The 49,681-nt window shown below is 71.7% G+C and carries 81 protein-coding genes; 7 read left to right on the top strand and 74 right to left on the bottom strand.

The window, feature by feature from the left end:
• Positions 1 to 546 precede the first annotated feature (546 nt).
• The gene (locus tag ACFC02_RS21810; protein ID WP_376359674.1) at positions 547 to 720 is read right to left on the bottom strand and encodes a hypothetical protein; all 174 of its coding nucleotides are present in this window, start codon (positions 718 to 720) and stop codon (positions 547 to 549) included.
• A gap of 148 nt (positions 721 to 868) precedes the next feature.
• Here ACFC02_RS21810 and ACFC02_RS21805 point away from each other — a divergent pair, with 148 nt between their 5' ends.
• A complete protein-coding gene (locus ACFC02_RS21805) occupies positions 869 to 1,852 on the top strand; it encodes a LuxR C-terminal-related transcriptional regulator (RefSeq protein ID WP_376359671.1) in 984 nt (327 codons plus the stop codon).
• Positions 1,853 to 1,980: 128 nt separating this feature from the next.
• Positions 1,981 to 2,202 (top strand): helix-turn-helix domain-containing protein, encoded by a 222-nt coding sequence (locus ACFC02_RS21800; protein WP_376359668.1) that lies wholly within the window; start codon positions 1,981 to 1,983, stop codon positions 2,200 to 2,202.
• 52 nt (positions 2,203 to 2,254) lie between these two features.
• Here the strand turns inward: ACFC02_RS21800 and ACFC02_RS21795 are convergent, their stop codons facing one another.
• The 3 genes from ACFC02_RS21795 to ACFC02_RS21785 form a co-directional block, all read right to left on the bottom strand.
• Positions 2,255 to 2,386 (bottom strand): hypothetical protein, encoded by a 132-nt coding sequence (locus tag ACFC02_RS21795; protein ID WP_376359665.1) that lies wholly within the window; start codon positions 2,384 to 2,386, stop codon positions 2,255 to 2,257.
• Between the two features lie 22 nt (positions 2,387 to 2,408).
• Positions 2,409 to 2,561 (bottom strand): hypothetical protein, encoded by a 153-nt coding sequence (locus tag ACFC02_RS21790; RefSeq protein WP_376359662.1) that lies wholly within the window; start codon positions 2,559 to 2,561, stop codon positions 2,409 to 2,411.
• Positions 2,562 to 2,636: 75 nt separating this feature from the next.
• Positions 2,637 to 3,041 (bottom strand): hypothetical protein, encoded by a 405-nt coding sequence (locus tag ACFC02_RS21785; RefSeq protein WP_376359659.1) that lies wholly within the window; start codon positions 3,039 to 3,041, stop codon positions 2,637 to 2,639.
• Between the two features lie 162 nt (positions 3,042 to 3,203).
• Between ACFC02_RS21785 and ACFC02_RS21780 the strand changes: the two genes are divergently transcribed.
• On the top strand, positions 3,204 to 3,608 hold the full coding sequence (locus ACFC02_RS21780; RefSeq protein WP_376359656.1) for a hypothetical protein: 405 nt from the start codon (positions 3,204 to 3,206) through the stop codon (positions 3,606 to 3,608).
• Here ACFC02_RS21780 and ACFC02_RS21775 read toward each other — a convergent pair.
• The 47 genes from ACFC02_RS21775 to ACFC02_RS21545 form a co-directional block, all read right to left on the bottom strand.
• On the bottom strand, positions 3,605 to 4,189 hold the full coding sequence (locus tag ACFC02_RS21775; RefSeq protein WP_376359653.1) for a hypothetical protein: 585 nt from the start codon (positions 4,187 to 4,189) through the stop codon (positions 3,605 to 3,607). The genes ACFC02_RS21780 and ACFC02_RS21775 overlap by 4 nt on opposite strands.
• Before the next feature lie 90 nt (positions 4,190 to 4,279).
• The gene (locus ACFC02_RS21770; protein WP_376359650.1) at positions 4,280 to 4,915 is read right to left on the bottom strand and encodes a hypothetical protein; all 636 of its coding nucleotides are present in this window, start codon (positions 4,913 to 4,915) and stop codon (positions 4,280 to 4,282) included.
• A 76-nt stretch (positions 4,916 to 4,991) separates the two neighbouring features.
• Complete coding sequence (locus tag ACFC02_RS21765) at positions 4,992 to 5,351, bottom strand: DUF6415 family natural product biosynthesis protein (RefSeq protein ID WP_376359647.1); 360 nt, start codon at positions 5,349 to 5,351, stop codon at positions 4,992 to 4,994.
• Between the two features lie 47 nt (positions 5,352 to 5,398).
• Positions 5,399 to 5,917 carry an ATP-binding protein gene (locus ACFC02_RS21760; protein WP_376359644.1) on the bottom strand — a complete coding sequence of 173 codons (519 nt, stop codon included), beginning with the start codon at positions 5,915 to 5,917 and terminating at the stop codon, positions 5,399 to 5,401.
• A gap of 103 nt (positions 5,918 to 6,020) precedes the next feature.
• A complete protein-coding gene (locus ACFC02_RS21755) occupies positions 6,021 to 7,211 on the bottom strand; it encodes a helix-turn-helix domain-containing protein (RefSeq protein WP_376359641.1) in 1,191 nt (396 codons plus the stop codon).
• A gap of 203 nt (positions 7,212 to 7,414) precedes the next feature.
• Positions 7,415 to 7,681 carry a hypothetical protein gene (locus ACFC02_RS21750; RefSeq protein WP_376359638.1) on the bottom strand — a complete coding sequence of 89 codons (267 nt, stop codon included), beginning with the start codon at positions 7,679 to 7,681 and terminating at the stop codon, positions 7,415 to 7,417.
• Positions 7,682 to 7,684: 3 nt separating this feature from the next.
• A complete protein-coding gene (locus ACFC02_RS21745) occupies positions 7,685 to 7,885 on the bottom strand; it encodes a hypothetical protein (protein ID WP_376359635.1) in 201 nt (66 codons plus the stop codon).
• 22 nt (positions 7,886 to 7,907) lie between these two features.
• The gene (locus tag ACFC02_RS21740) at positions 7,908 to 9,005 is read right to left on the bottom strand and encodes a peptidoglycan-binding protein (RefSeq protein ID WP_376359632.1); all 1,098 of its coding nucleotides are present in this window, start codon (positions 9,003 to 9,005) and stop codon (positions 7,908 to 7,910) included.
• A 65-nt stretch (positions 9,006 to 9,070) separates the two neighbouring features.
• Positions 9,071 to 9,865 (bottom strand): hypothetical protein, encoded by a 795-nt coding sequence (locus ACFC02_RS21735; protein WP_376359630.1) that lies wholly within the window; start codon positions 9,863 to 9,865, stop codon positions 9,071 to 9,073.
• Between the two features lie 13 nt (positions 9,866 to 9,878).
• Positions 9,879 to 11,393, bottom strand: a complete 1,515-nt coding sequence (locus ACFC02_RS21730; RefSeq protein WP_376359627.1) for a glycosyl hydrolase family 28-related protein — start codon at positions 11,391 to 11,393, stop codon at positions 9,879 to 9,881.
• The gene (locus ACFC02_RS21725) at positions 11,393 to 12,298 is read right to left on the bottom strand and encodes a hypothetical protein (RefSeq protein WP_376359624.1); all 906 of its coding nucleotides are present in this window, start codon (positions 12,296 to 12,298) and stop codon (positions 11,393 to 11,395) included. The genes ACFC02_RS21730 and ACFC02_RS21725 overlap by 1 nt, the downstream gene beginning before the upstream one ends.
• 50 nt (positions 12,299 to 12,348) lie before the next feature.
• The gene (locus ACFC02_RS21720; protein WP_376359621.1) at positions 12,349 to 13,524 is read right to left on the bottom strand and encodes a siphovirus ReqiPepy6 Gp37-like family protein; all 1,176 of its coding nucleotides are present in this window, start codon (positions 13,522 to 13,524) and stop codon (positions 12,349 to 12,351) included.
• Positions 13,521 to 14,501 (bottom strand): phage tail protein, encoded by a 981-nt coding sequence (locus tag ACFC02_RS21715; RefSeq protein ID WP_376359618.1) that lies wholly within the window; start codon positions 14,499 to 14,501, stop codon positions 13,521 to 13,523. The genes ACFC02_RS21720 and ACFC02_RS21715 overlap by 4 nt, the downstream gene beginning before the upstream one ends.
• Entirely contained in the window at positions 14,502 to 18,425 is a 3,924-nt protein-coding gene (locus ACFC02_RS21710; protein ID WP_376359615.1) for a hypothetical protein, read from the bottom strand.
• A 133-nt stretch (positions 18,426 to 18,558) separates the two neighbouring features.
• Positions 18,559 to 19,005: a hypothetical protein gene (locus tag ACFC02_RS21705; protein WP_376359612.1), complete on the bottom strand. Its 447-nt coding sequence runs from the start codon at positions 19,003 to 19,005 to the stop codon at positions 18,559 to 18,561.
• A 12-nt stretch (positions 19,006 to 19,017) separates the two neighbouring features.
• The gene (locus ACFC02_RS21700) at positions 19,018 to 19,524 is read right to left on the bottom strand and encodes a hypothetical protein (RefSeq protein WP_376359609.1); all 507 of its coding nucleotides are present in this window, start codon (positions 19,522 to 19,524) and stop codon (positions 19,018 to 19,020) included.
• 3 nt (positions 19,525 to 19,527) lie between these two features.
• Positions 19,528 to 20,022 (bottom strand): hypothetical protein, encoded by a 495-nt coding sequence (locus tag ACFC02_RS21695; RefSeq protein WP_376359606.1) that lies wholly within the window; start codon positions 20,020 to 20,022, stop codon positions 19,528 to 19,530.
• Entirely contained in the window at positions 20,022 to 20,198 is a 177-nt protein-coding gene (locus ACFC02_RS21690; protein ID WP_376359603.1) for a hypothetical protein, read from the bottom strand. Before ACFC02_RS21690 ends, ACFC02_RS21695 begins: the two co-directional genes overlap by 1 nt.
• 12 nt (positions 20,199 to 20,210) lie before the next feature.
• Positions 20,211 to 20,663, bottom strand: a complete 453-nt coding sequence (locus ACFC02_RS21685) for a hypothetical protein (RefSeq protein ID WP_376359600.1) — start codon at positions 20,661 to 20,663, stop codon at positions 20,211 to 20,213.
• Entirely contained in the window at positions 20,663 to 21,484 is an 822-nt protein-coding gene (locus ACFC02_RS21680) for a hypothetical protein (protein ID WP_376359597.1), read from the bottom strand. The genes ACFC02_RS21685 and ACFC02_RS21680 overlap by 1 nt, the downstream gene beginning before the upstream one ends.
• 10 nt (positions 21,485 to 21,494) lie before the next feature.
• A complete protein-coding gene (locus tag ACFC02_RS21675) occupies positions 21,495 to 21,764 on the bottom strand; it encodes a hypothetical protein (protein ID WP_376359594.1) in 270 nt (89 codons plus the stop codon).
• Between the two features lie 74 nt (positions 21,765 to 21,838).
• On the bottom strand, positions 21,839 to 23,326 hold the full coding sequence (locus tag ACFC02_RS21670; protein ID WP_376359591.1) for a phage major capsid protein: 1,488 nt from the start codon (positions 23,324 to 23,326) through the stop codon (positions 21,839 to 21,841).
• A 1-nt stretch (position 23,327) separates the two neighbouring features.
• Positions 23,328 to 24,284: an HK97 family phage prohead protease gene (locus ACFC02_RS21665; RefSeq protein WP_376359588.1), complete on the bottom strand. Its 957-nt coding sequence runs from the start codon at positions 24,282 to 24,284 to the stop codon at positions 23,328 to 23,330.
• Positions 24,284 to 25,633 (bottom strand): phage portal protein, encoded by a 1,350-nt coding sequence (locus tag ACFC02_RS21660; RefSeq protein WP_376359585.1) that lies wholly within the window; start codon positions 25,631 to 25,633, stop codon positions 24,284 to 24,286. The genes ACFC02_RS21665 and ACFC02_RS21660 overlap by 1 nt, the downstream gene beginning before the upstream one ends.
• Positions 25,630 to 25,803, bottom strand: a complete 174-nt coding sequence (locus ACFC02_RS21655) for a hypothetical protein (protein ID WP_376359582.1) — start codon at positions 25,801 to 25,803, stop codon at positions 25,630 to 25,632. The genes ACFC02_RS21660 and ACFC02_RS21655 overlap by 4 nt, the downstream gene beginning before the upstream one ends.
• A complete protein-coding gene (locus ACFC02_RS21650; RefSeq protein WP_376359579.1) occupies positions 25,800 to 27,332 on the bottom strand; it encodes a terminase in 1,533 nt (510 codons plus the stop codon). The genes ACFC02_RS21655 and ACFC02_RS21650 overlap by 4 nt, the downstream gene beginning before the upstream one ends.
• Entirely contained in the window at positions 27,325 to 27,579 is a 255-nt protein-coding gene (locus ACFC02_RS21645) for a hypothetical protein (RefSeq protein ID WP_376359577.1), read from the bottom strand. The genes ACFC02_RS21650 and ACFC02_RS21645 overlap by 8 nt, the downstream gene beginning before the upstream one ends.
• A gap of 236 nt (positions 27,580 to 27,815) precedes the next feature.
• Complete coding sequence (locus ACFC02_RS21640; RefSeq protein WP_376359574.1) at positions 27,816 to 28,259, bottom strand: AAA family ATPase; 444 nt, start codon at positions 28,257 to 28,259, stop codon at positions 27,816 to 27,818.
• Positions 28,260 to 28,265: 6 nt separating this feature from the next.
• The gene (locus ACFC02_RS21635) at positions 28,266 to 28,451 is read right to left on the bottom strand and encodes a hypothetical protein (protein WP_376359571.1); all 186 of its coding nucleotides are present in this window, start codon (positions 28,449 to 28,451) and stop codon (positions 28,266 to 28,268) included.
• A gap of 3 nt (positions 28,452 to 28,454) precedes the next feature.
• Complete coding sequence (locus ACFC02_RS21630) at positions 28,455 to 28,730, bottom strand: HNH endonuclease (protein WP_376359568.1); 276 nt, start codon at positions 28,728 to 28,730, stop codon at positions 28,455 to 28,457.
• Positions 28,731 to 28,747: 17 nt separating this feature from the next.
• Positions 28,748 to 28,909, bottom strand: coding sequence for a hypothetical protein (locus ACFC02_RS21625; RefSeq protein WP_376359565.1), 162 nt, complete (start codon positions 28,907 to 28,909; stop codon positions 28,748 to 28,750).
• Between the two features lie 25 nt (positions 28,910 to 28,934).
• Positions 28,935 to 29,186, bottom strand: coding sequence for a MerR family transcriptional regulator (locus ACFC02_RS21620; RefSeq protein ID WP_376359563.1), 252 nt, complete (start codon positions 29,184 to 29,186; stop codon positions 28,935 to 28,937).
• 150 nt (positions 29,187 to 29,336) lie between these two features.
• Complete coding sequence (locus tag ACFC02_RS21615; RefSeq protein WP_376359560.1) at positions 29,337 to 29,603, bottom strand: hypothetical protein; 267 nt, start codon at positions 29,601 to 29,603, stop codon at positions 29,337 to 29,339.
• Positions 29,604 to 29,726: 123 nt separating this feature from the next.
• Complete coding sequence (locus ACFC02_RS21610; RefSeq protein WP_376359557.1) at positions 29,727 to 30,131, bottom strand: hypothetical protein; 405 nt, start codon at positions 30,129 to 30,131, stop codon at positions 29,727 to 29,729.
• Positions 30,132 to 30,295: 164 nt separating this feature from the next.
• The gene (locus ACFC02_RS21605) at positions 30,296 to 30,694 is read right to left on the bottom strand and encodes a hypothetical protein (protein ID WP_376359554.1); all 399 of its coding nucleotides are present in this window, start codon (positions 30,692 to 30,694) and stop codon (positions 30,296 to 30,298) included.
• A gap of 157 nt (positions 30,695 to 30,851) precedes the next feature.
• Positions 30,852 to 31,226: a hypothetical protein gene (locus ACFC02_RS21600; RefSeq protein WP_376359551.1), complete on the bottom strand. Its 375-nt coding sequence runs from the start codon at positions 31,224 to 31,226 to the stop codon at positions 30,852 to 30,854.
• Positions 31,227 to 31,380: 154 nt separating this feature from the next.
• Complete coding sequence (locus ACFC02_RS21595) at positions 31,381 to 31,590, bottom strand: hypothetical protein (protein ID WP_376359548.1); 210 nt, start codon at positions 31,588 to 31,590, stop codon at positions 31,381 to 31,383.
• Positions 31,587 to 31,856: a hypothetical protein gene (locus tag ACFC02_RS21590; RefSeq protein ID WP_376359545.1), complete on the bottom strand. Its 270-nt coding sequence runs from the start codon at positions 31,854 to 31,856 to the stop codon at positions 31,587 to 31,589. The genes ACFC02_RS21595 and ACFC02_RS21590 overlap by 4 nt, the downstream gene beginning before the upstream one ends.
• A gap of 26 nt (positions 31,857 to 31,882) precedes the next feature.
• Positions 31,883 to 32,071 (bottom strand): hypothetical protein, encoded by a 189-nt coding sequence (locus ACFC02_RS21585; protein WP_376359542.1) that lies wholly within the window; start codon positions 32,069 to 32,071, stop codon positions 31,883 to 31,885.
• 36 nt (positions 32,072 to 32,107) lie between these two features.
• Positions 32,108 to 32,266: a hypothetical protein gene (locus ACFC02_RS21580; RefSeq protein ID WP_376359539.1), complete on the bottom strand. Its 159-nt coding sequence runs from the start codon at positions 32,264 to 32,266 to the stop codon at positions 32,108 to 32,110.
• 99 nt (positions 32,267 to 32,365) lie between these two features.
• Complete coding sequence (locus ACFC02_RS21575; RefSeq protein ID WP_376359536.1) at positions 32,366 to 32,968, bottom strand: hypothetical protein; 603 nt, start codon at positions 32,966 to 32,968, stop codon at positions 32,366 to 32,368.
• Complete coding sequence (locus ACFC02_RS21570; RefSeq protein WP_376359533.1) at positions 32,965 to 33,477, bottom strand: hypothetical protein; 513 nt, start codon at positions 33,475 to 33,477, stop codon at positions 32,965 to 32,967. The genes ACFC02_RS21575 and ACFC02_RS21570 overlap by 4 nt, the downstream gene beginning before the upstream one ends.
• Complete coding sequence (locus ACFC02_RS21565) at positions 33,474 to 34,145, bottom strand: hypothetical protein (protein WP_376359530.1); 672 nt, start codon at positions 34,143 to 34,145, stop codon at positions 33,474 to 33,476. The genes ACFC02_RS21570 and ACFC02_RS21565 overlap by 4 nt, the downstream gene beginning before the upstream one ends.
• Positions 34,142 to 35,095, bottom strand: a complete 954-nt coding sequence (locus ACFC02_RS21560; protein WP_376359527.1) for a DUF2637 domain-containing protein — start codon at positions 35,093 to 35,095, stop codon at positions 34,142 to 34,144. Before ACFC02_RS21560 ends, ACFC02_RS21565 begins: the two co-directional genes overlap by 4 nt.
• Positions 35,096 to 35,254: 159 nt before the next feature.
• Complete coding sequence (locus tag ACFC02_RS21555) at positions 35,255 to 35,467, bottom strand: hypothetical protein (protein WP_376359524.1); 213 nt, start codon at positions 35,465 to 35,467, stop codon at positions 35,255 to 35,257.
• A 1-nt stretch (position 35,468) separates the two neighbouring features.
• Positions 35,469 to 35,624 (bottom strand): hypothetical protein, encoded by a 156-nt coding sequence (locus ACFC02_RS21550; RefSeq protein ID WP_376359521.1) that lies wholly within the window; start codon positions 35,622 to 35,624, stop codon positions 35,469 to 35,471.
• Positions 35,621 to 35,917: a hypothetical protein gene (locus tag ACFC02_RS21545; protein ID WP_376359518.1), complete on the bottom strand. Its 297-nt coding sequence runs from the start codon at positions 35,915 to 35,917 to the stop codon at positions 35,621 to 35,623. Before ACFC02_RS21545 ends, ACFC02_RS21550 begins: the two co-directional genes overlap by 4 nt.
• Before the next feature lie 150 nt (positions 35,918 to 36,067).
• On the opposite strand from ACFC02_RS21545, the gene ACFC02_RS21540 reads away from it, so the two are divergent.
• Together ACFC02_RS21540 and ACFC02_RS21535 are read left to right on the top strand one after the other, a co-directional pair.
• The gene (locus tag ACFC02_RS21540) at positions 36,068 to 36,328 is read left to right on the top strand and encodes a hypothetical protein (protein WP_376359516.1); all 261 of its coding nucleotides are present in this window, start codon (positions 36,068 to 36,070) and stop codon (positions 36,326 to 36,328) included.
• Positions 36,329 to 36,369: 41 nt separating this feature from the next.
• Positions 36,370 to 36,582, top strand: coding sequence for a hypothetical protein (locus ACFC02_RS21535; protein ID WP_376359513.1), 213 nt, complete (start codon positions 36,370 to 36,372; stop codon positions 36,580 to 36,582).
• Between the two features lie 172 nt (positions 36,583 to 36,754).
• Here the strand turns inward: ACFC02_RS21535 and ACFC02_RS21530 are convergent, their stop codons facing one another.
• From ACFC02_RS21530 to ACFC02_RS21420, 23 genes are all read right to left on the bottom strand, one after another.
• Positions 36,755 to 36,931: a hypothetical protein gene (locus ACFC02_RS21530; protein ID WP_376359510.1), complete on the bottom strand. Its 177-nt coding sequence runs from the start codon at positions 36,929 to 36,931 to the stop codon at positions 36,755 to 36,757.
• Positions 36,932 to 36,998: 67 nt separating this feature from the next.
• Positions 36,999 to 37,802 (bottom strand): hypothetical protein, encoded by an 804-nt coding sequence (locus ACFC02_RS21525; protein WP_376359508.1) that lies wholly within the window; start codon positions 37,800 to 37,802, stop codon positions 36,999 to 37,001.
• A 34-nt stretch (positions 37,803 to 37,836) separates the two neighbouring features.
• On the bottom strand, positions 37,837 to 38,559 hold the full coding sequence (locus ACFC02_RS21520; protein ID WP_376359505.1) for a hypothetical protein: 723 nt from the start codon (positions 38,557 to 38,559) through the stop codon (positions 37,837 to 37,839).
• On the bottom strand, positions 38,556 to 38,792 hold the full coding sequence (locus tag ACFC02_RS21515; protein WP_376359502.1) for a hypothetical protein: 237 nt from the start codon (positions 38,790 to 38,792) through the stop codon (positions 38,556 to 38,558). Before ACFC02_RS21515 ends, ACFC02_RS21520 begins: the two co-directional genes overlap by 4 nt.
• Positions 38,789 to 39,040, bottom strand: a complete 252-nt coding sequence (locus ACFC02_RS21510; RefSeq protein WP_376359499.1) for a hypothetical protein — start codon at positions 39,038 to 39,040, stop codon at positions 38,789 to 38,791. The genes ACFC02_RS21515 and ACFC02_RS21510 overlap by 4 nt, the downstream gene beginning before the upstream one ends.
• On the bottom strand, positions 39,037 to 39,171 hold the full coding sequence (locus tag ACFC02_RS21505) for a hypothetical protein (protein ID WP_376359496.1): 135 nt from the start codon (positions 39,169 to 39,171) through the stop codon (positions 39,037 to 39,039). Before ACFC02_RS21505 ends, ACFC02_RS21510 begins: the two co-directional genes overlap by 4 nt.
• Positions 39,171 to 39,413, bottom strand: coding sequence for a hypothetical protein (locus ACFC02_RS21500; RefSeq protein ID WP_376359493.1), 243 nt, complete (start codon positions 39,411 to 39,413; stop codon positions 39,171 to 39,173). The genes ACFC02_RS21505 and ACFC02_RS21500 overlap by 1 nt, the downstream gene beginning before the upstream one ends.
• Positions 39,410 to 39,724 carry a hypothetical protein gene (locus ACFC02_RS21495; RefSeq protein ID WP_376359490.1) on the bottom strand — a complete coding sequence of 105 codons (315 nt, stop codon included), beginning with the start codon at positions 39,722 to 39,724 and terminating at the stop codon, positions 39,410 to 39,412. The genes ACFC02_RS21500 and ACFC02_RS21495 overlap by 4 nt, the downstream gene beginning before the upstream one ends.
• Complete coding sequence (locus ACFC02_RS21490; protein WP_376359487.1) at positions 39,714 to 41,375, bottom strand: hypothetical protein; 1,662 nt, start codon at positions 41,373 to 41,375, stop codon at positions 39,714 to 39,716. The genes ACFC02_RS21495 and ACFC02_RS21490 overlap by 11 nt, the downstream gene beginning before the upstream one ends.
• Before the next feature lie 33 nt (positions 41,376 to 41,408).
• Complete coding sequence (locus ACFC02_RS21485) at positions 41,409 to 41,801, bottom strand: hypothetical protein (protein ID WP_376359484.1); 393 nt, start codon at positions 41,799 to 41,801, stop codon at positions 41,409 to 41,411.
• Between the two features lie 78 nt (positions 41,802 to 41,879).
• Entirely contained in the window at positions 41,880 to 42,419 is a 540-nt protein-coding gene (locus tag ACFC02_RS21480) for a hypothetical protein (RefSeq protein ID WP_376359481.1), read from the bottom strand.
• The gene (locus ACFC02_RS21475; RefSeq protein WP_376359479.1) at positions 42,416 to 42,661 is read right to left on the bottom strand and encodes a hypothetical protein; all 246 of its coding nucleotides are present in this window, start codon (positions 42,659 to 42,661) and stop codon (positions 42,416 to 42,418) included. Before ACFC02_RS21475 ends, ACFC02_RS21480 begins: the two co-directional genes overlap by 4 nt.
• On the bottom strand, positions 42,658 to 43,299 hold the full coding sequence (locus ACFC02_RS21470; RefSeq protein ID WP_376359476.1) for a hypothetical protein: 642 nt from the start codon (positions 43,297 to 43,299) through the stop codon (positions 42,658 to 42,660). The genes ACFC02_RS21475 and ACFC02_RS21470 overlap by 4 nt, the downstream gene beginning before the upstream one ends.
• Positions 43,296 to 43,511: a hypothetical protein gene (locus ACFC02_RS21465; RefSeq protein WP_376359473.1), complete on the bottom strand. Its 216-nt coding sequence runs from the start codon at positions 43,509 to 43,511 to the stop codon at positions 43,296 to 43,298. Before ACFC02_RS21465 ends, ACFC02_RS21470 begins: the two co-directional genes overlap by 4 nt.
• Positions 43,508 to 44,020 (bottom strand): hypothetical protein, encoded by a 513-nt coding sequence (locus ACFC02_RS21460; RefSeq protein WP_376359470.1) that lies wholly within the window; start codon positions 44,018 to 44,020, stop codon positions 43,508 to 43,510. Before ACFC02_RS21460 ends, ACFC02_RS21465 begins: the two co-directional genes overlap by 4 nt.
• Entirely contained in the window at positions 44,017 to 44,331 is a 315-nt protein-coding gene (locus ACFC02_RS21455; protein ID WP_376359467.1) for a hypothetical protein, read from the bottom strand. The genes ACFC02_RS21460 and ACFC02_RS21455 overlap by 4 nt, the downstream gene beginning before the upstream one ends.
• Complete coding sequence (locus ACFC02_RS21450; protein ID WP_376359464.1) at positions 44,331 to 44,726, bottom strand: hypothetical protein; 396 nt, start codon at positions 44,724 to 44,726, stop codon at positions 44,331 to 44,333. Before ACFC02_RS21450 ends, ACFC02_RS21455 begins: the two co-directional genes overlap by 1 nt.
• Positions 44,726 to 45,337, bottom strand: coding sequence for a hypothetical protein (locus tag ACFC02_RS21445; protein WP_376359461.1), 612 nt, complete (start codon positions 45,335 to 45,337; stop codon positions 44,726 to 44,728). Before ACFC02_RS21445 ends, ACFC02_RS21450 begins: the two co-directional genes overlap by 1 nt.
• Positions 45,328 to 45,561 carry a hypothetical protein gene (locus ACFC02_RS21440; protein ID WP_376359458.1) on the bottom strand — a complete coding sequence of 78 codons (234 nt, stop codon included), beginning with the start codon at positions 45,559 to 45,561 and terminating at the stop codon, positions 45,328 to 45,330. The genes ACFC02_RS21445 and ACFC02_RS21440 overlap by 10 nt, the downstream gene beginning before the upstream one ends.
• Positions 45,558 to 46,133 (bottom strand): hypothetical protein, encoded by a 576-nt coding sequence (locus ACFC02_RS21435; protein WP_376359455.1) that lies wholly within the window; start codon positions 46,131 to 46,133, stop codon positions 45,558 to 45,560. Before ACFC02_RS21435 ends, ACFC02_RS21440 begins: the two co-directional genes overlap by 4 nt.
• On the bottom strand, positions 46,130 to 46,597 hold the full coding sequence (locus ACFC02_RS21430) for a hypothetical protein (protein ID WP_376359453.1): 468 nt from the start codon (positions 46,595 to 46,597) through the stop codon (positions 46,130 to 46,132). Before ACFC02_RS21430 ends, ACFC02_RS21435 begins: the two co-directional genes overlap by 4 nt.
• Before the next feature lie 85 nt (positions 46,598 to 46,682).
• Positions 46,683 to 46,982: a DNA-binding protein gene (locus ACFC02_RS21425; protein WP_376359450.1), complete on the bottom strand. Its 300-nt coding sequence runs from the start codon at positions 46,980 to 46,982 to the stop codon at positions 46,683 to 46,685.
• A 1-nt stretch (position 46,983) separates the two neighbouring features.
• Positions 46,984 to 47,238 carry a helix-turn-helix domain-containing protein gene (locus ACFC02_RS21420; protein ID WP_376359447.1) on the bottom strand — a complete coding sequence of 85 codons (255 nt, stop codon included), beginning with the start codon at positions 47,236 to 47,238 and terminating at the stop codon, positions 46,984 to 46,986.
• A gap of 175 nt (positions 47,239 to 47,413) precedes the next feature.
• Here ACFC02_RS21420 and ACFC02_RS21415 point away from each other — a divergent pair, with 175 nt between their 5' ends.
• Together ACFC02_RS21415 and ACFC02_RS21410 are read left to right on the top strand one after the other, a co-directional pair.
• Positions 47,414 to 47,848, top strand: coding sequence for a helix-turn-helix domain-containing protein (locus ACFC02_RS21415; protein WP_376359444.1), 435 nt, complete (start codon positions 47,414 to 47,416; stop codon positions 47,846 to 47,848).
• A gap of 431 nt (positions 47,849 to 48,279) precedes the next feature.
• Complete coding sequence (locus ACFC02_RS21410; RefSeq protein ID WP_376359441.1) at positions 48,280 to 49,542, top strand: integrase; 1,263 nt, start codon at positions 48,280 to 48,282, stop codon at positions 49,540 to 49,542.
• Positions 49,543 to 49,681 lie beyond the last annotated feature (139 nt).

The following is a 49,681-nucleotide window of genomic DNA, read 5'->3' as shown; positions in this document are numbered from 1 at the left end:
GGCGGTATCCACTGCATCACCCAGCAGCAGCCGAAGCGTGCAGGTCAGTGAGCTGACCAGGGAATACGCCGAATGATAGCTAGCTCTAGTTAGCCTTACTTAGCCCTACTCGGCTCCCATGAGCAAGATCATTCTCCCATTCGTCTCCCATGGGAGAAGCGGACAGCCCCCAACGCTGACGTATACGTTGGGGGGCTGCACCATGTGACCAGGGTGGGGCAACCACCCGGGGAGGCGGACACGGCCCCACCCTGGCCGCTCTGTGCAACGCGGAACCGGCGCCAGCGGCACGCCGCGGCACTGCTCGGGAACACGCGTCTGCTCGGCCCTGACCTGCCTGACAAGGTCGGACAGCAGGACGGCCGCCCGCCGACGAGGGGGTACTCACGGCAGGCGGCCGTCCTGCTGTCCGGCGTCGGTGGCCGCGCCGGGCAATGCGGGGCGCTCGAACGCGCCCCTCGCGGGGGACGTACCCGCTGACTCCAGCGCGCGACGCGGAGGCAGGGCCGGTACGTCAGGGGGCCGTCGGCATCGGCCGACGACGGATCATCCCCAGCCGGCGTCCGCAGGAGCGGCGACGATGTTGCCCGGCGGCGGGGTGCCCCAGCCGGCGTCCGCCACCACCGCGGTGACCGGCGATGTCTCGCCCGCACTCGCGATTCCGGCACCGGCCAGGAGAACGCACAGCGCCGCGGTGGCGGCGTACAACAGTCTCTTCAAGAGGGACCTCCGGAAATTCAAACGGTTCCCCGTGTGCTGCGGGGCTCTTAGGCTGACACGAGCTTGGTGCATGATCCAAGCAATCTGAGGTGCGGGAAACTGCACTCTGCTCGGTGCGGATATCCGCACGCCGCTTGAAGGGGGTCCGGTGAAGCACCGCAAAGAGAACAAAGAGAACGACACCGAAGTCATGGGCCTGCCGATCACCGAGGCCGAGGGCCGGACGTACCAAGCCATCGCCGCAGGCGAAAGCGTCCAGAATGGGGAGCACGTAGGACGACTCGTCGCGCTGGGTCTGGTCGAGATCACCAAAGGCGGAGTGGTCGCCCTCGATCCCCGAGTAGCGATGCAGCGGCTGCTCGCCAGCGAGCGTGCTTCCCTGCTCCAAACGATCGAACGCATGAACCGGATCTCTCAGCTGGAAAGTTTGGCCGCGCATTTCGACCCGAATCGAATGTACGGCGGGCCAGCCTCCGAGCTGTTCCCTTCCCGAACGCTCATGAATGTCCGCATCGGGGAAGCGCTGGAGAGCGCGGCGTCTGAGTTCCTCTCCGTCCAGCCCACCCAGCCCCAGCAGCGCGACCCTGTCGTCCACCGCCTGGGCGTGCAGCGCACCAAGGCACTTCTGGACAAGGGCGTCTCCGCACGGTCGCTCTACACGGCGGAGGCTCTGGCGCACGGCCCTACACGGGAGTACGTCGCCGAGCTGCTCGCGGCTGGCGCCGAGGTCCGGGTCGGCACCGTGTTGCCGCCCCGCATGATGGTCGTGGACACCCGGTTTCTGTTTATCGACAACGCTGTCGTGCCAGCCGAACGAGATGCTGGCTGGTGCGTCGTCGACGTCGCCTCCGTCGCTTGGGCACGGCTGGTCTTCGACACCGCGTGGGCCCAGTGCGTTCCCTGGGGGCAGGCGCTGAGTCAGGCACAGAAGGCGGTCACCTCTGACCGGCAGCGAGCCATCCTGCGGGAGATGGAGAAGGGCCTCCTGCAGGCGGCCGTCGCCGTCGCGCTCGACCTCAGTGAACGCACCGTGAACAAGGAACTGGCTTCCTTGCGTGACCACCTGGGCCTGCAGTCCACCTACCAGCTCATCGCCTGGTGGGCGACCAGTGCTGACCGGGGGCTGCCGTAGCCCGAGGATGTGCCGCCACCTTGGGCGGATCGGGGCTGATTGTGCTTACCAAGATCACAAAATTTGCCCGGCTGGGCAAAGACAGCCGAGCATGATCACTAGAGCGTGGTCGAGTGCCACTCGACCCGATGCCCGACTGGGTACTCACTCGCCGCCGGGAGATCGGGGCACGCATCCGCGCCGCACGGCTGGCAGCCAACCTGAGCCAGGTCGGGCTCGGCGAACTCGTCGGCAGGGATCACCGCACCATCCACCGCTGGGAGTACGCGCAGCGCATCCCCGACCTCGAGGATCTGCTGCTGCTCGCCGCGGCGACGGGGGTCAGCGTTGCCGATCTCGTCAGGGATTGAGCGGCCCGCCCCGACGGGGGTGACAGGGGCGGGCCGCGGTCTCACTTGCCGGTCACGGTCGGCGGGGAATCACGAATCCCCGCACCGGCCGCTCTTCCTGCGGGTCACGGGAGTCCGGCTGCTGCGCGCGCTTCCACGCCGCGACCAGGTCCGCGTACCGCGGGTCGATCCACTCGGACGACATGGCCACCTCCTGGGGTGGTGGGTCAGAGGGCGGGCTGGCCGCTGCCGGGGCACGTCTCCGTGCCGCTGCCGCCTCGCTGGTGGATCGTGGTCGGCTCGCCGGTCTGCGAGCCGACGCCGGCGCCGCACACGGGGCACGAGCCCTCAACCTGGCCGGGGTCGAAACGGTGGTCCATCCCTTGCTCCTTCACATCGGTGTGGTGGTGCAGTGGGTGGTGCACTCCCCGTACCGCGGCGCGGCCGGGGAGGTCTCAGATGCGGCGCACGAACGCCTTCGCGCCGTTGTGGAACGCAGCGGTGACGCCGACGTGGTTCGGGTTGTTGCCCTCGCGGGTGGACCAGCGCTCGATGGTGGCGATCAGCGGGGACTCGGCGCGGCCGAGGACGGCGGCCAGCCACTCCTCGCCGCCGTCCTGCACCGTGGTGTCCGTCCAGGCCGCAGGCTGGCCCTGGATGTCAGCGGTGGGGGTGTCGTGCTTCTCGCCGTCAGCGAGCTGGCCGGTGATCTGCCACCGCGTCTCACGGCCCCCCACGGTCACGGCGAACCCGAACGGGTACCGGGACTCGCCGGCCTCCTCGAGGGAGCGCACCTGGCCGACTCCCGCCGTGTTCTTGATGACGTCGATCGCGAAGTCCTGGAATCGGTCGGGACGCATAAGTGGATCTTTTCTCTCGTGGCGGGCGGGGTCGGGACAGTCTAGGAGGACCGCTGAGGCGACATGCCGGTGCGCGGTGGCCGCCCCCGAGCCCCGAGTGCTGCTGCGGCGCCGAGTTCACATCGGCTACCTTGCTGCCCATTACAGCGAGGTGGTGCAGCGATGGCAGGGAGTGAGGCGTTCGCCCGGGACGGGCGGCCAGTGTGCGGCGTGTGCCCGTCCCTGCGGTGCCCGGGCGGGACGTTCGACGTCGTCGACCGCCCCTCCCGTGACTGTCCCTTCGACCCGGAGACCGGCCACCGCTTCACCGCGGCCGGAGTGCCCGTGTGCGTGCACCCCGAGCGCGTCGGGCTGCCCGCCGCTCCGTACGCCACGGAGGGGCTGCTGCTGCCGTGGGAGACCCCGCCGCCCGCCGAGGCCGACGAGGTTCCCACCTGGGTACGCGCCGTGCTCCACGCGGCACCACCGGACGCCTGCGACGAGGTGATCCAGCAGGCGACCTCGATCCTGCTCGCGGCTGACCCCGACACGGACGTCACAGCGGTACTCCGCGCGGCCCTGAGCTAGGCCGCAGCCAGCTCGGCGAAGTCCAGGGCGTGCTCCCGCCCGGACCGACCCATGCCGATGCTCGCGTACAGGCCGGCCAGGACCTCGCGGCGGCGGACGACCTCCTCGTGGTCCAGCCAGTACCGCGGCGGCGGCTCCTCACCCCACGCCAGGCGGTAGCACTCCTCGGTGTACCCACCGGCCCGGTAGTCCGTGTGCTCCTGGTCGGTCTGGTGGATGATGCCGACCCCGCAGGCGTCGGCGATCCGCGTGAGCAGCTGCGCCTGCGCGAGCATGGCGTGCGTCATCTCGTCGACCGGGACGGCGATCGGGATCTCCGCCGCCTGGTCGCTGCCGGTGAGTTCGTACACGGCGGCCTTCAGCGCCAGGGCGCGCAGGCCTTCCTCGAACAGCGGCTCGGCGTCGGCCTCCAGGTTCCACTGGCTCACGACCGGGAAGCCGGTGAAGCACTGCCAGTCGTCGCTGTACTGCAGGCTCGCGGCCTGGAACGCGGGGAACTCGCGGTCGGCCTTGAGGGTCTCCAGCACGGCCTTGGCGACGTCGGCGACGGCGTGCGCCGCGGGCAACTCGACCTGGGACATGGGTGTCCTCTCTGGTTGGGTTGTAACGGATGAGTGGGGCTTGACCGGCGCCCCCGCGGGAACGAGCGCATCCGTGGGGGTGCCGGCGTTTTAGGGGGCGGCCGGAACGGTGTCCTGCTCGGCAGCCAGTTCGGCCAGGTCGACGACTGTGGTGTCCAGCAGGGAGATGGCCAGTTGGCCGCCGAGGACCCACGGCAGGCGCGGGCTGTTCAGATGGAAGACATCGCTTTCCGTCGGGACGACGCCGGTCCGGCCGGGGCGGTACTCCTTCCCGTACACGGCATCGGCGATCGGGCGGCCGACGCGCACCGCGACCACGTTGCTGTACAGGTGGGGGCACAACCGGGCGGCTGCGGTCGCGCACGGTCGGCAGACCGGCGGGTGCGTCGTCATCTGTCCTTCCGGCCAACCCGGCCGTGCCCGGTCGTCCTCCAGGAGCCACAGCCAGCCTCGCTCGTCCCGGTCCGCGGGGCAGCCGCACACCTGGCATAGCAGCCGGCGCATCGCCCGTCGCTGCCGGGGCCCGTGCACCGTCCCGTACTGCGGAACCCCGCCACCGGGGCGCAGCCCAGTCGGGTGCCACAGGACGCCGTCGCTGCCGCGGGCGTGGCCGAGGATGGCGATTCCGCTCGGGGTGGGATACACGCGTGGCAGAGGCACGATCTCACTGCTCCAGGCAGCGATGTAAGGGACGGGGTGACCCTTGTAGGTCAACGGCGTAGACATGGCTCCAGGAGGGTCGAAGGGACGAGGGGAAGCGTCGGCCGTGCGCGACGGGGGTGACACGCACGGCCGACGCGGCCTACGGGGCATCCAGCCGGCCGATCAGCACAAGGTGTTCCATCAGCTCGTTGGTCGCCCACCCCAGCCGCCGGGCGTATCCCAGGACTTCCCGGCGGTCGGTCGGTACGGTCTCCGAGCAGGCGGCGCGAGCGCACGCGAGCAGCCTGTCCGACGCCGCGGCCCCCGGGCGGGGCTCCGCGGCCGTGGCCACGAGTTGCCCGAGCTGGGCGCGGATGCGGCGGAGGGGGCCCTCGAGTTCAGCCACGGGCGGGAGGACATCGTCGAGTACCTCCGCGACGTCATCGAGGAGCGCTTCGACGTCGGCTCCTGTCCACCGAAGGAGCTTCGCGAGGACTAGGGCGAGCCCAGCGGCGTCCATGGGGGGCGTCCACGACGGTGCCAGCGCCGAGGAGACGGCCGGGGCCGTCACCGCGGCCCTCCCGTCGGTACGACGAACCGGCACCAGGTCACGTCTCCGACCGGGCTTTGTCCCCAGGCGCCGCCGTGCTCCCGCATGAGGGCGGCGAGGAGCAGCAGGCCCCGTCCGGACTCCTCGTCATCGGTAGCGGTACGGACTCGGCCCCGGCCTGGCATGCCGTCGGACACGGCGACGTACACGCTGCCGTCGCCCACGGTCATGGTCAGTCCGACGCTGGTGCCGCCGCTGTGAAGGATGGCGTTCGTGACCAGCTCGGAGACGGCGAGTGTCACGTCCCCGATCAGGTCCTCCAGCCCGCAGTAGCGCAGCCGGGCCGCCAGGACACGGCGCATGGCGCCCACCCAGCGGGAGTCTTCGGCACTCGGCGGCATACCAGGGGCGCGCGGGGTGACCGTGAACGCGAGGTTCATCGTGTCGTCGCGGTACCCACGCCGGAGCGGTGCGGAGGAGACGGCATCAAGAGCAGCGTTTCGACAGGCGTGCTCCTGCGCCACGAGCTTCGTCATGGTCGGCTCCATGTCGAGATGGCCAGTGACGACATGGTGGCCCCACAACTAGGCCCCAACTATCCTGACTTCAGGATAGTTGGGGCCATAGTTTGACGCTGTGTCACACGTGCGAGGTCAGCCAGTTCCCGTAGGACAGGAACGTGTCGGGAAGACGTCGGTGAGCCGCCTCCAGACTGGCGTACGTATCCCGCACCATCGGGTGGTACTTCGCCTGCTGCGGCGCCGCCCGCCGGGCCTTCAGGAGGCTCTTAAACGAGGCCTCCAGGCGCCCGGCCCACATCTGGGCTCGTGCCACCTCCGCCCAGTGGTGGCTCTCCCTCGACTTCGGCCAGTCCCGCGGAATGTGCACGCCGTCCGCCGCCTCGATGGCCTTCCCGTACTCGTCCAGCTCAGCGAGGACGGACACCCGGTGCACTTCCACGTTGGTGTCGCCGAACGCCATCCACAGCACCTTCTGCGACTCACCGGTCCGGCCCGCGATCTCCTTCGCTTCGGCCAGGTGCGACATGGCCCGGTCCTCGTCGTGCGCACGGCCGGCCATCACCGCGCCGCCCAGGTGTAGCTGCCCGTTGACGACGTCCCGCTCGCGCGAGGCTTCCGCCTGTTCGATCGTGCGCAGCCCGAGGTCGACGAGGCGCTGCCCGGTGCGCCACTTGCCCTCTCGCAGGTACGTCAGGGCCCGGAAATACTGGTAGGCCCCCCCGAAGACGGCGCTGGAGGCCCGGTTCGCTGCCCAGTCCATCCGGGCGAGGGAGAGCTGCGCGAGGTCGGCGTACCCGAGTTTCGTGGCGACGTCGTACGAGGTGCGGTACAGGGACGAGAGGACGAGCCACCCGCCTGTGCTGCTCTGTTGGTGCGCGGCTGTGGTGGCCTCCTCGATGAGCCCCGCGACCGTGCCGGCCGCCTTCTTGATCTCCCCCGCGCGCACCGCTGCGCACAGCGCCTCCGCGTCGTCCTGGAGAGTTTCCAGGGGCCGCGGAGAGATGTCGGGGTCGGCGCCGAGGTCGTACACGTCCAGCGCTTCCCGGATAGGTGCTATCAAGACGTCCAGCTCGTCCGCGCGCAGCTCGTCCGCGTAGGGCTGCCCGACGACGGTGGAGACCTCTACCCGCATGGCGCGGGCACAGCAGGCGATGAGGTGCGGAGTGGCCGCCAGGTGCCCCTGTTCCACCTTGGTCAGAGTGCTGTACGGGACCCCGGCCAGGTCAGACAGGGCCCGCTGGGTGAGGTGACGTTCGCGGCGCAGGCGGGCGATCCGTACACCGATGTGGTCTTGCGGCAGAGCATGCATACTGTCTCCTGTTCTGCTTCGACACCAGAACCGTACCCGCGGTCGGCTCCGCCGGTACAACCAACAGCCCCACCGTCTCCGGACGGTGGGGCTGAGTTCATCAACCCGCTGGGGTCAGGGCCAGCGACCTGTGTGAAACGCCCGCACACGACGAAAGCGGCCTCGTCCTCCTGGAGGAGGACGAGGCCGCAGTGGCGGGGGGCTCAGTGGCCGAGGGCCTCGTACAGGCCGAGGACCAGGGCGCCGACCGAGGTGACGGCGGCGAGGGACGGCAGGGGCCAGCGGGCCCGCTCCAGGGTGCGGATACGGGTCTCGTGGTCGGCCAGCAGGTGCGAGTGGTCTGCGATCGGCAGCGAGTCCAGCTTGGACGAGACCGACTTGACCTCGTCGTGGGTGGCGCGTACCTCGGCGTACACCTCGGTCGGGGTGATGACCACCGAGCCGTCCGGGATGGGGGCCGAGGGAGTCATGGGTCAGGCTCCCTCGCCCGGGAAACCCTGGCGCGTCGGTCGGTTGGGTACGGCCCACGTCACGCCGTACGAGGCGAGGACGGCGAGCACGATGGTCACGCCCTCTCCGGTGGTCAGGGAGCCGTCCTGCACGGCCGTCGCCGCGGCGGCGGCGCCGGCCGCGAGCCCGCCCACGACGGCCTTCCACATGGCGGAGATCTTCATCTTGTGGTCCTTCCTGCGCCGGTCAGGCGGCGACGGTGAAGTGGTGCTTCTTGCCGAGCTGGGTGAGAGAGACGCGGCCGGGGATGCCGTCGGCGTCCGAGCCGCTGTACCCGAGCGACCGCTGCCACCTCGCGTAGGCGGCGATGGTGGTCGTGCCGTACGAGCCGTCACTGGCGTAGGCAGCGGCCAGCAGCCCCTCGTCCTTCAGCGCGGCCTCGACGATCCGGACGTCTGCTGCGTGGGTCTGGTGCCCTTGAGCGGCGCCCGGGTCCGTGCGCGCGGCGGCCAGCACGTAGGCCAGGGACACCCGCTTTGCCGGAGCGCTCGGCAGTGTCCCGAGCAGGCGCCGCAGAGACGCCTCACCGGGCACGCCGTCCGAGTCCGCCCCGGAGTACCCCAGGCTGCGCTGGTAGTCGGCGTAGTTCTCGGTGTCGGCGTCGCCCCAGTCCGGGCCGGGTCCCTGCCTGTAGTGCTTCCCGCAGCCGCGCGCGACCAGGGCCTCGCCGACCTTGGTGACGTGGTCGCCGTGCGCGCCGTAGCCGTAGACCAGGCCGTTGATGGTGACCTGGTAGCGGGCGATCCCCGAGCCGCTCGGCTGGCTGCCGCCGGCGCCTCCGCTGCCGACAATCTTCTTGGCGCGGGCGACGATCTCAGCGAGCTGGGCGACCACGTGAGTGCCGGGACAAGAAGTGTGCCCACCCCAGTTGCTGCCGCCCATGGCGTGGTAGCCGAGGCCTCGCCCGTTCGGCGAGTCGGCGACCTGGAGCGGGACGCCGTACCGCGTGTGCGTCCAGGCGAGGGCCTCCGCGTTCCGGTCGAGCTGGGCGCTGGTCAGCGAGTCGCCGCCCTTGCCCTCGTTCTCGATGGACAGCCAGGTCCGGTTGCCGCCGGCCTGAGCCCAGGCGCGGTCGGCGGTGTCGACCCACTGGCGCAGGGCGCCGGCGCGGCTGGTCCCGAAGTGCGCGGAGGCCTGGGCCTCGGGGTGGTTGCGGAACCAGGAGTCGGTGCCCTCGAAGCTGCCGTCCATGATGTGGACGACGAGGCCGCGGACGGACTCCTGGCCGTCGGCGGTGAAGTTGCGCGGGATGAGGCGCTGTTCGGCGCCAGGCATGCGTGCCATGGGGACTCCAGACATGAGGAAAGCCCCGGCCAGTCGGCGCGGGGCGGTGGGGGTGGGGGCGGCTGTCAGTGGCTGTGCACGATCTGAAGGGCGCGCCAGATCTGCTCGCCGGGGTAGCCGGGGTAGGCGCCGCCGGGCGATCCCTGCGTGGTGTGCCAGGCACCCCACGCGGTGAGGTCGGCCTGCCCGATATCGGCGGACGGGGTGTAGCTCCCCGCGCCCACCGCGACGAGGCGCTTGGCCGCCGCCAGGACGAGGGGGCTGGTGCGGCCGACCCTGAAAAAATCGCGCCCCGGGTAGGGGGCGTAGGCGGCGGCTGCGCCGGACGAGGTCTTGATGAGGGCGGGGTCGTCGACCCAGTCGGGGTCCGCGGTCACCATCGGCGAGCAGTAGCGCGGGTAGCCGTACCCGTACACGTTGGCGTCGGACCGGTTCCGTTCCCGCAGGTAGGCGCCGTCCCCTTCGGGGGATCCTGTCACGTTCGTGTTGAATTCGATCGTCCAGATCCGGGTCGCGTCGAACTGCCACACCAGACCGATGTGGTCCTGGCCCTCGCTGCCGATCAGGACGTGCGCCCCCCGGGCGGGGAACCAGCTCCAGCGGCCCCAGCTCTGGTACTCGGTGACGACCTCGGCGCAGTCCGGGGTCTGCGGCATGATGCTGATGTCCCCGGCCCGGTAGGCCAGCCAGAGCTGGCCGATGACGCAGTACGACAGACCGTCGTAGGACGCCATACCTGGTGTCTCTTTGGCGTATTTGTTCAAATTGTTCCAGGTGCCGTCGTTGTCCTCCTTGTACCCGATCAGTGCTTCCTGGGTGCCGAGGTCGATCAGCGTGTCCGGGGCGATTGCTGCCACCACGTGGGTCCTCCTCTCAGGCCGGGTCGAGGACCCGCCAGCCGACCGTGGACGTGTCGGTGCTGGACGTCGACTTGATCGTGAAGCTGGTGCCGGCGGTGCGGGCGTTGACGTAGACGGAGCCGACGGCGCCGCCCGGTGTCTGGATCGTCAGCTGCACCACGCTGTTGGCGCCGATCGCCGTGGTGTTCACGGTGGCGGTGCCGGCGGCCAGGACGGCGGTGCCCATCCGCGCGGCCGCGCCACCGCTCGGGACGACCGTGCGCCCGGCCAGGACCAGGCTGCCGTCGCCCGGGTCGAGGCGGGTCACGGTCCCGGACAGGGCGTTCGCGGTCACCGCGGCCAGGCCGAGGACGGTGGCGATGGTGCCTGCGTCGGTGCGCAGGCAGGCGGTCGCGCCGCTCGCGGGCGCCACCTCGGCGATGCCCGCAAGGACCACGCCCTTGGCGTTGCTGGTGAGCCAGACGGATGTGCCGTCGCAGGCCTGCGTGTTGAAGCCGGTCGCCGTGTTCCCGGTGCCGCCGTAGACGGTCAGGCCGGTGGTGACCTGCTCGGCGCCGCAGCCGGTCAGGGTGACGGCCGTGCAGCCGTCGAGGCGGTACCCGGTCGGGGACTGCTGCACAGCGCAGGCGGTCAGGCTGCTGTACGCCATCCCGTCCAGCCAGAACCCGCCGGTGACGCAGCCTTCGGCCGAGCAGGCGATCAGCGAGGTCGAGGCGCCGCCCAGCACGGTGTCCTGCGGGGCCTGGAGGTGGAAGGCGATGCCGCCGCACGTGCGCACCCGCACGCGGTGCAGGAGGCTGGCGGCGAGCTGGTGGCAGAACACCCCGTCCCCGCCCCACGACTGGATGAGCAGGTCGCGCAGGGTGATGCCCGTAGTCGACGGCGCCGCGTACCGCGTGAACCGGATGGCCGAGCCGAACCCTCTGCCGGGCCCGGACAGCTGAAGGTCCTGCAGCGTGATGCCGCTGACATCGGTCCCGACGATGCCGTCGTTGTTCTGGTTGGTGGACTGCAGGACCGACATGCTGCCGTCGCCGCGCGCGTTCACGTTGCTGGCCCAGGTGATGGCGTTGCTCAGGAGGTAGCGGCCCGCGGGGATGTAGAGGGTCCCGCCGCCGGCGGCGCTGGCCGTGTCGACCGCGGCCTGGATCGCCGCGGTGTCGTCGGCCACGCCGTCGCCCTGGGCTCCGAAGGCTTTGACGTTCAGCCAGGTCAGGGCGCCGGCCGTCGGGCCACCGCCGATGCTGCCCGCGTTGTGGGCCTCCACCCAGGCGCGGGAGGCGCCGCCGGCGTCAGCCCACATCCCGGTCACACCGTCCGGCCCGCGGAAGCGCGGAAGGAACCCGAAGGTGTCGGCCTTCACGGTGGTGGTGCCGGTGCCCGCCGCGTCCTGGAGGTCGGTGTACTGGGTTCCCTCCGAGCTGGAGTCCCAGAACGTCACGACGGCGCCGGGTGCCACGGCCCACAGCCCGTCTGTGGGGACCACGACGTAGTCGGCGATGCCGGCCCCGTACTCGTAGCGCGCCATCAGCCCACCACCCAGCTCTGCCCGGTCTCGGGCAGCAGAAAGTCGTTGCGGCTGATGGCGCCGTGGTTGGTCAGCCACACCTGCCCGGCCCGGCCGGTCGTGTCCGACCGGGGGTAGATCGTCAGGCGGGCGATGCTGTCGGAGCGGACGTAGCCGAGCACGTAGTGGGTGCGCGACGGGGGCCGGTAGGCCTCCGGGATCAGCACCGGCAAGCGGCTCTCCACGTTGGCGGCGAGGGAGGGCGCCACGTACTCGAACGTCCCGAGCCGCAGGGTGACGATGCCGCTGCGCAGCTCCAGGACGCTGCCGACGCGCCATCCCCACGACAGGCCCACCGACGAGTCGATCGAGATGACGTCGGAGGACTCGTAGATCGTGGCCCATCCGGTCACGGTCCGCAGGATCAGCCGGCCGGTGTCCACCTCGAAGCCCAGCTCGCCGGGCGTGGCGAGCGGGTTGCGGGTGGTCGACGTGCACGGCCGGACCCGGGTCCCGACGTACAGCTCGGCCCGGGTCACGGTGACCGTCCCGGACCCGCTCGGCACCGTGACGAGCGCGAGAGGGATCTCGTAGACGCCGGTGGTGCCGGTGTCCTGTACGAGCGCCGGCGCCCCGGCCCCGGGGGTGCCCGGGCGGATGGCTGCCTTCACCGTCCAGTCCGCGCGGTCCAGGCGCAGCACCACCCAGTCCACGCGGGTGGTGCGGGATGCGTTGGCATCGACGGGCAGGGTGGTGACGGTGCTGCCTGAGTCCCAGGTGTGTCCGCGGACGGAGGCCTGGGCGCCCGGGCGGATGGCGACCGCCAGGCCGGTTCCGGCTGAGGCGATGGCCGGGTCCGCTGGGGAGCCGTAGACACCGTCGTCGCTGAACCGCGCGGCCATCTGCTCGTACTCCAGATCCGTCACAGCCCGGTTGTTGTGGCCTGGGCTGGGCCAGGAGTCCTGCGCCACTGGTGCTACCTCGTTTCCAGTCGTCCCAGTCGGCGGGCCAGGTCCCGCACGGTGCGGACGGTCGCCGTGGTGGTGGTCTTGTCGGAGGACCCGATGACGGAGGTCACGACCTCGCCGCCGTCGGGGGTCGCCTCCAGGCGGATGGTGCGCACGGTGTCCACCAGCTCCAGGCCGGTGGGGAGGACGACCGTGACGCGGTCGCCGAGCCCGTAGTCACGGCCGGCCCGCAGGTCTTCGGTGTCGACGGTCTCGGTGGAGATGGAGGCCTGCGGCCCGTCGTCGCCCAGAGCGAGCGTCCCGGCCTGCGTCAGCTCCCCGCCGGTGTCGTCGGTGATGCCGCTCTTCTCGACCAGTCGCTCGACCCGGTACCAGTCCGCCGCGGCCCCGCTCGCCACCTCCACGAACACGCGAAGATTCGGGGGCGTCGCCTCCTGGGAGGGATCGTTTCCGCCCTGGACCAACTCGTTGGTGCCGGTCGGCGCGGCCAGCGTGAACGCGAGTTTTCGCAGGTTGCCGAGCCCCTGTGAAAACCGCGCCGTCTTGGTGCGGTCCGCTGGCGCGTACACCCCGAACAGGATCTGGTCGCCGACCTGCCGGGTACGGAACCCCAGCCCATCGGTGGCAGCCGCCGTGCGGCAGGCGTCCAGCAGCGGCTCGAACCGGGTGCTGATGGACCGGGCAGTGCCTACGCCGGCGACCGCGTCGAGAGCCAGGCGCTCGATCCTGCGGGCGGCCAGGGCGCCGGGGCCGCAGTTCTCGTTCACCAGCGTCCGGATGATCGTCTCCGCATTCGTCGAGCTGATCTGCCGGACACGGTTGGTGATCGTCTCCTGGGCGGTGAACGCCTTGGCCGGCTCGGGGTAGGTGAGGTAGCCGGCCACCCTCGCCAGGTCGTCGCTCCAGGACACGGTGACCGTGCCGGGGCCTGCGTCCTGCGCGAGGTCCCAGGTGTAGTCCTGCGGTTGCTCCATCGGACCCGCGCACCAGATCTCCTTGTCCCGGATGAGGACCAGGCGGTGGCCGGGCTGCAGCAGCTCCATGGCGTCCGGGTAGGCCGGGAGCGTCACCGACCCGGACGCCGGCGCGTTGAAGTTCCGCTCGCAGGACAGCTGGGTCCATCCGGCGAGCGGGTCGCCGAGAACGTTGAGGTTGCGGTCGGTGACCAGCAGTTGGATGCTCATGCCGTCTCGTACCTCGGGTAGAAAGTGAGGTCGACGGCGCTGCCCGCTGAAGCGCCGGTGAGCTGGAAGACGACCGGAGTGTCGCCGGGCGGCAGCGACCACAGCACGGCGCTGGGCCAGTTCAGCCCGGCCACCAGGTTCTCGCCCGCGCCCGAGCGCACGCGGGGTGGGTCCGTGGACACGGTCACCGTCTCGCCGGCGAGCAGCGGCCCGTGTGCGGTCGCCGTCATGTCCAGCGTGAAGCTGTCGGCGGTGTCGTCCCTGGTGAACACGATCTTGGTAGCCGGGCCCGTGATCGTCCACACCGGCCACACGTCGACGTCGCCGGGATTGGTCACGGTGGTGGCGCCCAGGACCTGGCTGGAGGAGACCGTCGGGAACGGGACCAGGTAGTCCTGGGGGGCGCCGGTCTCGCGGTGCACGACGACCGCCGTGGCGTCCTCCCAGTACGGGTCCTCGGCGAGCAGCGTCACTACGGCGCTGTCCCAGGTGATCCCGGTCGCTGTCTGCCCGCGCCCGTCCCAGCCGTCCTGGTAGTAGACCTGGATGCGCCGGATGGAGCCGTCCGGCCGGGCCACCTCCAAGATCCCCGGCGTGCGTGAGCCGTCGGGATTCTGGCGCAGGGTCCTCGTGAAAGCGGTCCCCAGCCCCCGCCAGTTCTTCGTGAACGCCATGTGATCGGCGCCTTTGACGAGCACCGGCCACACGATCGTGCGGGCCTGCGGCTGGACGTGCCGCAGCCGGGTGCCGCCGCGCGGGTGCGGATCCGAGGTCAGCGCGTACGGCGCCGCACCCAGACCCGACACCCCCTCGGCCAGCGCGTACCAGTCCGCCTCGAGGTCGGTCATCGGCCACCGGCGCCCCGCCGGGTCGACGTACGTGATCGACGCGTAGCCGACCTCGGGCACGTCGATGGGCGGGGGCGTGCCCGAGCCCGGGTCCGGTGGCGTGACGACCGGTGCGGTGATCAGGGGCATTTACCGTGGCCTCCCTACGCGCTGCCGCGCCTCCTCCTGCCGCTGCAGCAGCCGCAGGTCCTCCACGCCGATCACGCTCGCCCGGGGGTAGACGTTGTACGTCACCGCCGGCCGGTCGACTCCCGCCACCGGCGCGGCCACCGGCGGTGCCGCTGGAAGGCCGGCCCTGATCGCACTGCGGCCGACGGGCAGTCGGCCCTCGTTCAGGGCATCCATGAACCGGACGCCGTACTTGGCGACCGCCGCGGCCTTGACCATGTACTCGCCGGTCGATCCCCAGACCGGGATGCTGTCGGAGGTGCTGGTGCCCGGCCCCCACAGCAGGCCGCCCTGCGCCAGCGCGACCCCGCGCTCCTTCATCTCCTTCACGAACGTGCCGGAGCCGGGGATCGCCTTGATCTGCTTGGCGTAGAGCGGCGCGAGGTGGGCGAGCATCGGCCAGCTCACCCCGGCCGCCACGACGTCCGCGACGCCAGCGCCCTTCTTCCCGGCCAGCACGCTCAGCAGCTGCGTGGCCGCCGTCAACTCGTCCGCCGTCAGGAGCTTCTGGCCGGCCTTCACCGCGGCGTTCGCCTTGGCCGCCGCCGCCGACGACTTGACCGCCGCGGCGGCCAGCGCCATGGCGTTCGCGTCGCCCTGCCCCGCCAGCTGCATGGCCAGGTCGCCGAACCCCATCGAAGCCAGCTTGAGCAGGTTGGCCTGAAACTCCTTGCTCCCGGACGTCGTGGCGTTCAGCTGCCGGGTGTAGTCCGCCAGCGTGGCGGCCGCCGTCGGCGCCAGCTTCCGGAGGTTCCCAATGATCTCGTTGAACTGGCGGTTGGACGCCTTCGCCAGCGCGGCGACCATCGCCGCGCCCTCGGCGCCCAGGCCACGGAGCTGCTCGATCACGTCGGCCCCGCCCCGCGCCGCGATCTTGCTGAGGGCGGCCTCGTACGCCGCGTTCGACCGGACGGTGGACGCGAGCGTCTTACCCCAGTCCGACAGTGAGAACGTCTGCCGGTACCGTGCCTCAGCCGCCTTCGCCGCGTCCGTGGCGGTGGCAACACCGCGGCGGGCCTTGGCCACCGAGTTCTCCGCCGCCACCAGTTGTGCGTGCGTGTGGTGCTTGTTCTTGCGGACCTGCTCCAGGCGGGCCTCGGCGGTGCGGAGCGTGTCCACCGCGTTGGCCTGCGCCCGTAGCTTCTTCGTGTACTCCTCCCGGCTGATCGGCTGGTGCGCCGACGAGTACGCGGACTGCACATCCGACGCGGACCGCAGCACCCCGGGCGCCGCCGTAGGCGTGTACGAGAACCCGGCGACCCCGCCGCCCGCGAACCGCTCGGCGTTCAGCGCATCGAACATCGCCACGCCGTACCGGTCGACGGCCGCCGCCTTGATGACGTACTCGCCGTTCGACAGCCAGGCCGGGATGCTGTCCGAGGTGGCCGTGCCGGGCCCGGACACCGGACCGCCGATCGGGAAGAACGACACGTCGCCGCCGTCGGCGTAGCGGTGGACCCGGCCACCGCGGGCGTACTTCGACTGCCCGCCCTCGCCCTTGGTGGGCCTGCCGATGGTGTTGTGCTCGGCGCGCTCCCGCCGGATCGTGGTGATGGTGATCGTCTTGCTGTGGATGCTGGCCAGCTCGGCGCGCGCGTCCGCCAGCTTCTTCTCCAGGTCGGCGATGTCGCCCCGGATCTTCGCCGTCTTCGACGACGGTGCGTGCTTCAGCTTCTCCTTCGCGTCCGCCAGCTTGGCCTCGAGGTCGGCGATGTCGCCCTTGAGGAAAGCCGTCTTGTCCGGGGCGGCGAGGATCTGGTCGGCCAGGGCCTTGGCCTGGTTGCGGTTGAGGCCCATCTGCTGGGCGTTCGCGATGAGCTGCTGGCGGCCGCGCTCGTAGATCCCGGAGACCGCAGCCCACGAAGCACCGGACTCCCGGGCGGAGGACGTCGCCTCGTCCGTCTTCGCCGCAAGGTCGCTGAGCGCCTGCGCCGCGGCGCGCTGCTTCTCCGTGCCCACGGACAGCTGCCCGTTGTTGTACGTGAGCACGCCGGCGTTCTTCTGCGCGGCTTTGCTGGCCGCGTCGATCGCCGCTTCGAACCCGATCATCCCGCCCAGCGCGCTGCGGTTGACGTCGTTCAGCGCGATGATGCTCTGCCGCAGACCGTCGGTGCTCTTCGTCTGGGCGTCCAGCTTGGCCTGGACTTGCTGCGCCTGGGCGCCGAAGAGCCCCATGCTCTGCGCCGCCAGGTCCTGCTCGAGGCGCTGCCCGGCGAGGGCGTCTGTGTAGTTGTCGAGTTCGCCCGCGAGTTCCTTCGCGGCGCCGGGCTGTGCGGCGTAGATGTTCTTCAGGGCCTGGGCGGCGAGGTCCGCCTTGCCGCTCTGGACCAGGTTCGTGAGGCCCTTGTCGAGGGCGTCGATGTCCTCCTTTGCGGCCTTGAAGGTGTTCGACTTCCCCATGCCCAGCGTGAAGATGCTGTTCATGACGTCGTTGAACTTGTCCATCCCGGACGCCTTGCCGGCCACCCGGTCTGCTGCGGAGGCGAGTCCGTCGAGGTCCGTGCCGAAGACGCGGACCAGCTCGCCGGACGCCTTCCCGGAGTGGCCGAGGCCGCCCAGCGCCGTGGTCATCTTGTCGACGTCCGGTGCCGCCGCCCGGTTCTTGCTGGACAGGGCGTCGAGCGTGATCAGCAGCAGGCCGATGCCGGTCCCCGCCGCCGCGACTTTCGCACCCCGGGACAGGCCACCGATCGCCGCGGTCGCCCGGCCGAGGACACCGGTGGCGCCAGCGGCGGCCGTGCGCATGGCCATGAGCTGTGTGCCGATGGCGAGCAGCGCGGCCTTGGCGGCGCCTCCGCCGGCGGCGGCCAGGCGCACGGCCTTGATGGCGATGGCCAGCTGCAGCAGGTCCGCGATCGCCTCGGGCGGCACGGCTGAGACGACGCCGCTCAGCGCGTTGACGACGTCGAGCATGCCGACCCCGACGTCGGAGCCCGCCCGCAGGACGTTGATCAGCGCGTCGCCGACGTTCTCCAGGGTGTCCCACACCGCGGGCCCGTTGGCCCGCGCGTAGTCCATGAACTCGGAGACCCCGTGCCCGACTTCACCGGCGTCTGCCTTGGCCATGAAGATCGTCAGGGAGTCGACGGCGTGGGACATGGTTCGGTCGGCGAACGTGGTGAAGCGCGTGTTCAGCTTGTCGAACCCAGGGCTCTCGATGGCGCCACCGACCAGGGTGAGCAGCCGGTCGAACTGGGTGGAGGCGCCCTTGGCCAGGCCGGTCGTCTCGGGGAGCAGGGCGTTGGTGATAGCGATGCCCTTGTTGAAGGGCTTCATCACGTCGCCACTCAGGGAGTCCGACCAGTCCTGAAAGTTGTCCTTGAGCAGGCCGACCGCCACGGCGGCGCGCTGCGTCTCGGGCGGCAGCTTGGCCAGCGACTGCTGGTAGGCGACCTGCGCCTTCACAGCCTCCTGAGAGTTGCGGCCCGAGGTGCGGACCGCGTCGTCGTACTTCTGCTGCGCCTCGACAGCGTCGGTGATCCCGGCGATCTGCCCCTTCAGCGCGAGCCCGTACGCGGCGGCCGCGACTGCCGTCGCGCCGAGTTGTCCGCTCAGGTGCAGCGCGGCGCCGGCCAGTGCCGCGGTGGCGGGGATCGCCGCGGGGGCGAGGCTGATGAGGTTCGCCTTCAGCGCCTCGCCGAGCTTGCCGGCCTCGTCGCCCAGGTTGCGCACGGAGTCCCGGGTGGCGTGCGTCGAGTCGCCCAGGCGGCGGGCCGCATCGTCCGCGGCGAGGAAGCGGCCGCGTAGGTCGCGCAGCTGGCCGTCGCTGTCGGCGTTGATCCCGGCCAACCGCAGCCGCAGCCGGTCGGCGCTGTCCGCCGTGCCGTTCAGGACGCGGGACAGCTCGTCGCGGCCGGTGAGAGTGAAGGTGAGGCGCTCAGCCACCGGTCACCTCCTCACCTGCTGATGTGGTGCTGGAGCCAGGCGACCGCCGACTCCAGCTCGTCCGCCGACAGGCGGCTGATCTCCCAGGGCCGGATGTGCAGGTAGTGGGCGAGCAGCCACCGGTACTCGGTGATCAGCCCGCGGAGTCCTCCGGGCCCTGCACCAGGTGGCCTTTTCCCAGCGCGGTCAGCGCCGCGTCCACGTCCGCACGGTCGTCGGCGAGCTTGCGCAGGTGCGGCAGCATGGCGTCGATCGCGGAGTCCTCGCTCGCGGCCAGGGCCTCGGCCATCAGGTTGTTGAGGACCTCGTCGATCTCGGGCCGCTCGATGCGGGCGGTCAGCCGGCGCCGCCAGCCGGGGATGTCGAAGGTGTCGAACTTGAGGTCGGGTTGCGTGCGGCGGCGTACGGCCCACAGGACGGCCCGCATCGCGGTGGGGTCCTGCCCGCGCAGCCGGTCCTCGATCATCCGCCACGGGGTGTCGCCCATGGCCTCCTCGATGGCGGCGGCCTCGATCGCGGACAGGTCGTCGGTCGAGACCCGCTCGGTGCTGCCGTCGTCCTGCCGGTACGAAATGATCATTGGTCTTCCTCTTCACTGAAGGTCCCGGCGGACATCGCCGAGAATCCGTTCGACTTCGGCGCGCATGCGCGGGGTACCGGCCTGCACGGTGCGCGACCACCAGCCGGTAGGCCGCGCCCACTGGGTGGCCCACCGGCGGCGGTTGCCGAACACCGGGTGCCTGACGCGGCCGTTCTCGATGACCCAGGGCATGTTCCGCAGGTCCTCGGGCAGCCGCCCGCGGTCCACCCAGACACGGGCGCCGGGACTGGCGCCCTGGCGGACGCTGATCCGGACCGCGCCCGCCAGGGTGGCCCGCAGCGGCCTGGCCGTCGGCGACGGCCCGCCCCGCACCGTGCGCCCCGGGCCCGGCAGTTGCACGGTGCGGATGGCGCGCTGCAGGTCGCGCTGGAGGGGCTCGGCCGCGCGCCGGATCCGGCGCGCGGTGTTCTGCCGCAGCCGCGGCCCGCCGGCGGTACGCAGGCGGCGGGACAGCTCGATCAGCTGGCCGGTGCCGAGAATCTGAACCGAGCTGGGCACGGCTCAGCCGCCCGCGGCAGCCGGGATGGCGACGTTCTCGGCGGGCTCGGACGTGATGGCGAACTGGGCCATGATCTGCGCAGCAGCGTCCAGCTCCCGGACCTTGGCCTGGGAGGTGACCTGCACCGGGTAGACGTCCATCGTCTGCGTGGGGACGTCGCCCTCGTCCATCCACACGATGAACCCGCGCGCCTCGCGGATCAGCAGCTTGCGGACGTCGTCACCGTCCTTGCTCGCCCAGAACGTCAGGGAACTCTCAGCGGCGGTGATCTCGCCGGGCACGTTCGGCGTGAACCGTGACCCGAGGGCCGCGGTGGCGACGGTGGCGGAGGTGGTCTGCCACCCGGCCATCGCACCGGTCTCACCCTCCAGCGCGGTGCCGGCGTCCAGCTCCGTCCTGGTCGGGCTGTTCTTGTTCGCGATCACCGGTACCCACAGGACGCGGGTGGTGCCGCGCCGGTAGTACCGCACCGACTCCTGGATCGACGCTGCAGGCATCAGCTGACTCCTTCTTCGCGTTCGCGCCGGCGGCTCTTTGCCGCGGCTCTCGTCTCGTCCGCGGCGGCGGCCTGGTCGTCGCCGACGACCCTCCAGCCGGACCGCTTGTACACCGGCACCGAGACCTCATGGACCTCGATACGCTCGTCGATTCCCTCGTGCTCCATCTCGACCACGGGGGCTCCTCTCTACGTGAAGGCGCGGCCCGCCACCGTCAGCAGCAGCACCGCCTGGACGCCCTGCTCGGTCTGGTCCTGCGTCAGCTGGCTCGCCTCGACGGCGGCCTCCAGCGACCGCAGACCGATGGACGGGTCGACGCGCAGCCAGGCCTCCACCCGGGCGCCGATCTCGTAGGCCCGCATCCGGGCGGCCCGGACGTCGGTGTCGCCCCGGGACGCGATCGCCGCCACGGTGACCTGGAACTGCTCCTCGCGGCCGCCGCCAAGGTCGGACCAGCCGCCGACGGTCTGGGCGGCCTGCATGTCACCGGCCGGGTCGCCGTCGAAGCCGACGATCAGCCAGTCCGGCGCGGACGTGTCGGTGACCTCCGGCCCGTCCGACACCTCCACCTCGGCCAGGCCCGCGTCGGCCCTGCCCAGCGCCACCAGGGCCTCGATCACCTCGGGGACACGGGATCCCATTACGCCACTCCAGGGGGAAGTCGGTCGGGCTCCAGCAGCTGCAAGGCCCTGTTGGGCACCGCGTAGCCGAGGCCCGGGATCGGTTCGGTCACTGAGTAGTCCTCGCCGCCTCCGGCCAGCCCGCCGCGGCGGCCGGCGCGCTGCGTGCGCCACAGGTGCTCGAGGATGATCCGGGCAGCGCCGGTGATGTTCGGCCGGACGATGGTCCGCCCGGCCCGGTAGGTGAAGCGGAGCCGTCCGGACAGGCGGCCACCGTCCAGCCGGTACACCTCGCCGCTGGCGCCGTCCACGCCCAGCTCGGCGACGTCGTACGGGACAGCGCCCGTCAGGAGGGAGGCGACGGCCGTCACCTCCAGGACCGGGGTGTGCAGCAGCACCACCGCCGCGGCACGGCGGACCTGGTGCTCCTCGGTGATCGTCCGGGCGACGACGGGCCCGACGTAGTACTCCACGACCCGCGTGGTCGCGGTGTTCCAGAAGCGGATCTCCTCGTCGTCCCGCGAGTCCCGCTGGTTCAGGTGCGCCCGGGCGTCGGCCAGCGACAGGATCGCCGGCGGCGTCTCCTCCTGGACGTCGAACACGTCGGTGTACGCGGCGGCGGGCTGCGTCCACAGCCAGCGCACCGAGTGCCGGCCGGGCAGCGTGGTCACGTAGTCGGCCTGGTACGTCCCGCTCGTGCCGGTCTCGGTGGCGGCCGGGGTCACGGTCGTGCCGTCCGGCAGCGTGACCGTCACGACGGCGGTCGCCGCGGTGGCCAGGGCGCCGCCCGGGTCCCGGCACTCTCCGGTCAGGCGCACGGTGGCGCCAAGGTCGTACGGCACCGCGCCCCCTCTACTTGGTGGAGCGGCTTCCGCGCCCTCGCCGCGGCTTCCCGTCGTCCCCGGCCGGGGACGGGGTGGACAGGCTTCGCTGCTCGCCGGGATCGGCGGTGGCCTGCTCCACCTGCGGGCGCCGCGCGGCGAGATGGGCGTCGACCGACTCGAAGCTGGCCTCGCGGCCCTGGACGATCGGGTCGTCGTCGTCCAGCAGCTGGCCCGCGCGTACGACGCGGGGGACGCCGTCGGCGTAGGCCGAGAACGACTTCGTGCACCGCAGTGCCATGGGGTGTCTCCTCTCCGGGCATGCTGCGGGCCCCGCCCCAGTCGTGGGGTGGGGCCCGCAGTGGTCCCGCTCGATCAGGCCGCGGTCGCGACGTTGAGCATCCGGAAGCCACCGTCGTTCACCGAGTCGGCGCCGACCCGGTACCAGGCATACCAGCCGCGCTGGCCGGTCGGCCTGCGGTTCGCACCCACCAGGTGGGGGATGAACTCGACGGTCATGCCGACCCGGTCGGCGATGACGTAGTTCTGGAAGTCGCCGAGGATCAGGATCCGGTTGTCGCCGGCGGCCGCCGGGTTGAAGCCGGGGTCCATGTCCTCCGCCTCGAGCGCCGGGCGGCCGACCAGCTGCGGCGGCACGTCGGCACCGATCCGCTCCCACAGGTCCGCGCCGCCCTGCGTGTCGAACTGCCGGACGAGGTTGTAGATGTTCCGGTTGGCCAGCCAGGAGGCGTTCGCCCGGTAGCGCGCGGGCAGCGAGCCGTCCATGGCGTAGATGTCCGCCGCCGCGAACGTCTCGGCGGTGGCGGGGGCCATCTCGCTGGCCGTGCCCGCCAGAGCGGTCACGATGCCGGTCGGCTGCTTGACGCCGGTGCCGTTGATGAACCCGGAGGCCTCGTGGATGTCCTTGCCTTCGGCCAGGAGCCGGCCGACCTCCATGGTGACGTTCTCGGCGTCGTCCATCGCCTCGATCGAGATCGGCACGAACCCGTCCGCCTTGTAGACCGGCACCTCGGGCTGCGCGAAGGCGGGCGCGTTGTCCCCGGCCTCGCTGCCCTCGTCCGCCCACCGCCACTGGACGGCCCCGGCGGACACGCCGTGCCACACGTCGCCGGTGGCGACGACCTGCCGGGCGACCTGCCGGATCTGGTTCTTCGAGCCGTTCGACGTGATGATCACGGTGGGGTCGAGCTGGAACGGCACCAGGTAGCCGCCCGCGTTGTCCGTCAGGGACATGGCCCGCTCCAGGGCCTTCTGCTCCTCGGGCGTCATCATGTGCCCGCGGCCACCGGCCAGCTTGGACCAGGCCCGCAGGTACTCCGGCGACGACGTCGCCAGGCACATCCGGGCGATGGTGCCCTTCTTGTCGTCGAACCGCTCGATGATGTCCGTCGCCGCCACCCTGATGGGGTCGTTCGCCGCACGCATCTTCTCGATCGCCGCGAGCGCGCGGGACCGCAGCTCGACACCGACCTGCTCCGGCGAGCGGTCGAACGTACGGACCTCCGACAGGTCCCACGGGTTGCGGAACCGGCGGTCCTCCACGCTGTCGGGGTTGAGGATCGGGTCGGCGTCGTAGCCACCGCCGACGGACGTCCCCGGCGCGATGGCAGTCGCGGCGGGCCGGCGGTCGGCGGACGTCGCCGCCGACCGGATCCGCTCCAGCGCCGCGGTGCGCTCCAGCTGACGGCGGTGCGCGTCGACTTCAGCGAACTCGCGGGTCAGCTCGTCGAAGGACTGCTCGTCCTCGCCGGTGAGCGTCTCCTTTGCCTGCAGGCGCTCCAGCTCCTGCTCGATGTCCTTCAGGCGGATGAGCGCCTGGGGGTGGGACAGCTGTACGGGCATCTCAGTGTTCCTTCTGCTCGATGGACGCCAGCACTCCGCGCATCAGGCCTCTGACCTCGTCGATCTGGGCTCTGCGGCGGGTGGTGTCCGGGTCGGGCGACGGGTGCCCGTCGGCGGGCGGCGCGTCGGTGTGCGGGGTCGGCGGGTGGCCGTCGGTGGCCGGCGCGCCGGTCGTGCGTGCGGGGGCCGGGTGCTCGTCGGGGAGCGGCGCGGCCTCGCGGGTCTGGGTCTGCTGGTAGAGCAGCGCTGCGGCGACCTCGCGGCGCAGCTGCGGGTCGTCGGGCACCTGGGGTGCCGCGGTCGCAGCGTCGCGTGCCAGGGAGGCGCGGATCTGTTGGGTCAGCTGGTCGTTCGAGGTGAGGCCGGCGGCCATGTCCCGGGCCCGGACGGACACGCTGGTGCCGCCGTAGGCCGGGAAGACGACCGGGCCCAGCTCTCGGCACTTCAGCTCGATCAGCTCGCGCTGCAGCGGTCCGCGGTCTCCGGGCATCCACAGCAGGTCATAGACCTCTTCGGGTTTGACCAGCTTCCCGTTGACGTCGCGCCACTCCTCGCGGACGACCTCGAAGCGGAAGCTCATGCCGTTGACGGTCTGCTCGGCGATCGCGTCCCGGATCGGCTGCATCAGCCAGTTGTCGGTGATGCGGGCCTCCACGTAGAGGCCCTGGTCGTCCTCCCGGAGGTCGGCGATCGCGCCGATCGGGATGGAGCCGATCAGCGGGTGCCGACCGTGGTCGAACTGCATCACGGGCGTCTGCTCGCGGATGGTCTTCTTGAAGGCGCCCTTGCGGATCGTCTCGAAGAACTGGCCTTCCCAGGAGTTGATCTCGGTGGCCTCGCCGAACACGGCGGCGTAGCCGGACAGCGTCCGACCGTCGCTTTCGCCGGCGCCATCGTCGCGGACGAGCTGGAACGGCGCGGACCTCTCCAGGTCCCGCACCGCAGCGGACAGGGGCATCAGGAACCCTCCTGGGTCGGAGCGGGAAGCGCGGCAGGCCCGGCGGTGCCGGGTGCCTGGAGTTGTACGGAGAACAGGCCGGTGTGGACGAGTAGGGACCAGTCGGAGGACGTCACCGCGGCCGTCACGGACGCCGGGGTGTATCCGGCGTCGACCAGCGTGCGGATAGTGCGGGACTGCACGCCCTGGATGTCGGCGGCGTCCCGGGCGTCCTCCCGCAGGAACGGCACGTGCCGGGCGTCGTACCAGAGCCGGGCAGCTCCAGAGGTGCTGCTGCCGGGCGGCTGGACCAGGTGGCCGAACGAGCCGGCGGCCTCCTGCCACAGCGGATGGATCGTGCCGTCCGCGAACCTGCGCCGGGCCTGCCCGTAGTTGCTGTACGTGGCGGCCTTCAGGCCCTCGGACAGACCGACGATGACGGGCGGCACCCCGGCCGCAGCGGCGATCCGCGTCTCGCCGGCGCCCTGCACCGAGCTGAAGTCCATCTGCTGGAAATTGGCCCCAGTCACCGTGACGTCCGCGCCACCGCCCAGGTACAGCGTCCGGTAAGCGTTGTCGACGCCCCGATGGCTGGCCTCCATCTTGGCCTTGAACTTGGCGAAGGCCTCGGGGCTGACCTCGCGCGCCAGGCGGACGACCATGTTCGGCGTGGCCGCGTTCTCGAAGAACCGCCGCTTGTGCCTCGCCATCAGGTTGTCGTTCTGCGTCTCCCTGATCACCGGGGTCAGCCAGGACATGCCCCGGTACGTGGCCAGCGGGTCCGGTACCGGCGCGAAGTGCACGACCTCGTCGTCCAGCAGCGGCACCGGGTCCTCGCCGGGCTCCTGGTAGACGTAGCCCAACTTCCGCCAGCCGAGGTGCCCACCGCGGAAGCGGCGCCGCTCCAGGACGATGAACACCCAGTCCGGCCGCAGCCGCACCAGCTCGTCCCCGTCCCGGGTCCAGTAGCTGTTGCCCGCCAGGTCGGCGTCCTGGATCACCCGGGAGAGCAGGCCCTGCGTCGTGCCGCCCGGCCACGGCTGCTCCAGGATGCGCAGGTCCTGCGAGCCGAACAGCTCGCTGGGCGTGCCGTTGTTCATGCGCTGCCAGATGAACCGTGGCGCGCTGAACACGAACTGGCGCGACGTCATGCAGGCCCAGATCACGGGGTTCGTGGCGAAGAGCGTGGCGTACCCGGGGAGGTCCCCGGGGGCCTTTTCGGCGGCCTGGCCGTGCTGGGTCTGGGCGATGCCCAGCGCGGACCATCCGCTGTAGCCGAGGGCCTCCTGCAGCGCGAGCGCGTAGTCGTCGATGGTGCTGATGTCACGCGTCTCCGAGCGGCGCCGGCGGGCCTGCCAGAGGGTCGTCACGTCGTACCCCCGTCCCCGGTGCCGTCGTCCACCAGCAGCAGGCAGTACGCGACCAGCAGGACGCCGGCGACGGCCAGGCCCACCGCGAGCCCGAGGCCGAGTCCGGCGCCCGCCGCCACCATCCCGCCGCCCGTCATGACGCCCGCGCGGGCACGAGCGACAGGCGTCAACCGAATTCGGCCCACGGTTCCACTTCCTCCTCTGGCTCCTCGATCTCCACGAACAGGCCCCAGCGGGCGAGCGTCGCGGCGACGAGAGGGCTGATGTCGACTCCGACGCCACGGCGGGCCCAGGCCCAGGCGTCACCGAGTTCGCGTTTGCGGGCACCGGCCAGGGCCGTGGCGAGGGGGGCCTGGCCCAGGTGCACGATCCGGCTGGCGACCACGGCGTCGAAGAACTGGCCCGTGGCCTGTGCGACGTCGCGCGCCTTGGTCTGCACGACCGGGACGACAGGCCCCTTCGGCTCGTCGTCCTGGTCCTCGTCCTCGTCGGCGTCCGGCGTCAGCGCGTCCTGCAGGTCGCCGATCAGAGATCCGGCCGCGCCGCTCGGGTCCACCACCCAGCACCGCGGGTGCCACTTCTCCGTCAGCGCCTTCGCCCGCTCGGCCACCCAGTCCGTGCCCGGCCGGTTGTCGATGACCTCTACGTGGACCGCCGCGCCGTTCCGGCCAGCCACGCAGATGGTGGCGTGGCTGCGCTCCGGGGTGACGTCCAGGGCGAACGCGACGGGGTCCTCGGCCTGGCTGTCGGCGTCCTCCAGGGCCTCCCAGGCGTCCCGGCCGATGACGGCCCAGGCGTCGCTCTCGTCGGACGGGTAGTCGCCGACACCGAGCCGCTCACGAGCGAAGATCTCCGGCCCCATCGTGCGCCGCTCCCGTTCGGTGTGCTCCAGCGTCAGCCGGTAGCCCAACGCCGGATTGGCGCGCGCCACCGACTCCGGCGCGTCCGGGTCGTCGTGCTCGGTGCAGTCCTTGGGGCACTCCCGGACGTGCGGGTTGATCGACCACTCCAGGTAGGCCAGCGACGGGTCAGGCACGCCAGCCTCGATCGCCGCGAGCGCGCGGGTTCGGAGACGGGCCAGCTGGACCGACAGCGGCCCGATCCCGGCCGAGCCGAGGTACCAGACCTGCGGGTCCTCCACGGCCGCCAGCGTCGGCATCAGGGCGCCCATGGAGTCGTCCCCGAGGATCATGTCCTCGTCGAGGATGAGGCACTTCCCGGTGAAGCCACGGCCGGACCCGCCTGAGCGGGCGAGGAAGCGGAGCCGCTGCCCAGTCAGCAGCTCGATCGCTTCCTCGCCCGTCGTACGACGCATCCGCGACACCCTCTTGCGCAGGTGGTCGTAGTTCGTGATCAGCGACTCGATCCGACGGAACGCTTCGAGGGCGGTCTTGAACTCGTGCGCCGAGTGGATGATCAGCGGCTCGCCCAGCAGGAAGAGCCCGGCCAACTCTCTGGCTTCGATGATCCCGCCCTTGCCGTTCTGCCGGGCCACGTTGATCGCGACCTCGAACGCGGACCAGGAGCCGTCCGCCTTCTCCCCGAGACCGACGTGCAGGCAGTGCTGCTGCCACGGGTCCAGCTCGAGGCCGGCGGACGCCGCGAGTTCCACGGCCTCCGCGCCCGAGCTGGAGACGAACGGCGGAACAGTCTCGATCCGCGGGCGCTGCGAGCCGTACAGCCGACCGCCGTCAGGCACCGCGGCGCCGCTTCCGCTTCGCGGCGAGCTGGTCCAGGGGGTCCGCCGCCGCGACCGCCGGCGGCGCCACCTTCCGCAGCTCCAGCAGAGTCGCCCTCAACTCCCGCCCGACCACCGCGGCCGACGTCGGAGCGTCGCAGGCAGCGACCTGCTTCGCCAGCTGCAGCGCCACGGCGACCAGGCCGGGCGCAATGTCACTGACGCCCAGCCTCTCGATCTCGGCAAGCACCTCGGCCTCGACGTCCACCGCCCCCACCCCCAATCACCCAGAGTCACGGTTGCGGAGAGTGACGCTCGCTAAATGGGTCGACCTGAGTTCGCGGTGATTAGCGAGTGGATCTTGAAGGGCGCCCACGCGCAAAAATGGGCGACAAGGGCTTTTGGGTCGCCCGCCCGCCGGCGTTCACGATGACCCACGGCCCCCCTCCCCTCCCGTCCTCCGCCCCGAGCCCGGGCTCTCTCACGGACGGCAGAGCAGGGTGATCACCAGGAGCGGGAGGCCTGCCGACCAGTGGGCCGACCGGGCTGACGCCGGGCGTGCTGCCGGTACCACCGCGTGGCCACGGCGGTCATGGCCGGGTCCCGCATGTCCTGAACGCGCTGCATGACGATCGCCTCGCCGGGATCGACGGTGACGATCTCGGCGCTCAGCCGCCGATAGCGGGCGAGCGCCTTGGGGCTCGGCATGGTGTGGATGAGGTAGACGTCCACGGTGTCCCGGTGCCGGACAGCCTCGTCGATGGCCGCGAAGCGGGCTCGGTGCGCGACCTTCAGCAGGACCTGGTCGTGGTGCCACTGCGGCGCTCCGGGACCGGCGAGGGCGAGCGCGATGCGGTCGAGGTCGATGACGATGTCCGTCGCCCGGGCGCGGGCGGTGATCCAGCTGCTCTTGCCTGCGGCCGGTGGGCCGGTGACGACGTACAGCACGCGGCGTCACCTCCTGCGTTGGCACCATGCGTTGCCGCAGTCGATCAGGTCTGGGTCAGCGAGCTGGTCGACGATGCTGTCGGGCGGGTCGCTGGGCTCCATGCCGAGCTGGCGTTCCAGTTGTGTGGTGATGGCGTACGAGGGGCGATCGTGCGTCTCGCAGCGTCGGGCGATGCGGCGCAGCAGGTTCATCAGTCACCACCTTCTGGATCGCCGGTCGAGGGTGGCACCGGTGGTGCGGTTGCCCCGGGCGCTGTTGCAGCGACGGTGCGCGGACCGGGCGTTGGCGGGGTCGAGGAGCGACCCGCCGCGGCTGATGGGCTCCGCGTGGTCGAGGGTCCAGGACCAGGGGTCGCGTGGGTCGAGGGTGCGGTCGATGTCGTGGCCGCAGATCCAGCAGGGGTCACCGAGGGCGCGTACGGCTGCACAGAGGCGGCGGTAAGGGCGTCCGTTGCGGGGGTTGCCTGCCACTGGGCGCCACCTCCAGGTCAGGTCCGCTCGCGTTCGTGGAGGATCTGGGCGAGCGCGCGCCAGGAGTCGGCGAGGCCTTCCAGGCGGGCCATGAGAGGCAGGTTCGTCAGTTCGAGTTCGGCGCGCTCCAGGAGGCGGGCGGAGTTCTCCAGGGCCTGGGCTTCGCTGGGGACTGCCATGGTGCCTCCCCTCTGGCTGGGTTGGTCAGGCGGTGCGGCGTGCTGCAGCGGTGTTGAGGCGTGCTCGGCGCTCGGCGGCGGCGACCTGGGCCTGGGTGTAGATACGGCGGCCGTGCTCGTCCTGGCGGGCGTCGGTCAGGTGCCCGCGCCGCTCCCACGAGTAGATCGTCTGGACGTTACGGCCGGTGAGGGCGGCTGCCTCGCGGATGGTGAACCACAGGGTTCCGTCGGCGGCCTCGCGGCCGTGGGCGGGAGCGTGGTCGGTCGGGTGCGGCATGGTCACCCCCTGGGAAACGCGAGAGCCCCCGTGATGGCGGGGGCTCGGGTTGTGCGTGGGCACAAGTGTGCTGCTGGCACCGGATTATGCAGTGCTGATCGTTACCGTGTCCAGCACGGTGATCTCTGCGGCGCTGGGCCGGTCGCTGGGTCAGCCGGGGTAGTCGTCGCCCAGGACCTCGCGGCGCTCCGCGTTGGCGCGCCGGTTGAGGGCGTTCGTCATGCGGAAGGCGGTCACGGTCAGGGCCAGCCAGACGACGCCGATGACCGCCTGGATGATCGTGCCGACGGTGCCGATGTCGGCTACGGCCACCGCGCGGCCGGCGAACAGGGCGATGAGGCCGGCGCAGAACCAGGCGACCCAGATCCTGAACTTCTCGACTCTCACGGCGCGCTGTACGTCGCTGTAGCTGGCCATCCCCACCCCTTGACCCTTGCTCGTTGCTGTCCGCCGCATGATGCGGGGTGTGGGCGTGGCGTGGGGGTGATGTGTCTGAACCGTGATGTGGGAGGCGTTGGTGTTCCTGGCGGCCGCCGTGTCTCACTCGGGGTGGCTGGGGCGCTGGCGGTAGCTGCGGCGGTGGGCGAGCGCCGTGGTGGCGGTGGCGCCGTACCAGCGGTTGACGCCGTCGTCGGTGGAGTCGGGTTCGGGCCAGCGGTTGCGCGTGAGGTCGGCGCGGATCGTCCCGGCGGTGATGCCGACCCCGGCGGCCTCCAGCTCCTGCGCGGTGTAGAGGCGGCGCGCCTCCAGGGCGACGGCCTGGCGGTCGACGTGCTTGCGTACGAAGGCGTCGATGGCGTCCGCGTCGTACTCCTTGTACCGGCCGCGCTTGCCCGTGTTGCCGGGCCAGCCTTCCCGGCCGGGCCAGGTCTTGGTCACGGTGTGGATGCTCACACCGTACTTCTCGGCGATCTCGGAGGCAATGAGTCGGCGTGGTTCTACCATGGTGGTGAATCTCCTTTGCGGAGTTTTCAACTGGTGGGGCCGACGCTCTCTCACCCTCAGCCTGTCTGGGGTACGGCGTCGGCCCCTTCTGCTGTTCGGGGTCTTGTCTCCCGGGAGGAGAGGGGGTCCGCCCCGGGCTGGCTGCCCGGGGCGGGAGGGTGGCCTTACGACTGGCTGTCGTCCGGCTCCTCATCGTTCTCGATCACTTCGGCCCAGGTGACGAGCCGGTTCAGTGCGAACTCGGCTACGTCGAGCCTCCAGGGTGCGGGTCCTGCCAACTGGACCAGGGTGAGCGTCTCGTAGGCCGCGAACCAGTCGAGCAGCATGTGCTCCCAGGCCCGCTTGTGGAACTCCGAGATCGGCTCGTCCTCGACGACCGCCCGCACCCGGTTGAGTGCGAGGAGGGCGTCCTTGGGGTCTCCGTGGTCCTCGGCCACCCGGACGATGTCCGGGATGATGACGGGGACCGGGAGGGCCTCCAGGAGCGACGCGATGAGGGCGAACGCTCCGATGACGGCCTCGCTGAGGGCGAGGAACCGCTCCCTGCTGTCGTGATCTGCCACGACATCTCCTCTCTGGAATTTTCAACTGGTGTCCGGTGCGGGGCTCTCACCCCCCGCCCTGACGTTTCTAATATTACAACACTGGATTCTAGGATTGCAACACCCTGGGCCGAGGAAGACGAACGCCCCCCGGCTGGCTGCCGGGGGGCGTGGTGGATCAGTCAGCCGCGTTGATCGCGAGCCAGGTCGAGAGGCGCCGCAGGGCGTCCTCGGCCTCGGCCAGATTCACGGCGACCCCGTCCGCTCGCGTCTCCTTGAACCGCACCGCGCAGAGCGAGTAGATGTCGATGGCCGCCAGGAGATGCAGGCAGCCGAGAACGAGCTGCGCTTCCTGGGTCTCGCCCATCGGCTGGTCCTTGGCCAGTTCCGCAGTCCGCTCGATCGCCGGGATCGCGCTCAGTGCCGGGATGTGGCGGTCGGCCGGGAGGCCGATCGGTACGGGGAGCATCCCGCAGACGTCGACCAGGAGCGAGTAGACCAGCGAGATCCCGTGGGCCAGGGCCCGCAGTGCCTCTTCTTCGTGGTCAGCCATGGCTGTCCTTCCTCTGTGGAGTTTTCAACTGGTGCCCGGCGGGGCTCTCACCCCCCGCCCTGACGTTTCTAATATTACAACAGTCGTTTCTAAGATTGCAACACTCTGGAGTGAAGGAAGGGGGACGGCGCCAGCCGCCCCCCGACGAGCGTGCTCAGGCCCGCTCGAAGCGGGCCAGCTCGCCGTCATCGCCCACCACGGCGACCAACTGGGCCCCGGCCAGCTCCTCCCGCGCCAGGCCCGTCTCCTCCACCAGGCGCGCCACCGGCACCCGTTCCGGGTCCGTGTGGTCCCGGTGCGGGGTCGTGATCTCCGCCTCGTCACCGACCAGCAGCAGAACCCGCGCAGTCAGTCGCTCACTCATCGTTGCTCTCCTTCGTTGTTCGAGGTGCCCGGGGCGGGCGTGTACCGAATCAGCCCACCCATGGGGTACGGACTCTCGATGACGACCACGCCGCCATCCTGGACGTCGACGGAGCAGTCCGCGACGAGTGCATCGGTCATGTCGAGCCGCAGGAACTTGCCGGTCATGGGCCGCGGGTGCTGCCACGTCTGCCCGCCGTCGTCGCTGGTCTCCTTGCGGTACGGCGCGCTGCTGTCGACGTCGGCGGCGGGGCTGCTGTCGTACACCCTCAGCCACGCCTCGGGGCGCCGCCTCATGGCTGTGTCGCGCGCTGTCGGCGCATCTCGGTGGCGATCTCGTCGGCCGTGGCGCCTGCCTCCTGCGCGCGCTTCATCGCCTCGAGCGGGACGTGCGGGTCGGTGCGGCAGTCCGGGCCGCCGTGCGCGAGGAGTTCGCGGGCGGCCTCTTCGATCGCGGCCTGCTTCTGCGGGTCGTGTGCCATGGTCCTCTCCGTCCGGTGATCGGGGTGGGCGACGGGCTACTTGTCGGGGTTCTCGCTGACGATGTCGGTGAGGTTCTGGTCGAAGGTGCCAGGCCCTTCGAGGAGGGCGTGGACGATGGTCTCGGCGGCCTGCTCGGGCTGCCCGGCGGCGACGGCGTCCTTGGCCTCGGTGAGGCGGTCGTGGAGGAATCCCATGTCGTACTCCTGGAGTTGGTCCGGAGGGCCAGGGCGGAGGCTCCGCCCTGGGGTAGATGGCCCGGTAGATGGCGGTAGATGGGCGGGTAGAAGTGCAGGTCAGGCGGCGGTAGACGGGGCGGTAGACGCCTCCTGGGCGGCGGCCGGGGAAGGGGCCTTCAGGTCGCGGCGGCGGACTCCCCACGTGGGCACTCCGCGCACCTTCACGCCGCGCTCGTGGGGCACCCCGACAGCGGCCAGAGCGGCGCGCAGATCGGACACCGTGCGGCCCTCCCACTGGCCCCTCTCCTGGAGGTGGGCGAGGACGGTGCGCAGGTGCACTGCGGGGGCGTCCCCCATGACCTCCAGCAGGAGGGTGTGGATGGCCTCCCGGTCGGGGGCCGGGGGCGCCTCCTCGGCGGCCTCGGCCGGGGCCTCCCCGGCGGCCTGCGCGGGGGGCCGGCCGGACCGCCAGGCGGCGACCAGCCACCCGGCAGTGACCAGCCACATCAGGGCGGGCAGCGCGCGCACGATCCGGGCGAGGAGGTACAGGCCGCAGGCGAGCACGGCCAGGCGGAGGAGGACGCCGAGGACGGCGCGCCAGCCGGTCAGGTCGTGGCGGCGGCCGCGCGCGCACCATGCAGCGGCGCGCGCGGCCAGACGGCGGGCGACGGTGCGGGAACCGGTGGCGAGCCGGGCGGCGGGACGGGCGAGGCGGCTCACAGGACACCCGATCCCTGCACGGCATCGACGACGGCGGCCCCGGCCGCGTTCAGCACGGCGGGCAGCCAGGACAGCGCTCCTGCGACACCGGCGGTGAGCGTCAGCGCGGACCCGACGAAGAAGCCGCCGGCGATCCGACGCTTGTCCTTCTTCCCGGCCTCCTTGTAGGCGAGGCCCACGAGGAAGGCGGCCACGATGACGACACCGGCGCCTGTAGCGCCGAGCCCGACCAGCTGGCCGGTGGTGAGTCCGCTGGCCGAGGATGTGCCCGCGGCTGCGGCGCTGGTCCGCTGGCCTGCACCGTTGGCGAGAGTGCCGGTGTGGTGGTGCGCCCAGCCGAGGATGCCGCCGGGGCAGGATGCAGCGCACACTGCGGCGAGGAGGCCCTTGCCGAATGCGGCCAGCATCTTCATCTCTCGACCGTTCTTCCACCAGGGGCGGAGGTTGGCGACGAGGATGAGGACGGCGGCGAGGAGGCCGCTGACGGTGAGGGTGCTGGTGGCGGTCATCGTGGAACTCCGGTGAGGGCCTGGACCGGGTCCCACCACGAGAACGCGGCGAGGGACCCGACGAACGTGACGGTCAGGAAGAACAGGCGGGCGGGGCTGCCGCCACGGCGGGCGACAGTGGCGGCGGAGAGCGCCAGGGGGACGAGGCCGAAGCCGTACCCCCAGCCCACGCCGAAGTCGTGGCGGGCGAGGCCGACGGTGTAGTGCCAGGTCGTCGCGGCCGAGTAGCTGGTCCCGGGGATCGGAACGAGAGCGCCGGCCAGGGCGATGACGGCGTGCCAGGGGCGGACGTACCGGCCGAGCCACGCGGTGAACCTCTCCCACCGGGACGGCTCGGGCTCGGGGTCGGGCCACAGGAGGACGACCTGGTGGACGTGCCGGACCTCCAGCGGCTGCGCAGCCGGGCCCGGCTGCGCGGGGATCGGCGGCGGCACCACGGGCGGCGGTGGCGGTGGAGGGGGCGGCGGGGTCCGCCAGGGCGGGACCTCCCCCGGCTCGGGGGCGCGGGCGGGCAGCGGGGCGCCGGCCGGGATGACCCGGGTCGGGGTGACGGCGCGGCGGGGCTCATCGTCGGACATGGGCGGGGGCTCCTGGTGGCCGAAGGGGCGGACACGACGGACGCGGAGGAGGTAGCGGACCCGCAGCTCGTCCGCGTCCGGACCGGTCATGAGGCGGGACGCTCGATGCGGCGCAGTGTCCGGGCGACGGTGTCCGCGGAGACGTGCCGTCCGTGGATCCGACGGACGTAGGACACGACCGCGTCCTTGTCCGTGACCCCGGACGCCAGGGCTGTCCGGACGGTGTCCGCGACGGTCTGTCCAGGTGGGGAAATCGGCCGGACCGAACGGACAGGACGAGGCCGTGACCTGCTGTGCTCGGTGTCCGTGCGGATGTCCGTCGTGTCCGCCAGGACAGTGCGGACGGTGTCCTCGTCCGTGTCGATCCCGGCGGCGGACAGGTGCGTGACGATGTCCTCCGGGCTGGCGCCGGGCACGGTGTCCGCCGCCGCGCGGACAGCGGAGCGGACAGTCGCGCGGCGCCGGTTGTCCGGGCGGGTGTCCGTGTCCGGCGCGGTCAGGGCGTGTCCGGTCTGGACGGGGTCGAGGAGGTCGAGACGGACACCGACGGCGCGGCGCAGGGTCTGCCAGGACCGGCCGGGGTACATCACCCAGCCGAGGACGGGGATGTGCGGGAGTCGCTCGGCGATCAGGCCGCGGGCTGCGCGCTGCTCGTCGCGGACGTCGCGGCGGTGGAGTTCGAAGAGCAGCTCCACGCCGGCGGACAGGGAGGCGAAGCCCGCGGCGGCCGGGGTGCCGCCGATGGTGTGGCCGTGGTTCCAGTTGAGGAGTCCGGCGACGGCGACGAAGGCGAGCAGGGCGAGGCGGGCGAGGCCGGCGGGGGTGCCGCGTTCGACGGCTCGTCGGGCGTAGGTGGCGCAGATGAGTCCGGCGGCGTCGAACATGACGGAGAGGGGCCAGGCGAGCCACTGGCTCATGCCCCAGTTGATGAGCTGGCCGGACAGGGACCAGGCGGCGGCAGCGAGGAGCATGCCGAGGACGAGGGCCCAGGCGGCGCGGATGGGGTTGGAGAGACGGCGGCCGTTGACGGCTCTTGACACGGTGCTCCTCCGGGAGCGGTGGTGTGGCCGGTCCCGCGCGGGGCGTTGCGGGGCCGGCCGGGCTGGGCGGGTCAGTGCAGGGCTCGGCCGAGGAGGTAGGCGCCGAGGATCAGCGGCCAGGCCATGGCGAGCAGGTAGAGGGCGCGCATCGGGTGCTCCTCAGCTCGTTCCGGGGCGGTACCAGCCGCCCTTGCGGTCCTGGGCGCGGTCGCGGTCCTCCCACGCCTGGCCCTGCCGGGCGGCCTTGGGCACGCTGCGACGGTGACCTGCGCGGCGCTGGCGGGCGGTGCGGTCGGTGGCAGACTCGCGGCCGGCGTACTGGGTGGCGGCGCGCTGCTGGTCGTTGCCGATGAGGCGGTCGAGGAAGCCCATCTCAGTGCTGCCTCGCTTCCTGCGCGGCGAGGGTCTGCCGGACGTCGGCCGCGGCGGCGTAGTCCTGCTGGCAGGCCTGGACGGTGGCGGGCTCGGCGAGGACCGCGTTGGGGCGCGGGGTCAGGTCAGGCTCGGAGTCGCGCTGCTGCTCGCTCATACGTCACCGCCGGCGGCGACGGTGCGGAGCTGGCGGGCGAAGTCGGTGCGGACGGTGGAGCCGGACACGGGGATCTCGGGGACCTGGTCGCGCAGGGCGCGGATGAGGACGGGGTCCATGGTGGTCGCCTGGATCAGGGCCTCGCGGCCGATCACCGTGATCGGTTCGGCGGGGCGCTGGGTCTCGAGGCGGCCGGCCATCTCCAGCAGCATCTGCCGGACCAGGCTGGCGGTGTGTGCTCGCCCGTACCGGGTGGGGGCCTGCGGTGGATCGGTGGGCTGGGTACGCTCCATGGCGGACCTGCTCTTTCGTCGCTGTGAGATCGGGTCCGCCCCTCGCCCCGGAGGTGCAACTCCACATGGGGCGGGGGGCTTTCCCGTTACCGAGCACGACCGTAGCGAGAAGTGTGGACAATGTCCACACTTCTTCGGGAGGATTACCCCATGCCCGACGCCCCCGAGCGGCAGGAGCCGGAGAGGGAGACGATGACGATCCCGAAGTTGGCCGAGAGAGTGGGGCGCAGCCGCACCCTGATTCACCGGCTTGCCACCACCCCAGCCGAGGGCTGGCCCGCGCCGGTCTTCAGGCCGGGGAGCAGCCGTCCCGAGTACGACGTCGAATGGTTCGATCGGTACTGGGCGCAGCGACAAGCGGGGATCCGGCAGGGGCGCCGCACCGACCTGGAGAAGACGACGGAGGAGTAGTCCAGCGTGCGGTCGGCGCGGCGGCAGACGACGCTGGGGCAATGAGCCCGCCGCCCGTGATCGTGTACCCGCCCGACGAGGCCGGCGGTCGGCGCGTCCGTGTGGACGGGACGATCCTGGGCCTGGCCTACTCGGTGCAGGATGTTGCGCGTTTCCTCCAGGAGGCCGGCCTGCAGGGCTGGGACGAGATGGACGTGGTCCGGTCCGGGCTGATCGAGTGGCGCGGCGGCGGGGCCGACGTCTGGACGCACTGACTTGGCGGGCGTACCGTCGGTGAACCACAGAGGGGGGCGCCCTCGACGGCCCGCCGCACCATCACGGAGCGGCGGGCCGCGTGCTGCCCATCCTGGTGACCGTAACGGAACGCAACGACGCCCCGTCACCGGCCGTTGTCGGTCGGGGTGACGGGGCGTCTGGCCTGCGTCGTCAGTGCGAGTTGTTCGGCACTGTGAGCCACGCGTACGCCTCGGCGAGGTTCTTCAACGCCTCAGCCTGGTTGCCGGGGTTCAGCTTGCCTGACTCCTTGGCAGCCTCCTTGATGTTAGTCAGCAGCGCCAGGGTTGCTTCCTGCTGCGCGCTCTGAAGCTCGTCGTTGAAGCTCATGGCCATCCTTCTGGTCGCGCCTGGTGGTGTCTGATGTAACGCCCGTGGCGCGGTGGGCGGTTCCCGGTCAGGTCTCCGTGGTGGGCTGCTCGGTGCCGTCGAGGGCAGCGGCTAGGCGCTCGTGCACGTGGCTGATCCCCGGGTAGTTGCGGCGGATCCACTTCGCCGCGCCGCGCACGCGCTCGATGGCGGCCTGCGCCTCGGCCAGTTCGGCGGTCGCGGTGCGCGCGGTGTTGGCGTCGCAGATCTCCGTGGCCACGTGCCGCGCGAGGAGCTGCGCCTCGTCGGGGGCGAGGACCACGCCGTTGTTCACGCGGTTGATGAGGACGCGCAGGCTGCGGCGGCGGGCGGTGCGCTGTGCGTCCTCGTCGGCGGCCGGGGCCGGGCGGGCCGCCTGCTGCGCCTCGTCCTGTCGCGCTCCGGCGGCGGGTGCCGGGTCGTGGGATTCGTCAGTGGCGCAGGCGACACAACCGGGTGGGCACGCGTTGGTCTGCGTCTCGGCGGCTGCCGTCTCGTCGGCCATGCGGCGCAGCTCCTGCTCGCCCTTGTGCAGGCCGGTCGCTGGAAGCCACTCGCGTTCCGCGGCGCGGAGTTCGGCGAGTCGGCCGGCGGCTTCGCGGAGGACGGCGGCCCGGTCGGCGGGGGGCTGCACGCCGTCGTCCTCGGCCGCCTCAATCACCGCGTACAGCTCGTACGTGCCGATCAGCTGCTGACGGTGGAGCCGGACCGCGTCGCGGATCTGCTCCAGGCGGTGTGCGGCGACGGAGAGTTCGGCGCGGGCGATGAGGTAGGCGCGGGCGAGGTCGACGGCCTGGCGGTCGCCGTCGGTCGGCTGGTGGTGCGGGTTGTTGCCGCATGCGGGTCCGGGCATGGATGGTGTCCGTTCGGTGGTGGGGGCAGGCGAGTCAGGCGGCGTCGGCCGAGAGCGCGGCGGCGGTGATCCGCGCGGCGAGCGTGAGTTCGTCCCGGGTGTACATGGACTCGCAGGTGGTGCAGTCGACGTACAGCTGGTGGTCGGTCTCGACGAGGGTGAGGGAGTCGCAACGCGGGCAGGGCTGCGGGACGGCGCGGCGGCGGGGCCGCAGCCGGGTGACGTCCCGGACCGTGCGCATCAGCTGGTGCAGCTCGTCGCGCATCTCGCCGGCCCACGGCCGGCGGGACGCCCACGCCAGGGCCTGCGGCTGGGCGAGCCAGGCAGCGAGGACCTGCGGGCCGCGTCCGGCCGGAGGCTTCCAGTTCCGTTCGTCGGCGACGAGCCGGACCCAGGGGATGAGCACCCCGGTGATCGGGAGCGGACCGTGCTGGTCCAGGTGCGCCTGCCCGTACGGGTCACGCACGTCGTCATCCCAGGCGGCAGGACCGAGCAAGTTGAGGACGTCGGGACGGCCGGGGAGCGGCGCGGTGCGGTGGACGGTGCGCCCGCCGGTGCTGGCGCCGCTGGTCTCGCGTTGCCGCGAGCCCTCCAGGACGATGATCTGCCGCGGGAGTTCGGCGGTCAGCCAGACGCCGATGAGGTGGACGCACGGCGTGCACAGGGTCTGCCCGGTCTCGTGCTCGTGGTCGCGGAGACTGCGGGTGCAGGTGGTCGCTCCGCAGGACGAGGCGTGGCGTGGGGCAGCGGTGGTCACCGGGTGTCTCCTTGCTGTGCTGGTGGTGCGGGATGGTGCTCGGTGGGCGGCGGCCACTCGACGCGGCCGCCTCCGTAGCCGCGGACCAGGTCCTCGAGGGACGGGGCCGTGACGATCCACTCGGGGGTCTCGATGGCGACGGCCTGGCCGTCGGCCGTGACCCAGCCGTCCAGCACCAGTCCGTGGAGCAGGTGGAGACGGAAGAGCCGGCCGATGGCCGGACTGCCGCTCACGTGCGCGGAGTCCGGGGCAGTTCGAGGTCGGCCACGAACTGGTCGTAGCGGCGCCGCTCGCGGTGGACGAACTCGGTGTCGTCGTCGGCCGGGGCGCGGCGCGGGCAGCGGGCGTACGGCGTGATGAGCGGGGCGGAGAGGCAGACCACGACCAGGACGAAGCCGAGCGTGACGCCGAGGATGGTGGTCCACCGGATCACGGTGTCGGCGAGGGCCACGGCGGCCGCGGCGGCGTCGAAGACGATCACGGCTGCTCCCGGCGGTCGCGGAGCGTGCCGATGAAGTGGGTGATGCCGGACGCGGCGAAGGCGATGCCGCCGAGGAAGAACGCGCCGATGCCACCGAGGACGTAGACGGCGGGGTCGTGGAGGAAGCGCATCAGGGGGTCCCTTCCTGCTGAGCGAGAGCTGTGTGGGTGCGGGGCCGGGAGAGGGCCCGGCCGACTGCGAAGCCGCTGATGGCCTCGGTCAGGACGGCCAGGTGCTCGGCCTGTTCCGCGGGCGTGCACGGGGTGATGTGCTCGGGCAGGGCCGGGGCCGGTGGGCGGGGTCCGGTGCGCCAAGCTGTGCCGGTGGAGTGGTCCTCGTCCGGTACCGCCGGCGTCGCGGTGGCGGTGGTCATCGGGTCCACCGCCAGGCGCCGGGCCGAACGGCGGCGCGGCGGCCTGGCCGCGAGGACCTCGGCGCGCGCGGCCGGGGCCGGGCGCAGGTCGCCGCGTGCGGCATCGCCTTCCACTCGGCGTGCTCCAGGGTCGGCCGCTCGGCGGTGAGCACCCGGACCTTGAGCGTGCCGGTGTGGTCGATGCAGGCGGCGAGATTGCCGGACGGATCCGGGTCGGCGTTCAGGGCCTGTCGCTTGCCGTTCACGGTGATGGCCCACCGGATGCGGGCGTGGCAGCCGGGGCATGAGGCGACGTCGTGGTCACTGGGCATGGGTCCTCCGGTCGGTACCGGTCTCGGGGTGCTGGTGGTCGTGCAGGAGCGGCAGGGTCCGGAGGTGGCCCCAGATGTGCAGGGCGGTCTCTGGGCCGTGCTCGGCGATGTCCGCTCGGATCTGGTCGTCGGACGCTGCGGTGCGCTGGCGGTAGGTGGCCTTGGGCGGCAGCGGCCGGACGCCGGACGGCGGGGCGTCGGCGGCCGCCGCGGTGCGGGCGGTGCGCTCGGCGCGCAGCTGCTGCAGGCGGACCTCGAGGGCGCGGGCCTCCCGCCACCAGGCGCGCTCGGACTCTCGTCGGCTGGCGCAGGTGCGGCAGGGCTGACCGGTGGGCCACTGGGTGCCCTCCTCGCAGTCCGGCATCTCACAGCCCCGGTGCGGGATGCCGACGGCCAGGAGCCAGGCGCCGAAGTCGCGGATGTCCGCGCGCATCGTGCGCCGGTAGCGGTCGGCGATCCGGGCGGCCATGCGCTCGGGGCTGATGCCGGTGTCGAGCTGGTGGCCGATCTCGCGGGCGATTCGGCGCAGCACGTAGCGGCGGATGTCCGCGAGTTCGTGGCGGACCGGGGCCAGCGCGGTGTGGATGCGCTCGGTCCAGCGCAGCTCGGGCCCGGCGTAGCCGCCGAGGTTGGCGGTTGAGGGCTGGTGGCTGGGTGAGGAGTCGGGGCGGTTGCCGCGCGCAGCGCGAGAGGCGCCCGGCCGGAACGTGTCCGGCAGCGTGGAGTTATCCACAGGGGCCGCGACCCACTTACGGTCACTTCGCCTACGGCGGGAACCCCCGACTACCTGCGTTTTCTCTCGTCGGTCAGTGAGGTGGTCTTCCTTAGACGCGAGGGAACCGTCATGATCGTCCGCGCCCGATCCGTCATTGATGACCGGTGTCTCGCCCTCCCACAGCGGGAGCTGTCCGGGCACCTGGTCCTCGAGGACCGCCGCGCTCGGCGCGGGTGCCGCGGCGGCGGCCGGCGCCGGGACGCTGTGCAGCGGGCGGCGGCGGGTCTCGTAGGCATGGCGGCCCTGCTCGCCCTCGCGGCGGCGGACGGTCAGCCAGCCGGTGGCGTCCAGCTGGTCGATCAGGCGGCGGGCCTGGCGCTCGCCGAGGTGCTGGCCGGCGTGCTTGCCGGTGTGGTGGTGGAGCATCTCGCCCAGCTCGGCCGCGGTCACCGGGATCTGCAGCGCGGTGGCGTAGGCGAGGACCGCGTACACACGCAGGAGCCGCGGGGGCAGGGCCTCGGCGGCGCGCACGGGTATGAGCACCCACTTCTCGCCGGGGGCGAGGGGGCGGGTGACGCGGTGGGCGGAGTCGCCGGTGCCGCCGCGCTTGGTGCGGCGGGTGGTGGGCAGTTCGACCAGGCCGTCGACCGGGTCGGGGTGGCGCAGCGGGCGGAGCCCTCGCTCCACCGACGACTTGGACATGCCGAGGTAGGTGGCGAGCGTGGCGACGCGGGCGGTGCAGCCCTCCGGGCGGAGGGCGAGTGCTGCCACCTTGACGTAGGTGCTCAGGGCCGCATCGGGGTACTGAGCACCTACGACCAGGCGCAGGGGCACGCGGATGGCGGTGTCGCCGCCGCGCGGGCGCGCCCCGGCAGCCGCGGGCTGCGGCTGGGGGTGCGGTGCAGCCTGGTCGGCTGCGTGCGCGGCGGCGGACATCACGGGTTCCTTCGGGGTGTTGGGGCGGGGCGCTCAGGCGGCGGGTGTGCTGCGGCAGGTGTGCTCGAGGCCGTGCGTGCGCACGGAGGCCTCGCAGCAGGCGCCCTTGGTCGCCTGGTCTTGAGCAGCACGGGCGGTCAGGAGGCGAGCTGCGTCCTTCCTGGCCGCCGACATCTCCTCCAGGAACTCGTCGACCGCGGCCTGGCCCTCGCAGGCTTCGAGGTACGCGAGCGCCGAGCCGAACAGGGCCGAGGCGGCGCAGGTCGGGATGAGGAACGCGATGTCCTCGCTGGAGTCGGCGAGGTCGCTGAAGAGGTGGAAGGAGACGCTCGGTCGGTCGTGGCTGCACCGGTGGTTGGCGTTGATTCCGGCGCCGCCCCCGGTCACGGGGAAGACGCGGCTGGGGGTGGTGAACCTCTGCTCCATGTCTGGGCCTGTCTGTTGGGCGCCGGGCGGGCGCGGCGTCGTCAGCACCCGCCCGGCGGGTCGGTGGCGTGTGGGCGGTCAGCGGGCGTAGCCGTCGCTGACCCGGCCGCGCGGGTGGGAACGGATCTCCTGCAGCGCCGCGGCGGGGATGGCCAGGTCGTAGGCGGTCCGGCCCGCGCGCGGTCCCTCCTGCAGGCGGCGCAGGCGGAGCCAGCCGCGGCTGTGCAGGGTGGCCAGGGCGACGTCGATCTGGGCAGGGGCCAGGCCGGTGGCGGCGGCGAGCATCTCGGTGGTCGGCTGGAGGCTGGGGCTGAGGCGACCGGTGGCGTGGCTGGCCCGCCACATCAGGTCATGGCCGACCAGGCGGGCGTGGGCGGGCATGCCGCTGTGCCGCAGGCCGATGAGGTAGTACTTCCGGAAGTGCTCGGCCTTGGTCAGCTTGCCGGGGGCGATGGCCTCCTCGGCGGTCAGCGATCGCGGCCGGGGCGCCGCAGGAGCGGACGGCCGGGGGTCGGGCTGCGCGCGCACGGCACGCGCTGCGACCGGGGTGGGCGCGAGGGGCTGGCGGTGGGCGAGGTCGCCGGGGGTGGGGATCCGGGAGGGAGCGGGTGCGGTCATGGCGTGTCCTGTTCGTGCTCGGTGCCGGTGGGAGCGGCGGGGTCGGACTCGGGTTCGGGGGGCGGCTGCCGGTGAACCGGCCAGCCCGGGCCCGGCGGGGGTTCGGGTCGGCCGGACATGGCGTTCGGGGTGTGCAGGGCGCACCGGTAGCCGCAGGGGTAGAGGCGGGAGCCGGGCGCGTGCTCGGCGGCCCGGACTCCGCACAGGCCTGCTGCGCCGGGGCGCCGCTCGTCGGTGCTCACTCCCGCGTGGCCCGCATGTTCAGCGCGAAGTGCAGGGCGGACTCGGCCTGGACGCCGTACGCGTAGGCGGCGTCGGCGGTGCCGGCGGCGATGTCGAGGGCCTCGTGCATCGCGGTGGCCTCGTGGTCGGCGACGTACTCCTGGGAGCCGATGCCCTCGGCCTCGAACCCGGCGACCAGGCACCGCTCGTACCGGCGGCGGGCCGCCTCCAGTCCGCTCGCCTTGGCGTACCGGTCGAGCTGCAGGGTGGGCATGGTGTCGGCGAGGACGTAGTGGCTGCCGTCCGAGGCGACCCGCAGTTCGACGTGCGCGGGCTGCTGTCCGGCGAGGACCTGCCGTACGGCCCAGTTGGCACCGTGGGCGTAGGCGCGGGCCGCCTCCTCGTACAGGCGCTGCAGCTGGAAGCCGTGGTCCAGCAGGGCTTTACTGATCCGGCTGAGGGCGGCCAGGTGCGGCTCCTGCTCGGCGGTGTAGCCGGACGCGCGGCGCTGCACCTTGCCGTCGTGGAGGCGGATGCGGTCGAGGTCGAAGTGGCCCTTGGCGAGGGCGGCGGCCTGGCTGGCGGACTGGCACTCGCGCGCGGCGACACCGAGGGCGAACACGCTGTCCTCCAAGGAGGTGTTCCAGGGCTGGGTCATGACTCTCCGTTCGGGAGCAGATCGGTGGCGGGCGGCGGATCACTGTCCGGGGCCCGGCTCGGCGCGTTGAGGCCGAGGGCCTCGCACAGGTCGTGCAGGTCTTCTCGGCTGAGGGCGTGGCGGAGCACGGCCCGGGAGGCGAGGACCCGTTGCTCTCGGGTCACCTCGCGGTCCGTGGGGAGCAGGTGGTCGCTGCCGCGGCTGAAGTTCATCGGGTCACGTCCGTGTGGGTGTGCCGCTCCCACAGGGCGGCGAGCCCGTCGATCGGCCGGTTCGGAGGGACGATGCCGAGACGCTGGCCGCACTGGCAGGAGCCGTGCAGCTCGCAGTCGCCGTACTCCACGACCAGGGCGTGCCCGCCCGCCAGCGTCTCCGGGAACTCGAGGTCGGGCGGGTCGGCGTGGGGCTCGCGGAATGCCCGGGCCAGCAGCTCGGCGGCGTCCGCCGGGCCGTGACCGGCGGACGCCAGCGCGGCGAGGACCTGGGCGCGTGCAGTGGACTCGCCCGCCGGCCGTCGGCCGCGGGTGTCCTTCTGCTCCTGCCTGACCAGGGCGGTCTCGATCGCCTCGGCGAGCTGCGGCACGGTCGCCGTCCATGCCGCGACCGTCGTGCCCGGGCCGAGCCCCTGCACCAGGCGCTCGCGCAGCTCGTGCCCGAGGACCGGCCGCTTGAGGACCGGGCGGCGCAGCACCGCGGCGATCGTGTCCGTACGGGAGGTCACCGGTCGCCACCGTCCTGCGGGCGGCCGATACCGCGGATCTCGGCACGCGCGCGGCCGATCGCGGCGCAGCGGCCGGCGCAGTACCAGCGGGCGGGCTCGCCCGTACCAGGCACCTCGACGCGGACCATCCCGCGGCTGGGCCGAGGGACGGCGGCGAGGATGCCGCAGCCGTCGACGGCGCAGGTCTCCACCGCGGGCCTGTCGGCGGCCGGGCGGCTGGCGCCGACCTTGCCGCCATTCCACGCCTGCCGGGCCCGCTTCTGTCCCTCGCTCGTCTCGGGAAGGCTCGGGCGCTGGGCACGGGCCGGCATCAGCCCTCACCGCCTGCGTGCGCTGCGCGCCAGGCCGTGGCCTCGTCGTCCGACAAGGTGCGGGAGCCGTACACCTCGACCTCGACGCCGTCGATCTCGACCGTGCAGTGGCCGTGCTCGAACACGTAGGCGGTGGTGTCGCTGGTCTTCAGGAGCAGTTCCGCGCCGAGGGCTGCGGCCCAGGCACAGGCGCCGTCCAGGTCATCCGCGTACAGCTCCATGCCGACCGTCACAGACGGGCCGTCGTAGGAGTCGGCCCTGCTGAAGACGTGCCAGGCGGTGCGGCTCACCGTCAGGTCGGGGTACTCGGCCACCAGGCGCCGGGCGACCTGCCCGGCACGGAACATCGCGGCCTCGAGTGCCACGAGCGCGGCCAGCGGATCGATGGCGGCCATCAGACGCTCACCACCAGCAGACGCTGCGCGCGGTCGGCGGCGGTGCTGATCCATGCGGCGGCGGTGGCCACGTCGTCCAGGCCGTTGGAGCTGTGGCGCCAGCGCAGGGTGGAAACCTGGTGAGCACCGTGCTCGTCGGGCACCGCCGCGGCGATCCACCGCTGCCGCTGGAGCGAGTCGTGGTAGCCGGTGATGATCCCGTACAGGGTGGCGCGGGTGAGGGCGGCCGGCTGCTGGGTGACGAGGTACTGGTGCGGGGCGCCGCCGGGGATGGCGGGGCGCCCGGGCCACAGCCACACGTCGCCCGCGCGGGTGGGGGCCTGGCCCCAGCCGGTGAGGGAGGTGTGGGTGCAGGCCTCGCTCAGGCCCTCACCGGAGATGATGCGGACGGTGTCACAGTCCCGGCACAGCAGCCGCAGCTGCACCCGGGCGAACGTGTCGGCGTGCTCGCACGCCGGGTCGGTGCAGGTGTGGGCGTCGGTGGCGCTGGTACCGGCCGGGCGGACGCCGGTGGTACGGCGCAGCTCCGCGGTGTCCCACGTCGGGTTGGGGCAGGTGGCGGTGTGGGTGAGCGGGTCCCACCCGAAGTAGGTTTCGGTGATCAGGTCCACGATGTGTCCTTGCGGTGACGGGCGCGGTCGGACTGCACGGTGGTGATGGGCGCGGTCTCGTCCGGCTCGGCGGGCTGTGCGTGCTGGGTGGGGGTGGGGGCCTTGCCCGCCGCTGGGGGCCGGTGCTCGTCCAGCAGGTACTTCACGACGAGGGCGGCCAGGAGGTAGGCGCCGGCGGCGGCGAGGATGACGCCCCACAGGACGTGCGGGTCGCTGGTGGTCACCGCGGTGTCGGCTGGGCGAGTAGGCCCACGAGCCGGGCGGCGGGCGCGTCGGTGAGCAGCTCCGGGACACCGTCGCCGCAGAGCTGGACCGCGACGTCGCCGACGGTGCCGACCGCGTAGGCGGCGGTCCCCTGCAGGGCCACGGCCTCGGTGGCGACGCCGAGCTTGTCGAGCCACCAGCGCCAGGCGGCGAGGGACTGCGGGCGCACGGTCAGCCCGACGTACGTGGCGGTGGGGACGTCAGTGGCGATGACGTCCGGCTGCCGCTCGCGGAACTCGGCGGCCAGGGTGGCGGCGGGCGAGTCGAGGTCTACGTCGGGGCCGAGGCGGCAGATGCATCCGGCGTGCTCGGTGACGACGACGTCGGCGAGGACGGACGGGGTGGCGACCGCGTACGTGACGGGCACGGTCTCGGTGATCTCGGCGGCCTGCTCGGCGAGGATCGCGCGGACGGCCGGGGTCAGCTCGACGGCCAGGCGCTCGATGTGCTCGGCCGACAGCGGCAGGTCGAGGACCTGGGCGGCCAGCTCGATCCGGGAGTGCAACTGATGCTGGAGCGGGGCCCGGCTCACAGCATGGCTCCCGAAGCAGCGGCGTTCGCGACGGCGATGACGTCCGGCATGAGGGCCGCGGGGCTGGTGCCGTCGGTGGGGATCGGCGGCGTCGGTGCGCTGGTGTCGGTGTGGTGCAGAAGCTGGTCGGCGTCGGCCCGCGTGGTCAGAGCACGGGCGATCAGCGGGATGCCGTCGAGGACGGTGTGCAGCTCGATCCAGGTGGTGACGCCGTCACGGGCGGTGTCGCGGGTGACCTCGGCGTCGGCGATACCGGCGACCTCGAGGACGCCGCGGCCGGCGGCGAGTCCGGTACCGAAGTGCAGGCGAATCCCATACACGCCGACGCTGCCCAGTTCGCGGCGGGTCTCGACGGTGTCGGGCAGCGCCTGCATGCGGTCGACGAGCTGGTCGGCCGCGGTCTTCGCGTGTTGGTAGGCGGCGCGGTCCGCGCTCAGCGGGGTGGCCTGGGTAGCCTGGTCCACGTGATCCTCATTTCAGAGTGGTGATGTGAGGTGACGTCTCGAGCGGGGTCGTACGGACGGGCAGGTCCGGGCGGCCCCGCGTCGGTCAGGAGGCAGCGGCCAACGGAGCCCGGCGGGCGGAGGCCGGGCGGCGGCGCGGGATACGGCGCCCCTTGCGCGGGTCGCCGGCGCGCCGCGCCTCGTAGATCGCGGCGCGGTCCTCGCGGTTGGTGATGATGCGTCGGCCGCTGTAGCCGTGAAGGTCGCGGTGTTCCTTGAGGAACCTGCGGAGCCAAGAGACCGAGCACGCGAGGACGTAGGCCGTCTCCTGCACGGTCATGTAGTCCTGCTCCGGGTCCTGCGGGGGCACCGGGACGCCGTACTGCTCGTAGGCCTTGGTGGCCATGTCATGTCCTTTCGGGTGGGTCCTCGATGCGGTGAGGAGACGTGCGTCGGAGGCGTGCGTCGGTCGCGTTCAGGGCCTCGCGGAGACGCAGGTACGGCCGGGGCGACATGTGGCTGCGGGTGCCGTTCTCGAGATGGGCGACGTAGCGATGGCTGATACCTGCCTGTCTGGCCAGCTCCCTGCGTGTGAGCCCCGCTTGCATGCGCTCCTCGCGGATCGCGTCCCCGTCGACCTCGAAGGTCGGGGGCTGGTGCATACCGCAAAGCTAGCCCTAGTTAGCCTCGCTTGTCTAGCTCTAGTTAGCTTCAGATAGCCGGATCTGTTCACGAGCGAGCGCTGCAATTAGCCTTAGTTAGCCTTACCTCGGTAAGAACTGGCCGTTTACCTAGTTGGAACTAGCTGGACCTGGCTGGAACTGCCAAGATGTCGACATGGCAACTCCCGATCTCGACCGCCTCGCGGCGCGCGTCAAGGCGCACCGCCTAGAGCTGTATCCCTCGCGGCTTGCAGCGGCGCGGGCGGCAGGGATCTCCAAGGACACCTGGCAGCGCGTCGAAGAAGGCGAGTCTGTACGCGAGGCCACCTACGCCAAGATCGACAAGGCGCTGGGATGGGTAGTCGGCACGTGCGTCGCCGTCATGAACGGGCGTGAGCCCGTCCTGGCCGGCGCCGACGCCGGCGGGGATGGCTCGCCGATGGGTGGGGCACTGTCGGGCAGCGCCCCGAGTGCCGAGCAGCTACGCCGGGCGGCCTTCGAGGCCGCTCGCGCGAAGCTGCCGAACGCACCGATCGGCGCCATCGACGAGTTCAGTGAGGAACTGGTGGAGATCCTGCGGAGGGCTGGATCTGTGGCAGACGGCTCCTGAACTGCGGCGTCACTCCGTACAACCATTCCGCCGAGACCGAATCGTAACTTCCGTAGCCCAGTGAACCGTCAACAAACTGTGGCCGACCGCGTGTTCGACGTGTAACGCTGTGCATTCACCCGGGGAGGTTCCCAGAAGCGACAAGAGGGGGACCGGTGAGTAATGCCATCTATCTGGATCTTGGGCCGCGCATCCTCGGATACCCGGCCCAAATCGCCGGAGAGACGGTGTGTGTCCTGTCCTCCAGAACGGCCCACGACAGCGCGGACAACGAGCGCATCAGGCAGTTCATGAAGGCACAGGGCCGTGACTGCGCGAGCTGCGGCGGCTGCCCGGCGGGGCAGGCCTCGTAGACGAGGCAGTCACGACGGAGGTGGCGGCGGTAGGGGTACCCGCCGGCGCTTCCGACTGGACATCCCCAGGGGGGACTCATGCCGTGGATTGAGCGGCGCGGCAACAGCATCCGGGTGCGCTGGGACACCGGCCGCACGGATCCCGAGACCGGGCGGAAGCTCTTCGACGGGAAGTCGAGGATCGACTGGACTGAGGACGAGGCGTACGAGTACGGCCTCGACCGGGAGTCCGATGTCCGCAACGGCCGGTACATCGCCCGCTCCGACGGGCGCATGCTCTTCAAGAAGTGGGCCGAACTCTGGCTGGCCGCCCAGGACCTGGACCCCACGACCATCCAGACGTACCGCAAGCGACTGCGCGCCCAGCTGCTGCCACAGTGGGGCGAGACCTACGTCAACGAGATCACGACGCTGGCCTACCAGGTGTGGATGCAGCGGCTGAAGCGGGAGCGCTCCGCGAACTACGCCCGGGACATCCGGATCCTGTTCTCCATGATCATGGATGACGCGGTCAGCCATCAGCCGCCGCTCATCAACGTCTCGCCCATCCCGAAGGAGAACCGGCGCCGCGGCCGGTACGTGCGTCCCGAGCGCGAGAAGAAGGTGCAGGTTCCCACTCGCGACCTGCACCAGCTGGCGGAGAACGCCCGGGCCGTCTGGGGCTTCACGGGCTACGTGTTCCAGATGACCAAGGCCTACACCGGCATGCGGCTCGGGGAGATGTTCGGGCTGCGCCGCGAGTACATGGGCGGCAACTGGCCGGCGTCCGAGGCGGACGAGGAACTGCGTGAGGAAGCGACAGACCGGTACTGCGGTGACGACCCCCTGCCGGTGATGCGCGTGCAGTGGCAGTACAAGTACGTCAAGGATCCGGACCGGCCGGACGAGAAGGGCGTGCCCACGCTCGCGCTGCCGAAGTACGGCAGCGTGAGGACTCTGGTGATCCCGCCTTTCCTCGCGGCCCTCCACGAGCAGTTGCTGGCCTCTCACGATTCCGAGTGGGCATTCCCCACCCCGGCCGGCGGATCGCTGCTGACGACCGACTTCCACACCTACTACTGGAAGCCGGTCCGCGATGGGTTCGACGAGCGGACGGGCCGCTACGCTCGGCCGAAGCTGGCCGCTGTGCCGTCCTTCCAGAGCAAGCGAATTCACCTGATCCGGCACGCCCACGGCCCGCACCTGGAGGAGGATGGCGTGCCGGACGTGGCGATCGAAGAGCGGCTCGGCCACATCATCCAGGGCGTCCGCGGCGTCTACCGTTCGGTGACACCGAAGATGGAACGGCAGATCGTTGAGGTGCTGCAACGGCGGTACGAGGAGGAGGCGGGCCGACGGTGAGCACCGTGACAGTGGGCTGGCCGAGGCTAACTCCCATTCCTCTCCCATCGGGTGTGGGAGAATCGCCATCTGTGCAGGTCATCGCCTTAGTGGTTCGAACTACGGCGGTATCCACTGCATCACCCAGCAGCAGCCGAAG

Origin of the sequence: Streptomyces sp. NPDC056160 (assembly GCF_042268205.1) — a bacterium.
Classification (GTDB): domain Bacteria; phylum Actinomycetota; class Actinomycetes; order Streptomycetales; family Streptomycetaceae; genus Streptomyces.
The sequence above is the reverse complement of the archived record's forward strand: the minus strand, read 5'-3'. Positions and strand labels throughout refer to the sequence as shown.

Bases quoted from the DNA above. Each gene is read 5' to 3' on its own strand.
- ACFC02_RS21800 (WP_376359668.1), top strand. From the start codon at position 1,981: ATGCCCGACTGGGTACTCACTCGCCGCCGGGAGATCGGGGCACGCATC.
- ACFC02_RS21795 (WP_376359665.1), bottom strand. From the start codon at position 2,386: ATGTCGTCCGAGTGGATCGACCCGCGGTACGCGGACCTGGTCGCGGCG.
- ACFC02_RS21790 (WP_376359662.1), bottom strand. From the start codon at position 2,561: ATGGACCACCGTTTCGACCCCGGCCAGGTTGAGGGCTCGTGCCCCGTG.
- ACFC02_RS21785 (WP_376359659.1), bottom strand. From the start codon at position 3,041: ATGCGTCCCGACCGATTCCAGGACTTCGCGATCGACGTCATCAAGAAC.
- ACFC02_RS21780 (WP_376359656.1), top strand. From the start codon at position 3,204: ATGGCAGGGAGTGAGGCGTTCGCCCGGGACGGGCGGCCAGTGTGCGGC.
- ACFC02_RS21775 (WP_376359653.1), bottom strand. From the start codon at position 4,189: ATGTCCCAGGTCGAGTTGCCCGCGGCGCACGCCGTCGCCGACGTCGCC.
- ACFC02_RS21770 (WP_376359650.1), bottom strand. From the start codon at position 4,915: ATGTCTACGCCGTTGACCTACAAGGGTCACCCCGTCCCTTACATCGCT.
- ACFC02_RS21765 (WP_376359647.1), bottom strand. From the start codon at position 5,351: ATGGACGCCGCTGGGCTCGCCCTAGTCCTCGCGAAGCTCCTTCGGTGG.
- ACFC02_RS21760 (WP_376359644.1), bottom strand. From the start codon at position 5,917: ATGACGAAGCTCGTGGCGCAGGAGCACGCCTGTCGAAACGCTGCTCTT.
- ACFC02_RS21755 (WP_376359641.1), bottom strand. From the start codon at position 7,211: ATGCATGCTCTGCCGCAAGACCACATCGGTGTACGGATCGCCCGCCTG.
- ACFC02_RS21750 (WP_376359638.1), bottom strand. From the start codon at position 7,681: ATGACTCCCTCGGCCCCCATCCCGGACGGCTCGGTGGTCATCACCCCG.
- ACFC02_RS21745 (WP_376359635.1), bottom strand. From the start codon at position 7,885: ATGAAGATCTCCGCCATGTGGAAGGCCGTCGTGGGCGGGCTCGCGGCC.
- ACFC02_RS21740 (WP_376359632.1), bottom strand. From the start codon at position 9,005: ATGGCACGCATGCCTGGCGCCGAACAGCGCCTCATCCCGCGCAACTTC.
- ACFC02_RS21730 (WP_376359627.1), bottom strand. From the start codon at position 11,393: ATGGCGCGCTACGAGTACGGGGCCGGCATCGCCGACTACGTCGTGGTC.
- ACFC02_RS21720 (WP_376359621.1), bottom strand. From the start codon at position 13,524: ATGAGCATCCAACTGCTGGTCACCGACCGCAACCTCAACGTTCTCGGC.
- ACFC02_RS21715 (WP_376359618.1), bottom strand. From the start codon at position 14,501: ATGCCCCTGATCACCGCACCGGTCGTCACGCCACCGGACCCGGGCTCG.
- ACFC02_RS21705 (WP_376359612.1), bottom strand. From the start codon at position 19,005: ATGATCATTTCGTACCGGCAGGACGACGGCAGCACCGAGCGGGTCTCG.
- ACFC02_RS21695 (WP_376359606.1), bottom strand. From the start codon at position 20,022: ATGCCTGCAGCGTCGATCCAGGAGTCGGTGCGGTACTACCGGCGCGGC.
- ACFC02_RS21685 (WP_376359600.1), bottom strand. From the start codon at position 20,663: ATGGGATCCCGTGTCCCCGAGGTGATCGAGGCCCTGGTGGCGCTGGGC.
- ACFC02_RS21675 (WP_376359594.1), bottom strand. From the start codon at position 21,764: ATGGCACTGCGGTGCACGAAGTCGTTCTCGGCCTACGCCGACGGCGTC.
- ACFC02_RS21670 (WP_376359591.1), bottom strand. From the start codon at position 23,326: ATGCCCGTACAGCTGTCCCACCCCCAGGCGCTCATCCGCCTGAAGGAC.
- ACFC02_RS21665 (WP_376359588.1), bottom strand. From the start codon at position 24,284: ATGCCCCTGTCCGCTGCGGTGCGGGACCTGGAGAGGTCCGCGCCGTTC.
- ACFC02_RS21635 (WP_376359571.1), bottom strand. From the start codon at position 28,451: ATGAACCTGCTGCGCCGCATCGCCCGACGCTGCGAGACGCACGATCGC.
- ACFC02_RS21625 (WP_376359565.1), bottom strand. From the start codon at position 28,909: ATGGCAGTCCCCAGCGAAGCCCAGGCCCTGGAGAACTCCGCCCGCCTC.
- ACFC02_RS21620 (WP_376359563.1), bottom strand. From the start codon at position 29,186: ATGCCGCACCCGACCGACCACGCTCCCGCCCACGGCCGCGAGGCCGCC.
- ACFC02_RS21615 (WP_376359560.1), bottom strand. From the start codon at position 29,603: ATGGCCAGCTACAGCGACGTACAGCGCGCCGTGAGAGTCGAGAAGTTC.
- ACFC02_RS21610 (WP_376359557.1), bottom strand. From the start codon at position 30,131: ATGGTAGAACCACGCCGACTCATTGCCTCCGAGATCGCCGAGAAGTAC.
- ACFC02_RS21600 (WP_376359551.1), bottom strand. From the start codon at position 31,226: ATGGCTGACCACGAAGAAGAGGCACTGCGGGCCCTGGCCCACGGGATC.
- ACFC02_RS21595 (WP_376359548.1), bottom strand. From the start codon at position 31,590: ATGAGTGAGCGACTGACTGCGCGGGTTCTGCTGCTGGTCGGTGACGAG.
- ACFC02_RS21585 (WP_376359542.1), bottom strand. From the start codon at position 32,071: ATGGCACACGACCCGCAGAAGCAGGCCGCGATCGAAGAGGCCGCCCGC.
- ACFC02_RS21580 (WP_376359539.1), bottom strand. From the start codon at position 32,266: ATGGGATTCCTCCACGACCGCCTCACCGAGGCCAAGGACGCCGTCGCC.
- ACFC02_RS21570 (WP_376359533.1), bottom strand. From the start codon at position 33,477: ATGACCGCCACCAGCACCCTCACCGTCAGCGGCCTCCTCGCCGCCGTC.
- ACFC02_RS21565 (WP_376359530.1), bottom strand. From the start codon at position 34,145: ATGACCGGTCCGGACGCGGACGAGCTGCGGGTCCGCTACCTCCTCCGC.
- ACFC02_RS21555 (WP_376359524.1), bottom strand. From the start codon at position 35,467: ATGGGCTTCCTCGACCGCCTCATCGGCAACGACCAGCAGCGCGCCGCC.
- ACFC02_RS21550 (WP_376359521.1), bottom strand. From the start codon at position 35,624: ATGAGCGAGCAGCAGCGCGACTCCGAGCCTGACCTGACCCCGCGCCCC.
- ACFC02_RS21545 (WP_376359518.1), bottom strand. From the start codon at position 35,917: ATGGAGCGTACCCAGCCCACCGATCCACCGCAGGCCCCCACCCGGTAC.
- ACFC02_RS21540 (WP_376359516.1), top strand. From the start codon at position 36,068: ATGCCCGACGCCCCCGAGCGGCAGGAGCCGGAGAGGGAGACGATGACG.
- ACFC02_RS21535 (WP_376359513.1), top strand. From the start codon at position 36,370: ATGAGCCCGCCGCCCGTGATCGTGTACCCGCCCGACGAGGCCGGCGGT.
- ACFC02_RS21530 (WP_376359510.1), bottom strand. From the start codon at position 36,931: ATGAGCTTCAACGACGAGCTTCAGAGCGCGCAGCAGGAAGCAACCCTG.
- ACFC02_RS21525 (WP_376359508.1), bottom strand. From the start codon at position 37,802: ATGCCCGGACCCGCATGCGGCAACAACCCGCACCACCAGCCGACCGAC.
- ACFC02_RS21505 (WP_376359496.1), bottom strand. From the start codon at position 39,171: ATGCGCTTCCTCCACGACCCCGCCGTCTACGTCCTCGGTGGCATCGGC.
- ACFC02_RS21500 (WP_376359493.1), bottom strand. From the start codon at position 39,413: ATGACCACCGCCACCGCGACGCCGGCGGTACCGGACGAGGACCACTCC.
- ACFC02_RS21495 (WP_376359490.1), bottom strand. From the start codon at position 39,724: ATGCCCAGTGACCACGACGTCGCCTCATGCCCCGGCTGCCACGCCCGC.
- ACFC02_RS21490 (WP_376359487.1), bottom strand. From the start codon at position 41,375: ATGTCCGCCGCCGCGCACGCAGCCGACCAGGCTGCACCGCACCCCCAG.
- ACFC02_RS21485 (WP_376359484.1), bottom strand. From the start codon at position 41,801: ATGGAGCAGAGGTTCACCACCCCCAGCCGCGTCTTCCCCGTGACCGGG.
- ACFC02_RS21480 (WP_376359481.1), bottom strand. From the start codon at position 42,419: ATGACCGCACCCGCTCCCTCCCGGATCCCCACCCCCGGCGACCTCGCC.
- ACFC02_RS21470 (WP_376359476.1), bottom strand. From the start codon at position 43,299: ATGACCCAGCCCTGGAACACCTCCTTGGAGGACAGCGTGTTCGCCCTC.
- ACFC02_RS21465 (WP_376359473.1), bottom strand. From the start codon at position 43,511: ATGAACTTCAGCCGCGGCAGCGACCACCTGCTCCCCACGGACCGCGAG.
- ACFC02_RS21455 (WP_376359467.1), bottom strand. From the start codon at position 44,331: ATGCCGGCCCGTGCCCAGCGCCCGAGCCTTCCCGAGACGAGCGAGGGA.
- ACFC02_RS21450 (WP_376359464.1), bottom strand. From the start codon at position 44,726: ATGGCCGCCATCGATCCGCTGGCCGCGCTCGTGGCACTCGAGGCCGCG.
- ACFC02_RS21425 (WP_376359450.1), bottom strand. From the start codon at position 46,982: ATGGCCACCAAGGCCTACGAGCAGTACGGCGTCCCGGTGCCCCCGCAG.
- ACFC02_RS21420 (WP_376359447.1), bottom strand. From the start codon at position 47,238: ATGCACCAGCCCCCGACCTTCGAGGTCGACGGGGACGCGATCCGCGAG.
- ACFC02_RS21415 (WP_376359444.1), top strand. From the start codon at position 47,414: ATGGCAACTCCCGATCTCGACCGCCTCGCGGCGCGCGTCAAGGCGCAC.
- ACFC02_RS21410 (WP_376359441.1), top strand. From the start codon at position 48,280: ATGCCGTGGATTGAGCGGCGCGGCAACAGCATCCGGGTGCGCTGGGAC.